At 61.6% G+C, this 57671-nt stretch carries 47 protein-coding genes and 2 tRNA genes (2 of these 49 cut by a window edge); 14 read left to right on the top strand and 35 right to left on the bottom strand.

All coding sequences use genetic code 11. The features are described from left to right. Both pncB and nadE read left to right on the top strand, forming a co-directional pair. Window positions 1-1154, top strand: partial view of a nicotinate phosphoribosyltransferase gene (gene pncB, locus J5M73_RS14840; RefSeq protein ID WP_102862926.1) — the 3' portion only. 61 nt of this gene lie to the left of the window's left edge; the window shows 1154 of its 1215 coding nt (coding positions 62-1215); the start codon falls outside the window, past its left edge; it ends in the stop codon at window positions 1152-1154. A gap of 3 nt (window positions 1155-1157) precedes the next feature. Then, a complete protein-coding gene (gene nadE / locus J5M73_RS14835; RefSeq protein ID WP_102862925.1) occupies window positions 1158-1985 on the top strand; it encodes an ammonia-dependent NAD(+) synthetase in 828 nt (275 codons plus the stop codon). 166 nt (window positions 1986-2151) lie between these two features. Here the strand turns inward: nadE and azu are convergent, their stop codons facing one another. After that, window positions 2152-2598 (bottom strand): azurin, encoded by a 447-nt coding sequence (gene azu, locus J5M73_RS14830; protein WP_102862924.1) that lies wholly within the window; start codon window positions 2596-2598, stop codon window positions 2152-2154. Window positions 2599-2950: 352 nt separating this feature from the next. Between azu and J5M73_RS14825 the strand changes: the two genes are divergently transcribed. Continuing rightward, window positions 2951-3538: a TIGR00730 family Rossman fold protein gene (locus J5M73_RS14825; RefSeq protein WP_102862923.1), complete on the top strand. Its 588-nt coding sequence runs from the start codon at window positions 2951-2953 to the stop codon at window positions 3536-3538. 68 nt (window positions 3539-3606) lie between these two features. Then, window positions 3607-3783 carry a hypothetical protein gene (locus tag J5M73_RS14820; RefSeq protein ID WP_162884106.1) on the top strand — a complete coding sequence of 59 codons (177 nt, stop codon included), beginning with the start codon at window positions 3607-3609 and terminating at the stop codon, window positions 3781-3783. Between the two features lie 101 nt (window positions 3784-3884). Here the strand turns inward: J5M73_RS14820 and J5M73_RS14815 are convergent, their stop codons facing one another. The 11 genes from J5M73_RS14815 to rnr form a co-directional block, all read right to left on the bottom strand. Next, window positions 3885-4775, bottom strand: a complete 891-nt coding sequence (locus J5M73_RS14815; RefSeq protein WP_102862922.1) for a transglutaminase family protein — start codon at window positions 4773-4775, stop codon at window positions 3885-3887. After that, on the bottom strand, window positions 4775-7261 hold the full coding sequence (locus J5M73_RS14810) for a circularly permuted type 2 ATP-grasp protein (protein ID WP_102862921.1): 2487 nt from the start codon (window positions 7259-7261) through the stop codon (window positions 4775-4777). Before J5M73_RS14810 ends, J5M73_RS14815 begins: the two co-directional genes overlap by 1 nt. An 87-nt stretch (window positions 7262-7348) precedes the next feature. Next, window positions 7349-10624, bottom strand: coding sequence for a transglutaminase family protein (locus J5M73_RS14805; RefSeq protein ID WP_102862920.1), 3276 nt, complete (start codon window positions 10622-10624; stop codon window positions 7349-7351). Window positions 10625-10933: 309 nt separating this feature from the next. Next, window positions 10934-13231, bottom strand: a complete 2298-nt coding sequence (locus tag J5M73_RS14800; RefSeq protein WP_102862919.1) for a YgiQ family radical SAM protein — start codon at window positions 13229-13231, stop codon at window positions 10934-10936. Between the two features lie 185 nt (window positions 13232-13416). Next, window positions 13417-14814: a replicative DNA helicase gene (dnaB, locus tag J5M73_RS14795; RefSeq protein ID WP_007921486.1), complete on the bottom strand. Its 1398-nt coding sequence runs from the start codon at window positions 14812-14814 to the stop codon at window positions 13417-13419. A gap of 123 nt (window positions 14815-14937) precedes the next feature. Continuing rightward, entirely contained in the window at window positions 14938-15384 is a 447-nt protein-coding gene (rplI, locus tag J5M73_RS14790) for a 50S ribosomal protein L9 (RefSeq protein WP_020299422.1), read from the bottom strand. Window positions 15385-15403: 19 nt separating this feature from the next. After that, window positions 15404-16297 carry a hypothetical protein gene (locus J5M73_RS14785; RefSeq protein ID WP_102862918.1) on the bottom strand — a complete coding sequence of 298 codons (894 nt, stop codon included), beginning with the start codon at window positions 16295-16297 and terminating at the stop codon, window positions 15404-15406. Window positions 16298-16333: 36 nt separating this feature from the next. Further along, window positions 16334-16564 (bottom strand): 30S ribosomal protein S18, encoded by a 231-nt coding sequence (gene rpsR / locus J5M73_RS14780; protein WP_002551829.1) that lies wholly within the window; start codon window positions 16562-16564, stop codon window positions 16334-16336. Between the two features lie 28 nt (window positions 16565-16592). Continuing rightward, complete coding sequence (rpsF, locus tag J5M73_RS14775) at window positions 16593-17018, bottom strand: 30S ribosomal protein S6 (protein ID WP_011058949.1); 426 nt, start codon at window positions 17016-17018, stop codon at window positions 16593-16595. 249 nt (window positions 17019-17267) lie between these two features. Beyond that, complete coding sequence (gene rlmB / locus J5M73_RS14770; protein ID WP_016964328.1) at window positions 17268-18035, bottom strand: 23S rRNA (guanosine(2251)-2'-O)-methyltransferase RlmB; 768 nt, start codon at window positions 18033-18035, stop codon at window positions 17268-17270. Continuing rightward, window positions 18032-20659, bottom strand: a complete 2628-nt coding sequence (rnr, locus tag J5M73_RS14765; RefSeq protein WP_102862917.1) for a ribonuclease R — start codon at window positions 20657-20659, stop codon at window positions 18032-18034. The genes rlmB and rnr overlap by 4 nt, the downstream gene beginning before the upstream one ends. A gap of 226 nt (window positions 20660-20885) precedes the next feature. On the opposite strand from rnr, the gene J5M73_RS14760 reads away from it, so the two are divergent. The 4 genes from J5M73_RS14760 (at window position 20886) to J5M73_RS14745 (ending at window position 24000) form a co-directional block, all read left to right on the top strand. Further along, window positions 20886-20972: transfer RNA gene (locus tag J5M73_RS14760), tRNA-Leu, on the top strand. 165 nt (window positions 20973-21137) lie between these two features. Then, a tRNA-Leu gene (locus tag J5M73_RS14755) sits at window positions 21138-21224 on the top strand. A gap of 185 nt (window positions 21225-21409) precedes the next feature. Further along, on the top strand, window positions 21410-22435 hold the full coding sequence (locus J5M73_RS14750; protein ID WP_102862916.1) for an extracellular solute-binding protein: 1026 nt from the start codon (window positions 21410-21412) through the stop codon (window positions 22433-22435). Further along, window positions 22435-24000, top strand: a complete 1566-nt coding sequence (locus J5M73_RS14745; protein WP_207815836.1) for an iron ABC transporter permease — start codon at window positions 22435-22437, stop codon at window positions 23998-24000. Before J5M73_RS14750 ends, J5M73_RS14745 begins: the two co-directional genes overlap by 1 nt. Before the next feature lie 64 nt (window positions 24001-24064). On the opposite strand, the gene J5M73_RS14740 is transcribed toward J5M73_RS14745, so the two are convergent. From J5M73_RS14740 to J5M73_RS14685, 12 genes are all read right to left on the bottom strand, one after another. Next, a complete protein-coding gene (locus J5M73_RS14740) occupies window positions 24065-25999 on the bottom strand; it encodes a methyl-accepting chemotaxis protein (protein ID WP_102862914.1) in 1935 nt (644 codons plus the stop codon). Between the two features lie 139 nt (window positions 26000-26138). Further along, window positions 26139-27431: an adenylosuccinate synthase gene (locus tag J5M73_RS14735; protein ID WP_047283686.1), complete on the bottom strand. Its 1293-nt coding sequence runs from the start codon at window positions 27429-27431 to the stop codon at window positions 26139-26141. A 54-nt stretch (window positions 27432-27485) separates the two neighbouring features. Then, a complete protein-coding gene (locus tag J5M73_RS14730; RefSeq protein ID WP_102862913.1) occupies window positions 27486-28673 on the bottom strand; it encodes an ATP phosphoribosyltransferase regulatory subunit in 1188 nt (395 codons plus the stop codon). A 292-nt stretch (window positions 28674-28965) separates the two neighbouring features. Beyond that, window positions 28966-29835, bottom strand: a complete 870-nt coding sequence (gene hflC / locus J5M73_RS14725; protein WP_102862912.1) for a protease modulator HflC — start codon at window positions 29833-29835, stop codon at window positions 28966-28968. Continuing rightward, the gene (gene hflK, locus J5M73_RS14720) at window positions 29835-31013 is read right to left on the bottom strand and encodes an FtsH protease activity modulator HflK (RefSeq protein WP_102862911.1); all 1179 of its coding nucleotides are present in this window, start codon (window positions 31011-31013) and stop codon (window positions 29835-29837) included. The genes hflC and hflK overlap by 1 nt, the downstream gene beginning before the upstream one ends. 96 nt (window positions 31014-31109) lie before the next feature. Beyond that, window positions 31110-32411 (bottom strand): ribosome rescue GTPase HflX, encoded by a 1302-nt coding sequence (gene hflX, locus J5M73_RS14715; RefSeq protein WP_102862910.1) that lies wholly within the window; start codon window positions 32409-32411, stop codon window positions 31110-31112. A 12-nt stretch (window positions 32412-32423) separates the two neighbouring features. Next, window positions 32424-32684 carry an RNA chaperone Hfq gene (hfq, locus tag J5M73_RS14710; RefSeq protein ID WP_007921378.1) on the bottom strand — a complete coding sequence of 87 codons (261 nt, stop codon included), beginning with the start codon at window positions 32682-32684 and terminating at the stop codon, window positions 32424-32426. A 92-nt stretch (window positions 32685-32776) separates the two neighbouring features. Next, a complete protein-coding gene (gene miaA, locus J5M73_RS14705; protein ID WP_102862909.1) occupies window positions 32777-33748 on the bottom strand; it encodes a tRNA (adenosine(37)-N6)-dimethylallyltransferase MiaA in 972 nt (323 codons plus the stop codon). Then, the gene (gene mutL, locus J5M73_RS14700; RefSeq protein WP_102862908.1) at window positions 33748-35658 is read right to left on the bottom strand and encodes a DNA mismatch repair endonuclease MutL; all 1911 of its coding nucleotides are present in this window, start codon (window positions 35656-35658) and stop codon (window positions 33748-33750) included. The genes miaA and mutL overlap by 1 nt, the downstream gene beginning before the upstream one ends. Continuing rightward, on the bottom strand, window positions 35655-37082 hold the full coding sequence (locus J5M73_RS14695) for an N-acetylmuramoyl-L-alanine amidase (protein ID WP_205413457.1): 1428 nt from the start codon (window positions 37080-37082) through the stop codon (window positions 35655-35657). Before J5M73_RS14695 ends, mutL begins: the two co-directional genes overlap by 4 nt. A 3-nt stretch (window positions 37083-37085) precedes the next feature. Then, window positions 37086-37556 carry a tRNA (adenosine(37)-N6)-threonylcarbamoyltransferase complex ATPase subunit type 1 TsaE gene (gene tsaE / locus J5M73_RS14690; protein WP_102862906.1) on the bottom strand — a complete coding sequence of 157 codons (471 nt, stop codon included), beginning with the start codon at window positions 37554-37556 and terminating at the stop codon, window positions 37086-37088. After that, window positions 37544-38404: an NAD(P)H-hydrate dehydratase gene (locus J5M73_RS14685; RefSeq protein ID WP_102862905.1), complete on the bottom strand. Its 861-nt coding sequence runs from the start codon at window positions 38402-38404 to the stop codon at window positions 37544-37546. Before J5M73_RS14685 ends, tsaE begins: the two co-directional genes overlap by 13 nt. A gap of 63 nt (window positions 38405-38467) precedes the next feature. Between J5M73_RS14685 and queG the strand changes: the two genes are divergently transcribed. After that, window positions 38468-39547 carry a tRNA epoxyqueuosine(34) reductase QueG gene (queG, locus tag J5M73_RS14680; RefSeq protein WP_115581478.1) on the top strand — a complete coding sequence of 360 codons (1080 nt, stop codon included), beginning with the start codon at window positions 38468-38470 and terminating at the stop codon, window positions 39545-39547. Here queG and J5M73_RS14675 read toward each other — a convergent pair. Then, a complete protein-coding gene (locus J5M73_RS14675; RefSeq protein ID WP_169893104.1) occupies window positions 39529-40143 on the bottom strand; it encodes a trimeric intracellular cation channel family protein in 615 nt (204 codons plus the stop codon). The two genes, queG and J5M73_RS14675, sit on opposite strands and share 19 nt — an antisense overlap. Before the next feature lie 116 nt (window positions 40144-40259). Next, window positions 40260-40802, bottom strand: coding sequence for an oligoribonuclease (gene orn, locus J5M73_RS14670; RefSeq protein WP_011058931.1), 543 nt, complete (start codon window positions 40800-40802; stop codon window positions 40260-40262). Window positions 40803-40909: 107 nt separating this feature from the next. On the opposite strand from orn, the gene rsgA reads away from it, so the two are divergent. Further along, window positions 40910-41941, top strand: a complete 1032-nt coding sequence (gene rsgA / locus J5M73_RS14665; RefSeq protein ID WP_102862903.1) for a small ribosomal subunit biogenesis GTPase RsgA — start codon at window positions 40910-40912, stop codon at window positions 41939-41941. 52 nt (window positions 41942-41993) lie between these two features. Here the strand turns inward: rsgA and motB are convergent, their stop codons facing one another. Together motB and motA are read right to left on the bottom strand one after the other, a co-directional pair. Beyond that, a complete protein-coding gene (gene motB / locus J5M73_RS14660; protein WP_102862902.1) occupies window positions 41994-43058 on the bottom strand; it encodes a flagellar motor protein MotB in 1065 nt (354 codons plus the stop codon). Window positions 43059-43061: 3 nt separating this feature from the next. After that, the gene (gene motA / locus J5M73_RS14655; RefSeq protein ID WP_102862901.1) at window positions 43062-43913 is read right to left on the bottom strand and encodes a flagellar motor stator protein MotA; all 852 of its coding nucleotides are present in this window, start codon (window positions 43911-43913) and stop codon (window positions 43062-43064) included. 166 nt (window positions 43914-44079) lie between these two features. On the opposite strand from motA, the gene J5M73_RS14650 reads away from it, so the two are divergent. Genes J5M73_RS14650 through asd form a run of 3 tightly spaced genes read left to right on the top strand, consistent with a single transcriptional unit; the run spans window position 44080 to window position 47356 of the window. Then, window positions 44080-45618 carry an HDOD domain-containing protein gene (locus tag J5M73_RS14650; protein ID WP_102862900.1) on the top strand — a complete coding sequence of 513 codons (1539 nt, stop codon included), beginning with the start codon at window positions 44080-44082 and terminating at the stop codon, window positions 45616-45618. Window positions 45619-45661: 43 nt separating this feature from the next. Then, a complete protein-coding gene (rhdA, locus tag J5M73_RS14645) occupies window positions 45662-46477 on the top strand; it encodes a thiosulfate sulfurtransferase (protein ID WP_102862899.1) in 816 nt (271 codons plus the stop codon). Between the two features lie 18 nt (window positions 46478-46495). Continuing rightward, window positions 46496-47356, top strand: coding sequence for an archaetidylserine decarboxylase (gene asd, locus J5M73_RS14640; RefSeq protein WP_102862898.1), 861 nt, complete (start codon window positions 46496-46498; stop codon window positions 47354-47356). 72 nt (window positions 47357-47428) lie between these two features. Here asd and serB read toward each other — a convergent pair whose 3' ends face one another. Further along, window positions 47429-48643 (bottom strand): phosphoserine phosphatase SerB, encoded by a 1215-nt coding sequence (gene serB, locus J5M73_RS14635; protein WP_102862897.1) that lies wholly within the window; start codon window positions 48641-48643, stop codon window positions 47429-47431. 132 nt (window positions 48644-48775) lie between these two features. Here serB and J5M73_RS14630 point away from each other — a divergent pair, with 132 nt between their 5' ends. After that, a complete protein-coding gene (locus J5M73_RS14630; RefSeq protein WP_102862896.1) occupies window positions 48776-50302 on the top strand; it encodes an AhpA/YtjB family protein in 1527 nt (508 codons plus the stop codon). Between the two features lie 224 nt (window positions 50303-50526). Here the strand turns inward: J5M73_RS14630 and J5M73_RS14625 are convergent, their stop codons facing one another. The 6 genes from J5M73_RS14625 to J5M73_RS14600 form a co-directional block, all read right to left on the bottom strand. Beyond that, a complete protein-coding gene (locus J5M73_RS14625; RefSeq protein ID WP_102862895.1) occupies window positions 50527-51237 on the bottom strand; it encodes an ABC-type transport auxiliary lipoprotein family protein in 711 nt (236 codons plus the stop codon). 179 nt (window positions 51238-51416) lie between these two features. Further along, window positions 51417-53675: a DNA topoisomerase IV subunit A gene (gene parC, locus J5M73_RS14620; RefSeq protein WP_102862894.1), complete on the bottom strand. Its 2259-nt coding sequence runs from the start codon at window positions 53673-53675 to the stop codon at window positions 51417-51419. A 7-nt stretch (window positions 53676-53682) separates the two neighbouring features. Beyond that, entirely contained in the window at window positions 53683-54204 is a 522-nt protein-coding gene (locus J5M73_RS14615) for a TIGR02281 family clan AA aspartic protease (protein ID WP_102862893.1), read from the bottom strand. After that, window positions 54201-55184 (bottom strand): esterase-like activity of phytase family protein, encoded by a 984-nt coding sequence (locus tag J5M73_RS14610; RefSeq protein WP_102862892.1) that lies wholly within the window; start codon window positions 55182-55184, stop codon window positions 54201-54203. Before J5M73_RS14610 ends, J5M73_RS14615 begins: the two co-directional genes overlap by 4 nt. Further along, the gene (gene parE / locus J5M73_RS14605; protein ID WP_102862891.1) at window positions 55184-57088 is read right to left on the bottom strand and encodes a DNA topoisomerase IV subunit B; all 1905 of its coding nucleotides are present in this window, start codon (window positions 57086-57088) and stop codon (window positions 55184-55186) included. Before parE ends, J5M73_RS14610 begins: the two co-directional genes overlap by 1 nt. 43 nt (window positions 57089-57131) lie before the next feature. Further along, window positions 57132-57671 carry the 3' portion of a YqiA/YcfP family alpha/beta fold hydrolase gene (locus J5M73_RS14600; RefSeq protein ID WP_102862890.1) on the bottom strand. Its footprint extends 69 nt past the window's final position, so only the last 540 of its 609 coding nucleotides appear in the window; its start codon lies off the right edge, out of view; the stop codon is at window positions 57132-57134.

Here is a 57671-nt window from a genome sequence, read left to right as displayed (position 1 = left end):
AACTGACCATGATGCAGGCGGTGCTGCACAACTACCCCAACGTGGAAGTGGAATGGGAGTTTCGTTGCCGTAACAGCGAGGATCTGCAGCCGTACCTGGCGGAGATCCGCTATCAGTTCGAGCGCCTGGCGGAACTGAGCCTGAGCGCCGACCAACTGGGCTTTCTCGAACGCATCAGCTTCCTCAAGCCGGACTTCCTGCGCTTTCTCGGGCTGTTTCGCTTCAACCTGCGCTACGTGCACACCGGCATCGAGAACGGCGAGCTGTTCATCCGCCTGCGCGGTCCCTGGCTGCATGTGATTCTGTTCGAAGTGCCGATGCTGGCCATCATCAGTGAAGTGCGTAACCGCTACCGCTACCGCGAGATCCAGCTGGTGCAGGCCCGGGAGCAGCTGTACCGCAAGTTCGACTGGCTCAGCGCCAACGCCAGCAGCGAAGAGTTGTCCGAACTGCAAGTGGCGGATTTCGGCACCCGCCGACGCTTTTCCTACCGGGTCCAGGAAGAAGTGGTGAACGTGCTCAAGCATGATTTCCCCGGGCGTTTTGTCGGCACCAGCAACGTGCACCTGTCCCGGGAGCTGAACATGAAACCCCTGGGCACCATGGCCCACGAATGGATCATGGCCCACCAGCAGTTGGGCCCCCGGTTGATCGACAGCCAGATCGCCGCCCTCGACTGCTGGGTCCGCGAATACCGCGGCCTGTTGGGCATTGCCCTGACCGACTGCATCACCACCGACGCCTTCCTCGGTGACTTCGATCTGTTCTTCGCCAAGCTGTTCGACGGCCTGCGCCACGACTCCGGGGACCCGATCCTCTGGGCGGAGAAAGCCATCGCCCATTACCACAAGCTGGGCATCGACCCGATGAGCAAGACCCTGGTGTTCTCCGACAGCCTGACCCTGCCGCGCTCCCTGGAAATATTCCGTGCGCTGCGGGGGCGGATCAACGTCAGCTTTGGCATCGGCACCAACCTGACCTGTGATATTCCCGGTGTCGAGCCGATGAGCATCGTGCTTAAAATGGCCGCCTGCAATGGCCAGCCCGTCGCCAAGATCTCCGATGAAGCGGGCAAGACCCATTGCAAGGATCCCAACTTCGTCGCTTACTTGCGCCACGTTTTCCAAGTACCTGTCCAACCTGGCAAGGAGTGAATCATGCAAGCCGCACAGCGTGAGATTGCGCAGCAGCTGAAGGTCCAAGCACCTTTTCCCGACCAAGCGGCCCTGGAGGCGGAAATCGCCCGGCGCGTCCGTTTCATCCAGGACTGCCTGGTCAATTCCGGTCTCAAGTCCCTGGTCCTGGGTATCAGCGGCGGTGTCGACTCGCTGACCGCCGGCCTGCTGGCCCAACGCGCCATGCGTGAGCTGCGCGAGCGCAGCGGTGACGACAGCTACCGCTTCATCGCCGTGCGCCTGCCCTACGAGACCCAGTTCGACGAACACGACGCCCAGGCTTCGGTGGACTTCATCAACCCCGACGAACGCCACACCGTGAACATCGGCCCGGCGGTCAAGGCCCTGGCCAATGAAGTCGCGGCCTTTGAGGGGCAGCACGCGGTGTCCCGGGACTTTGTCCTCGGCAACACCAAGGCGCGGATGCGCATGGTGGCCCAGTACACCATCGCCGGCGCCGCCCAGGGCCTGGTGATCGGCACCGACCACGCCGCCGAAGCGGTGATGGGTTTCTTCACCAAGTTCGGTGATGGCGCCTGCGACCTGGCGCCACTGAGCGGCCTGGTGAAGAATCAGGTGCGCTCGATTGCCCGCTACTTCGGCGCTCCGGAATCCCTGGTAGAGAAGGTGCCCACCGCCGACCTCGAGGACCTGTCCCCGGGCAAGCCGGATGAAGCCTCACATGGCGTCACCTACACCGAGATCGACGCCTTCCTGCATGGCCAGCCGGTGCGCGAGGAAGCCTTCAAGATCATCTGCGACACCTACCGCAAGACCCATCACAAACGCGTCATGCCCTTCGCCCCGTGACCCACCACGTTCTGTAGGAGCCGGCTTGCCGGCGAAAGGGCCGCGTGATGCTGCACCAGGTTCAAGGGCCTGTTCGCGGACAGGCCCGCTCCGACCAGAGGGTGAAACGTCAGGCACAAAAAAAGCGCCCCGCGGGGCGCTTTCTTGTTGCAGCCGGACCTGATGCTTACTTCAGGATCACAGCGCCTTTCATCATCGAGTTGTGGCCTGGGAACGAGCAGAAGAACTGGTAGCTTTCGCCAGCAGTCAGCTTCGATACGTCGAAGGTCACCGAGTCTTTCTCGCCAGCACCGATGATCTTGGTGTGGGCGATGACGCGGGTGTCGCCTTCTTTCAGGTAGCTCTTGTCGATGCCAGCGGCCATGCCGTCGGCGGCGATGCCAGCCATGTCTGCGGTTTTGCTCAGGACCCAGTTATGACCCATGACGTTCTTCGGCAGGCTGCCGGAGTGAGTCAGGTTCACGGTGAAGGTCTTGCAGCTCTTGTCGATGGTGATTTCCTTAGTGTTGAAGGACATCTGGTCGGTAGAGTCGACATCGACCTTGCATTCGGCAGCCATCAGTTGGCTGCTGGCCAGTGTCAACAGGGATACCGCAACGAGTTTGGCAAACATGGTGAATCTCCAAGGCAGGGTTAACAAAATCCATCTGAATCCATGGGACCGAAGACTGCCTGAATTTCTGCCAAGTTCCTATGATTTGCATCAAAAAACTGTATACAACTCTCTGCTATCGGGCCGATCAAGACAATCAAACAGCCCCCTGCGAAACCGCCCTCTAAGATCAGCCCATCAACATCTTTTCGGAGCCTTGGTCATGCCTCTCAACAGCCTGTTTCGCAGCTTGCTCGCCGCCTACGCCTGCGGTGCCAGCGGTACCCATGAAACCCCGCAACGCGAGGTTTAATGCTTGGAGCCAGATCTTTCAGCCTTTACTCTGAGGCCATCAATGACCTCGGAGTAAGGCATGTCGTTAACTTCTGTCTGTGTATTTTGTGGCGCCAGTACCGGCAGCCATCCCCTCTATCGTGAAGCAGCCCAGGCCCTGGGCCGCGCCCTGGCCGAGCGCAAGCTGACCCTGGTCTATGGCGGCGGCGCGGTGGGCCTGATGGGCATAGTGGCCGACGCAGCCCTGGCAGCCGGCGGTGAAGTCATCGGGATCATCCCGCAAAGCCTGAAAGACAAGGAAATCGGCCACAACGGCCTGACCCGCCTGGAAGTGGTGGACGGCATGCACGCGCGCAAGGCGCGCATGGCTGAACTCAGCGATGCCTTCATTGCCCTGCCCGGGGGCCTGGGCACCCTGGAAGAATTGTTCGAAGTCTGGACCTGGGGCCAACTGGGCTATCACCACAAGCCTCTGGGCCTGCTGGAAGTGAACGGCTTCTACGAAAAACTCAGTGGATTTCTCGACCATATCGTCGGCGAAGGCTTCGTCCGGGCCCCGCACCGTGACATGCTGCAAATGAGCGAATCGCCAGCCAGCCTGCTGGATGCCCTGGACGCCTGGAAGCCTTCGGTAGCGGACAAGTGGTCCGAGAGCAAACCCAGTTAACCGTCAGCACCCGATAACAGGCAGAATACGCGCCGCTCAACCTCACCTTCGACCCCAGAGGATCGCCCATGGCTAAACCCAACTACTCCTTCGCCAAACGTCAACGAGACTTGGCCAAGGAACAGAAGAAAGAGGAAAAGCTGCAACGCAAGAAAGCTGCTGCAGAAGAAGCCAGCACACTGACCCCGGATACTGAAGGTGAAGTGAGCGTCGACGACGCCGAGCCTCAAGCCCCCCAGGCCTGAAACACCCGACCTGGCACAGTAGAAGCCGGCTAGCCAGCGAAGGCTCCCCCAAGCCCCACGCAGCATCCGCCGGCCTCTTCGCCGGCAAGCCGGCTCCTGCTTTATTCCAGAGGCATGACGGTGACCCGGACCTCCGGGTCATGGCTGCCCCCGCCAAGAATCACTCCACGCAACGGCGACACATCGGAAAAATCACGGCCCCAGGCCAGGGTGATGTGTTCCAGTGCCGGCTGCACGTTGTTGGTCGGATCGAAATCCACCCAGCCCAGCACCGGGCAAAACACCGATACCCAGGCATGGGAAGCGTCGGCACCGATCAGCCGCGGCTGCCCCGGCGGTGGCTGGGTCAGCAGGTAGCCGCTGATGTAGCGCGCCGCCAACCCTCGCGAACGCAGGCACGCCAGCATCAGGTGGGCAAAGTCCTGGCACACGCCCCGTCGACGCTCCAGGACTTCCACCAAAGGTGTCGCCACTTGGGTCGCTTCGGCATCGAAGGTGAACTCGCTGAAGATCTTCTCCATCAAGGCCTGGACGCCCTGCAACAGTGGCCGTCCCGGAGCAAAGCAGCTTGCGGAAAACTCGACGAAACGCTGCTTGAGATGCACATAAGGTGATTCGAAGCGATAGCGGCTGGCCTCCAGCAACGCCACCGGCAACGGCCGACCGCTGTAGGTCAGGGCTCCCCGGGCGACATCCCACGCCATGGACGCGGCAAAGTCCAAACGCGGCCGATCCAGCACCTCGACGCTAAGCTGGGCGTTGACCTGCAATTCATCATGGGGCCGCTCGAAGGCCAGACGGGTCAAAGGGTTACCAAACACATCCTGCTCGTCACGGCGGGAGGTGGGCTCGGGACTGATCAGCAACTGCCGCTCGCTGCACTGTTGCCAGGCGCAAACCCGGGGCCACAGGTGCGCCAACTGCTGGGCCAGGGACACCGGGCTGTCGTAGCGATAATGGGTGTCATGGAAAATCTGGTAGCGCGCGCTCATTACACCGACACCGTTTGCTGGCTGACATCATCCACGTGGGCGAAATGCCGCAAGGCCAGGCGATCGGACACCTGGCCGCTGACCTCGGCGATCTCTTGCAACAGGTCCGCCAGCCCCGCCACGGCGGCTCTCACGCTGGCCTCACCAAACAGGGAGTTCTCCAGGCAGCCCAGGTCGACATGGGCCAGGCGCTCCACCAGCCTCGGCAACGCCACCTCACGGGGCACGCCGAAGTCATCGTTGAGGCGCTTGAGGGTTCGGGTCACCAGCTTGAGCTGGAACAGCACCGCATGAGGGTTCTGCTCATCCAGCAGCAACAGGTCGAGGACCGGGATCAACTGCGCCACCGCCAGGTAGCGGGAGCGATAGGTGATGCTGCTGTTGCCCAGCTCCAGCAGCCACTCCAGGCCCGCCTGATCGAACACCGCAGTGCCCCGCAGGAAGGCGGCCAGGCTGCTGCTGAGAAATTGCAGGCGCTCGATGCGCCGGCCAATCATCAGGAAGCGCCATCCTTCGTCGCGGGTCATATCGTCCAGGGCGAATCCCGAGAGCGCCGCCAGGGACATCACCAGACGGTTGAGAAAATCCAGCAGCTCGCCGAAGTCCGGCTCTGCGGTGTCCAGCTCCTGGGCTTCGCGCTGCAACTCCACCAGGGCCTGCCAGTTTTCCCGGGACAGCTTGCCGCGCACCTGGGAGGCGGCCCACTGCAGGCGCTGCAAGTTGGAGCGCAGGCTGAACGACCAGTCCTCCCCCAACAGGGCCGCCAGCAGACGCTCGGGCAACTCGCCCTCATCCGGCAGCAGCATCAGGCTTTCCCCCAGGTCGACCGCGGCCAGCAAGGCTCGCGGATCGTCGCCATCGACGTAACGGGCCAGCATGATCCGCAACAGCCGTGCGCTGTCGTCACAGCGCTCACAATAACGACCGAACCAGAACAGGTTCTCCACCACCCGCGACGGCAAGTAAGGATCACGACGGACCAGGTCATAGACACCAATGGTGCGCTGGGCTTTCCATTGCTCGCCACTGGGCGCGCGCTCCCCCAGCACCCAAGTGTCCTTGCTGGCGCCACCGCGCTGCATCGACACCACTTCGGCGTCGGCATCGGCGGCGACCCGGGTCAGGCCGCCGGGCAGCACCCGATAGCCGTCGTCGCTGGCCACCGCGTACACCCGCATGCCGATGGCCCGTGGCTGCAAGCGACCGTCCTCGGCCTGCCAGACCGGCGCCTGGGACAGTTGCGGCAACTCCTGGGCCACATAGGCATAGGGTCGCGCACGCATACGCTCGGCGAGGCTGGCGCGCTGTTCGGGACTCAGGTCGCGCCCCAGCACCGGGGTGAAACTCTGGGATGGAAACGCCGGCTTGATCAGCAGCTCTGGGAGTTTCTCCAGGGCCTGTTGCAGCACGGGCGCCTCGCCACACCACCAGGTGGCGATGGAAGGCAGGAGCAATGGCTCCCCCAACAGGAACTGGCTGATTTTCGGCAAGAAGCCCAGCAGCCCTGGAGACTCCAGCACCCCGCTGCCCAGGGCATTGGCCACCAGCACCCGGCCCTGACGCACCGCATCCAGCAGGCCGGGCACCCCCAGAGCGGAATCGGTGCGCAGCTCCAGAGGATCACAGAAATCATCATCCAGGCGACGCATGATGGCGTGCACCCGACGCAGGCCGCTGAGGGTCTTGAGATAGACCGTGGCATCGCGCACCGTCAGGTCGCCGCCCTCCACCAGCGGGTAACCCAGCTGACGCGCCAGGTACAGATGCTCGAAGTAACTCTCGTTGAAACGCCCCGGAGTCAGCAGCACGATCAGCGGCGCTTCGGCATCCCGGGGCGCCTGCCGGGCCAGGGTTTCCTGCAGGGCACGGAAGAAGCCGGCCAGATGCTGCACGTGCAGGTCGCGGTACAGATCCGGAAAGGCCCGGGACACGATCATGCGATTTTCCAGGGCATAGCCGGCCCCGGACGGCGCCTGGGTACGATCGGCAGTGACCCACCAGCGACCATCGGGGGTGCGCGCCAGGTCCACTGCATAGAGGTGCAGAAAGGTCTGCTCGGGCGGCTGGATGCCCTGGCATGGCCAGAGAAAGTTGTTGTGCCCGAACACCAGTTCAGCAGGCAACAGCCCTTCGCTGATCAGTCGCTGCGGGCCGTACAGGTCCGCCAGTACGGCATTGAGCAGGCGCGCCCGCTGGGCGATCCCGGCGGACAACAGTTGCCACTCCTCCACCGGGATCACATGGGGCAGCAAATCCAGCTCCCAGGGCCGGTCCGCGCCCTTGGGGTCGGCATAGACGTTGTAGGTGACACCGTTCTCGTGGATCTGCCGGGTCAGCAGCGCCTGGCGCTGGGCCAGTTGTGCGGGGCTGCTGCGTTGCAGTTGTTCAAGCAGGCGCTGCCAGTGCGCCCGGACCGCACCCTGGTCATCCAGCAGCTCGTGGTAGGTACCCGCCGTCAGCGGGTAACGGTCTAGCAAGTCAGGCATGGAACACTCGGCAGACGGCAGGGAAAGTCAGATTAACCCACAGCCCCGACGCCCGGATATGGCTAGATCGCGGGCGTCGCAGGTGGATTAGAAGCGTCGCAAATCCAGGGTCATGGGCAGCTCGTCATTGATGATCAAAGGCGGCACCGCGAGGCTCCCGGGGCTGTGTCCGAGGCGAAAGAAACGCGCCATGCGCCGGCTTTCCGCTTCATTGGCATTGACCGGCAGACTGTCGTAGTTGCGTCCCCCAGGATGGGCCACATGGTATTGGCAGCCCCCCAGGGAGCGCTGCATCCAGCTGTCCAGCAGATCGAACACCAGCGGTGCGTGTACCGGGATGCCGGGTTGCAGGCAGTTGGCCGGCTGCCAGGCGCGATAGCGCACCCCGGCGACAAACTCCCCTACCCGCCCAGTGGGCTGCAAGGGGACCGCCACACCGTTGCAGGTCAGCACATGGCGCTGCGGCGTCAGCCCACTGACCTTGACCTGCAGACGCTCCACAGAGGAGTCGACATAGCGCACCGTGCCCCCGGCCCCGCCCTCTTCCCCCAGCACATGCCAGGGCTCCAGGGCCTGACGCAACTCCAGCTCGATACCGCTGACCGCGTAATCGCCGACCTTGGGAAAGCGAAACTCCAGGTGCGCGGCAAACCACTCGGCCCGCAGCGGATATCCGGCGGCATTGAGCTCCACCAGCACATCGGCAAAATCCTGCTCGATGAAATGCGGCAGCAGGAAACGATCGTGCAGCTCGGTGCCCCAACGCGCCAGCTTGGCCGGGGCATAAGGTTCGCGCCAGAACCGCGCCACCAGCGCCCGCAGCAGCAACTGCTGGACCAGGCTCATGCGCCCATGGGGCGGCATTTCAAAGGCCCGCAGTTCCAGCAGGCCGAGACGCCCGGTGGCGCCGTCCGGCGCATAGAGCTTGTCGATGCAGAACTCGGCGCGATGGGTATTGCCGGTGACATCGATCAGCAGGTTGCGCAGCAGGCGATCCACCCGCCACGGCGGGCACTCCTCGCCCGGCGCGGGCATCTGTGCAAAGGCAATTTCCAGTTCATAAAGCGAGTCGTTGCGCGCCTCATCGACCCTGGGTGCCTGGGAGGTGGGGCCGATGAACAACCCGGAAAACAGGTAGGACAACGACGGATGATTGTGCCAATAGCTGATCAGGCTACGCAGCAGGTCGGGGCGGCGCAGGAACGGCGAATCCGCCGGCGTCGCGCCACCGAGGACGAAATGGTTTCCGCCGCCAGTACCGGTGTGGCGTCCATCGATCATGAATTTCTCACTGGTCAGGCGGGTCTGCCGGGCCTGCTCGTACAGGAACTCGGTGCGTTCCACCAGCTCGTCCCAACTGACCGAAGGCTGCACGTTGACCTCGATCACGCCCGGGTCCGGCGTCACCCGGAAGTTGCTCAAGCGCGGGTCGGCGGGCGGCTCGTAGCCTTCCAGCAGCACCGGGCAATGCAGCTCTGCCGCAGTGGCTTCGATCACGCTGACCAGTTGCAGGTAATCCTCGAGTCGCTCCAGGGGCGGCATGAACAGGTACAGCCGCCCTTCTCGCGCCTCGGCGCAGAGCGCGGTACGGGTCAGCCAATCCGCGGACTGATCGATCTGTGGCACGCGTTCATCCGCAACCGCCGACTCAGGGACTTCTGCGAGCTGCGCCCGGTCCGGCAGCTCAGGGAAGTCCTGGTTCGGATCGTTGGGGTGAATGAAGGGGTACTCCGCCGCTGTCACCCAGGGTTGGGACGCCAGGGGCAGGCGATAGCCCAGGGGGGAATCCCCTGGCACCAATCGGCAATGACTGTCTCGCAAATACCAGCGGCCGCTCTGCCATTGATCACCCTTGGCGCTGCGCGCCAGGGGCAGCACCTGGCCAATGACTTTATCCAGGCCCTGGCTGAACACCTTGCGCAACCGCTGGCGCTCCAGGGCATCCTCCAGCCGCGAGTCCTCGGCACTGACATTGAGGGGCAGGCGGCCCTCGCGCCACAGGTAATAGAAGTGGTCTTCGTAGGCGGGAAACACAAAGCGCCCGGGCAGCTTCAGGCGCTCGGCGACACTGGCGAGAAAGCGCCCGGCCAATGATGCGTCAGCGCCATAGTCCTCGTGCTCATCGGCAATCAAGGCGCTGTTGTGCCAGATCGGCACACCGTCAACTCGCCAATAGCAGTTCAGCGACCAGCGCGGCAATTGCTCCCCCGGGTACCACTTGCCCTGGCCGAAGTGCACCAGCCCCTGAGGCCCGTAGCGCTGGCGCAGGCGCTGGAACAGCTCAGCGGCCAAACGCCGCTTGTTCGCGCCCAGGGCGGCGGTGTTCCACTCGGCGCCGTCGGGATCGTCGATGGCCACGAAGGTCGGTTCGCCGCCCATGGTCAGGCGCACATCGTTCTGCAACAGGTCCACATCGATCTGCCGGCCCAGGGCCTGGATGGCCAGCCACTGCTCGTCGGTGTAAGGCTTGGTGACCCGGGGCGCTTCCCAGATCCGCTCCACACTCATTTCATGGCTGAACTGACACTCGCAAGGCTCCACAAGACCCGTGATGGGCGCCGCTGAAGAGGGATCGGGGCTGCAGGCCAGGGGAATGTGACCTTCTCCGGCAAACAGCCCTGAGGTCGCGTCCAGGCCGATCCAGCCGGCTCCGGGCAAGTAGACCTCGCACCAGGCATGCAGGTCAGTGAAGTCCACCTCGGTGCCCGAAGGACCATCCAGGGATTTGACGTCGGCCGTGAGCTGGATCAGGTAGCCGGAGACGAAACGCGCCGCCAGTCCCAGGTGGCGCAACAGCTGCACCAGCAGCCAGGCCGAATCGCGACAGGAGCCGGAGGCATTGACCAGGGTCTGCTCCGGGCTCTGCACCCCCGGTTCCAGGCGAATCAGGTAGGCGATGTCGGCGCTGAGTCGCTGATTCAACGCCACCAGGAAGTCCACCGCCGGCAACGGCGTACGCGAGATACCGTCCAGGTAGGCCTGGAACTTGGGCGTCAGGGGCAGGGTTTCCAGGTAGGGCGCCAGCTCGCGCTGCTCATCGGCGGCGTAGGCGAAAGGAATCTGCTGCGCGTAGGGCTCAAGGAAGAAGTCAAACGGATTGAACACCGCCATCTCCGCCAGCAGATCCACTTCGATCCGCAGCTCGGTGGTTTTCTCCGCAAAGACCAGGCGCGCCAGATAATTGCCCTGGGGGTCCTGCTGCCAGTTGATGAAATGCTGCTCGGGCTGGACCTTCAGCGCATAGGCGAGGATTCGCGTGCGGCTGTGGGCAGCCGGGCGCAGGCGGACGATCTGCGGGCCAAGTTCGACGGCGCGGTCGTAGCGATAGTGCGTGACATGGTGCAATGCGACATGAATCGACACGGCGTGCCTCCTGCGAGCCTGAGCGGTGGATGAACCCGCGCAAGACTTGTGCCAGGGCCCAAGTCCGGGGGGGTTGTTCAACGACTCGGGGCAGTACAGCACCAAAACCGCGCAACCGGTGCATCCCTGTGCAGCTCACTGCACAGAAATGTGCCAGACGGCATGACCTGAAGCTGCTGCGCTCGCACTGTTAATGCAGCGCCAGCTCAATGCGCCAGCGCTAACAGCGGACCGCCAACAAGACCGGCTTGCGCCGCGATCGGCAGCCAAAACAAAAACGCCAGCTCCGAGGAGCTGGCGTTCTGTTGTCTAGCGCGGTACCACCGGCTTGCGGGTTGGCTTCTTGCCTTTGCCCTTGGCCGCATCGGCACGCTCCTTGGCGGCCTGCTTGTTGCGGGCGAAGGCGGCGGCCTTGGCCTGTTCACGCTTGTCCCAGGCATTGCCACCGTCACTGCCACGCGGCGGCAGGCCGGTGTGCTGGGTCAGGATCTTGGTTTCCTTGGCCACCTTGTGGCTGCCGGCCGGTGTCGAGTTCTTGCGGCGGGCGCTCTGGTAGCTGTCGGTGGCCGGCTGATGGGTCGGAATCAGCTGGTGCTTGCCCGGGCCGATCAGGTCGCCACGACCCATGCGCAGCAGGGCCTCGCGCAGCATCGGCCAGCCCTTGGGATCGTGGTAGCGCAGGAACGCCTTGTGCAGGCGACGCTGCTCCTCGCTCTTGACGATGGTCACGCCGTCGCTCTTGTAGGTGACCTTGCGCAGCGGGTTCTTGCCCGAGTGGTACATGGCGGTGGCGGTGGCCATCGGCGACGGGTAGAACGCCTGCACCTGGTCGGCGCGGAAGCCGTTGCCCTTGAGCCACAGGGCCAGGTTCATCATGTCTTCGTCGGTGGTCCCCGGGTGGGCGGCGATGAAGTACGGAATCAGGTACTGCTCCTTGCCCGCTTCCTTGGAGTACTTCTCGAACATCCGCTTGAAGCGGTCGTAGGTACCGATGCCCGGCTTCATCATCTGATTGAGCGGACCTTCCTCGGTGTGTTCCGGGGCAATCTTCAGGTAGCCACCCACGTGGTGGGTCACCAGCTCCTTGACGTACTCCGGCGATTCCACCGCCAGGTCATAGCGCAGGCCGGAGGCGATGAGGATCTTCTTCACCCCGGGCAAGGCGCGGGCGCTGCGATACAGCTGGATCAACGACGAATGGTCGGTGTTGAGGTTCGGGCAGATGCCGGGGAACACGCAGGACGGCTTGCGGCACGCGGATTCGATCTCCGGGCTCTTGCAGGCGATGCGGTACATGTTCGCGGTCGGGCCGCCAAGGTCGGAGATCACTCCGGTAAAACCGGGAACCTTGTCGCGGATTTCTTCGATCTCGCGAATGATCGACTCTTCGGAACGGTTCTGGATGATCCGCCCTTCGTGCTCGGTGATGGAGCAGAAGGTACAGCCACCGAAGCAGCCGCGCATGATGTTCACCGAGAAACGGATCATGTCGTAGGCCGGAATCTTTTCCTTGCCATAGGCCGGGTGCGGAACGCGCTGGTAAGGCATGCCGAACACGTAGTCCATTTCCTCGGTGGTCATGGGAATGGGCGGCGGGTTGAACCACACGTCCACTTCGCCATGTTTCTGCACCAGGGCGCGGGCGTTGCCCGGGTTGGTTTCCAGGTGCAGCACGCGGTTGGCGTGGGCGTACAGGACCGGGTCGTTGCGCACCTTCTCCATGGACGGCAGGCGGATCACGGTCTTGTCCCGGGTCATCCGCGGGCTGGCAAGGATCTGCACCACCTTGGCTTCGCTCGGATCTTCAACCGGGCCCTTCTCCTGCTCGATGGCGCAGGCCTGGGTGTCCTGGGTATTGACGTAGGGGTTGATGATCTTGTCGATCTTGCCCGGGCGGTCGATACGGGTGGAGTCCACTTCGTACCAGTCTTTGGGCGTATCGCGGCGGATGAAGGCGGTGCCGCGCACGTCGGTGATGTCTTCGATCTTGTGGCCATAGGACAGGCGCTGGGCCACTTCAACGATGGCCCGCTCGGCGTTGCCGTACAGCAGGATGTCGGCGCTGGCGTCGATCAGGATCGAGTTGCGCACCCGATCCTGCCAGTAGTCGTAGTGAGCAATACGGCGCAGGGAAGCCTCGATGCCGCCCAGGACGATGGGCACATGCTTGTAGGCTTCCTTGCAGCGCTGGCTGTACACCAGGCTGGCGCGGTCCGGACGCTTGCCCGCCAGGCCGCCCGGGGTGTAGGCGTCGTCGGAGCGGACTTTCTTGTCGGCGGTGTAGCGGTTGATCATCGAGTCCATGTTGCCGGCGGCGACACCGAAGAACAGGTTCGGCTCGCCGAGCTTCATGAAGTCGTCTTTGGACTGCCAGTTGGGCTGGGCGATGATCCCCACGCGAAAGCCCTGGGACTCCAGCAGCCGGCCGATGATCGCCATGCCGAACGAGGGGTGATCGACGTAGGCATCACCGGTGACGATGATGATGTCGCAGGAATCCCAGCCGAGCTGATCCATCTCCTCCCTGCTCATGGGCAGGAATGGTGCTGGCCCGAAACATTCGGCCCAGTACTTTGGATAGTCAAATAACGGCTTGGCTGCTTGCATGTCGATGACCGGTGTTGGCTTGGATAGGGACGCGTTGATTCACAGGGAAATTCGCGGGCGCGGAATATAGCACAAAAAACAACCAATTCCGACCATTATGGTCGGAATTCGGTGCAGCCCGATTCGCCGGCGAGCCGGCACCTACAGCTAGGCGCCGGCAAGCGAATTGCCGGCGAACGGTCGGGTTATTCGTCGTCGTCGAAGTTGTAACTGCCCGGCGCGAGGTTCTCGAAGCGGGTGTACTTGCCGATGAACGCCAGGCGGATAAAGCCGATGGGGCCGTTCCGCTGCTTGCCGATGATGATCTCGGCAATGCCCTTGTGCTCGGTCTCGGGGTGATACACCTCATCCCGGTACACGAACATGATCACGTCGGCGTCCTGCTCGATCGCTCCGGATTCCCGCAAGTCGGAGTTCACCGGGCGCTTGTTGGGGCGTTGCTCCAGAGAGCGGTTGAGCTGGGACAGGGCCACCACCGGGCAGTTGAATTCCTTGGCCAGGGCTTTGAGGGACCGGGAGATCTCGGAAATCTCGTTGGTCCGGTTGTCACCGCTGGAACCGGGGATCTGCATCAACTGCAGGTAGTCGATCATGATCAGCGCGATGTCGCCGTGCTCACGCACCAGGCGACGGGTCCGCGCACGCATTTCCGAAGGGCTGATACCCGCGGTGTCGTCGATGAACAGCTTGCGGTCATTGAGCAGGTTGACGGCCGAGGTCAGGCGCGGCCAGTCGTCGTCTTCCAGCTGGCCGGAACGGACCTTGGTCTGGTCGATGCGGCCCAGGGAGGACAGCATACGCATGATCAGCGATTCGCCTGGCATCTCCAGGGAGTACACCAGCACCGCCTTGTCGCTGCGCAGTACCGCGTTTTCCACCAGGTTCATGGCGAAGGTGGTCTTACCCATGGACGGACGGCCGGCGACGATGATCAAGTCGGCCGGTTGCAGGCCACTGGTCTTCTCGTCGAGGTCGGTGTAGCCGGTGGACAGGCCGGTGATGGCGTTGTCGGTGTTGAATAGGGTGTCGATGCGGTCGATGGCCTTGGTCAGCAACTCGTTGACGCCCACCGGACCGCCGGTCTTGGGCCGCGCCTCGGCAATCTGGAAGATCTGCCGTTCGGCCTCGTCGAGGATCTCTTCGGCGGTGCGACCTTCAGGGTTGAAGGCGCTGTCAGCGATCTCGGTACTGATGCCGATCAGTTGGCGCAGGGTCGCCCGCTGGCGAACGATCTGCGCATAGGCCTTGATGTTGGCCACCGACGGGGTGTTCTTGGCCAGCTCGCCGAGATAGCCCAGGCCGCCGACCTGGGAGGTCTGGCCTTCCTTGTCCAACTGCTCGGACAGGGTGACCACGTCGATGGGCATGTTCTGATCGGCCAGCTTGGCGATGGCGCGGAAGATCAAACGGTGGTCATGCCGATAGAAATCGCCGTCGGACACTTGATCCAACACGCGTTCCCAGGCGTTGTTGTCCAGCATCAGACCACCGAGCACGGCCTGTTCGGCCTCGATGGAATGCGGCGGCACCTTCAGGGCAGCGGTTTGCAGATCGTATTGCTCGGGAGCGGAAATATCGTTCATGGCCACTTGGAATTCGGGGGTGAAAATCAGGATCAGCAGAAAGACAAAGGGCACGACCTGTAAACAGGATCGTGCCCGATGTTAACCGTCAGCCACACAAGGTGCCAGACGATTTGGTACTGCTTAAGCAGCCACCACGACAACGCGTACGGTTGCTTCAACTTCAGCGTGCAGGTGCACGGCTACGTCGAATTCACCTACGTTGCGGATGGTGCCGTTCGGCAGACGAACTTCGCTTTTTGCAACTTCAACGCCGGAGGCGGTCAGTGCATCAGCGATGTCGTGGGTGCCGATCGAACCGAACAGCTTGCCTTCGTCACCGGCGGTGGCAGTGATGGTCACTTCCAGCTCGGCCAGTTGGGCAGCGCGGCTTTCAGCCGAAGCTTTACGGTCTGCAGCCAGTTTTTCCAGCTCAGCACGACGCTCTTCGAACGCAGCCAGGTTGGCAGCGGTAGCAGCGGTGGCTTTGCCGTAAGGCAGCAGGTAGTTACGGCCGTAACCAGCCTTAACGTTCACTTTGTCGCCCAGGTTGCCCAGGTTGGCGACTTTTTCCAGAAGGATCAGTTGCATGTGAAAATCCTCTTAACTTTTAACCTTCACCGTTCGCGTTATCGGCGTCTTTCGGCGCCAAACGACCGCGAAAATCAACCAGACTGTCGACAATGGCCAGGACCACTAGCAACGGATAGATCAGCTGCATGAATGGCAACAGCGTGACGTACAACCCCACCAGCCAGAATCTGGCCAGTCGCCCTTGCGCCACCAGCCCGTGAATCAGGGCCAGCCCGGCAAAAGCCAGCGGGACACTGCACATCGGCGTAAGCATGGCCAGTTGAGGTCCGAAGTTCGGCCCCACCAGCATGCACGCCAGCAGCAACATCGCTGGCCCAAGAGGGATTCTGATGGCGCGAAACTCGCGACCAAAACCACCCGGGTTATACAACACAGCCTGCCAGTAACGCCCAAGAATCAGGCTCAGCACGCTGATGGCTTGCAACAAGGCCGCTATCAGGCCGGTCAGGATCGGTGCAATCAGCGTGGCAAGACGAGCTCGCTCTTCAACCGATAACTGCTGGTAGACCTCACCCAAGGCCATCGGCAGGATCTTTATCAATTCCTGCGACAACGCTTCGATCTGAGGGCGGAAAGCCGCACCCAGGACTCCAGCAAACACCAATCCCATCGCTATGCTGACCAGCAGCACGCGGCTCCAGGACTCGCCTGCGCGCAAAACCAACGCAAGACTCGAAGACCCCACCAGCACCAGAAATGCTCGCGGGTCATCGAACGCCAGCCACCAGAACAAAGCCGGCAGCATACCCAGAGCGAGGACACCAAGGGCATCCTTCAACCCGCGCCGCAGAAGCACCAGGCTCCCCGCGGCAGCACCCAACCAATACAACAACGGCAATGCCGAACAGCCAGCCACTACCAGAGTGGCCTGCATACGACCGCGCATGATGAACTCAGCTAAGGCGCGCATGCATTCAATCCCTTACTACTTGTCGACTGCCCGGTCTCAGCGGCCGTGGCTGTCGGTGTAGGCCAGCAGGGCCAGGAAGCGGGCGCGCTTGATAGCGGTGGCCAGCTGACGCTGATAACGAGCTTTGGTACCGGTGATGCGGCTTGGAACGATTTTGCCGGTCTCGGATACGTAGGCTTTCAGAGTGTTGAGATCTTTGTAATCGATCTCTTTCACGTCTTCAGCGGTGAAGCGGCAGAATTTACGACGACGGAAGAAACGTGCCATGTAATTGGCTCCTCAAAAGGTCCGTGGATTACTCGTCAGCGTTATCGCTGGCGTCGCTGTTGTCGCTGTCATCGCCATCGGCGCTGTCAGCATGCTCAGGACGGTCACGACGCTCACGGCGCTCACTGCGGTTTTCTTCAGCCTTGAGCATCTCGGATTGGCCAGTGATGGCTTCTTCGCGACGGATGACCAGGTTACGGATCACAGCATCGTTGTAACGGAAGTTGTCTTCCAGCTCAGCCAGGGCTTTACCGGTGCACTCAACGTTCAGCATCACGTAGTGAGCCTTGTGAACATTGTTGATTGCATAGGCCAGTTGACGACGGCCCCAGTCTTCCAGACGGTGGATTTTGCCGCCGTCTTCTTCGATCAGCTTGGTGTAACGCTCAACCATGCCGCCGACTTGCTCGCTTTGATCCGGGTGGACCAAAAAGATGATTTCGTAATGACGCATGAATGCTCCTTACGGGTTGTAGCCTGCCGCCTATAAGCGGTCAGACAAGGAGTGAATGACACTGGTGTGTCTTGCCTGTTAGTAGGCACATATGCGCCTGCCGTCACGGCAAGGGGCGCAATTGTAGAGAAGGGGGAACAGCGGCGCAAGGCAATTGGTGATTATTTGAACAATCACCTGCAGGAGCCAACGAGCCGGCAATGGACGGCAGGGCATGGTTCGCCGGCAAGCCGGCTCCTACGGGATAGATCAGGCTTTTTTGGCGACGGCCTTGGCCTTGGCGCCGCGCTGGCGCATGGCTTCGAACAGGCAGACGCCCGTGGCCACGGAGACGTTGAGGCTGCTGACGCTACCGGCCATTGGCAGGCGCACCAGATAGTCGCAGTGCTCGCGAGTCAGGCGACGCATGCCCTTGCCTTCGGCCCCCATGATGATGATGGTCGGGCCGGTCAGATCCTGATCGTACAACTCCTGCTCGGCCTCGCCGGCGGTACCGACGATCCACAGGCCGCGCTGCTGAAGCTTTTCCAGGGTACGGGCCAGATTGGTCACCGCCACCAGCGGAATCACTTCGGCAGCACCGCAAGCCACCTTACGTACGGTCGGGGTCAGAGTGGCCGACTTGTCCTTGGGCACCAGCACCGCCAGGGCACCCGCCGCATCGGCGGTACGCAGGCAGGCGCCAAGGTTGTGCGGATCGGTCACACCATCCAACACCAGCAACAGTGGCGCGCCCTCGGTGCGATCCAGCAGCTCGTCGAGCATGGCTTCGCCCCACACCTGGCTTGGGCTGACTTCCGCCACCACCCCCTGATGCACGCCTTCAACCCAGGCGTCCATCTCACGACGCTCGGCCTGGCCGACCGACACACGGTTCTGCGCAGCCAGATCAACCAGCACCTGAACCCGTGGGTCACTGCGCCCTTCAGCCAACCAGATCTGCTTGACCCGCTTGGGATGGTGACGCAGCAACGCTTCTACAGCATGCACGCCGTAGATCTTTTCCAACTGACTCATGACTTGGCCTTAGGTTTGCGCGCGCCGCCGCTTTTCGCGCCGGAAGCGGAGCCCGCCTTGGGCGGCCCCTTACGATGTTTGCTCGGTTTGGCTGGCCGGTCGCTGTCTCTGGCCGGAGCCGATTTGCCGGACTTTCCCCCAGACGCCGCTTTACCACCGCCTTTGGCTCCCGCCAGCAGCGCCTGTTTCATTTCACGACTTTTGCGTACTTCGGCGTTTTTTGCCGCCGCATCGCTCGGACGGTAAGCCTCGACCGCTTTCTCCTTGGCAGAGCTGCGACGCCCCGCCTTCGCTGGAGCTGGCTCTTCGACTGTCTTGCTCGCCGGCACGTCCGCAGCACCCCGCTTTTTACGGCCAATAGGTGCAGCAATGGTCTTTTCGGCCATCTCGAAATCGATTTTGCGCTCGTCCAGATCTACGCGCATGACCCGCACTTCCACGGTGTCACCCAAGCGGAAGCTGCGACCGGTGCGCTCGCCCGCCAAGCGGTGATGCACAGGATCGAAGTGGTAGTAGTCACCTGGCAGCGCAGTGACATGCACCAGGCCTTCGACGTAGATATCGGTGAGTTCGACGAACAGACCAAAACCGGTGACCGCGGTGATCACGCCAGGGAAGGATTCGCCGACGCGATCCTTCATGAACTCGCACTTGAGCCAGTTCACCACGTCACGAGTGGCTTCGTCGGCGCGACGCTCACTCATCGAGCACTGCTCACCGAGCTGCTCGAGGATGGCCTCGTCGTACGGATAGATACGCGCTTTCGGAATACTCATCGCTCCGGCTCGACGCACGTGCGGCGTGTCTTGCTTGGAGTGGATGACACTGCGAATGGCCCGATGGGTCAGCAGGTCCGGGTAACGACGGATCGGCGAAGTGAAGTGGGTATAGGCTTCGTAATTCAGGCCGAAGTGGCCCTGATTATCAGCGCTGTACACCGCCTGGCTCAGCGAGCGCAGCATCACGGTCTGGATCAGGTGGTAATCCGGACGATCCTTGATGGTTTCCAGCAGCGCCTGGTAGTCCTTCGGCGTAGGACCATCCTTGCCTTTATGCAGGGACAGGCCCAGCTCGCCAAGGAAGGCACGCAGCTTCTCCAGACGCTCCGGCGGCGGACCGTCGTGCACCCGGTACAGGGCCGGAATCTCATGCTTCTTGAGGAACTCGGCGGTGGCCACGTTGGCCGCCAGCATGCATTCCTCAATCAGTTTGTGAGCATCGTTGCGCGTGGTTGGACGAATTTCGGCGATCTTGCGCTCGGAACCGAAGATGATCCGGGTTTCCTGGGTTTCAAAGTCGATGGCGCCACGGGTATGACGAGCACCGAGCAGGACCTTGTACAGCGCATACAATTGCTTAAGGTGCGGTACGACATCCGCGTACTCACCGCGCAGTTGCTTGGCTTCGGTGGTTTTCGGCTGCTCGAGCATGGTGCTGACCTTGTTGTAGGTCAGTCGCGCCTTGGAGTGGATCACCGCTTCATAGAACTGGTAATCGGTCATTTCGCCGGACTTGGAGATGGTCATCTCACAAACCATGGCCAGGCGATCAACTTTCGGGTTCAGCGAGCACAGGCCATTGGAAAGCTGCTCAGGCAGCATCGGGATAACCCGCTCGGGGAAATACACCGAGTTGCCACGCACCTGGGCTTCAGCATCCAGAGCCGAACCAATCTTCACGTAGCTGGAGACGTCGGCAATGGCCACGTACAGTTTCCAGCCGCCGCCGAACAGGCGCAGCTTGCCGGGCTTGGCTTCGCAAAACACTGCGTCGTCGAAGTCGCGAGCGTCTTCACCATCGATGGTGACAAAAGGCAGGTCGCGCAGATCAATGCGTTTCTCTTTGTCCTTCTCCTCCACTTCCGGCTTGAGCTTGGCGGCCTCTTTGAGCACGGCCTCGGGCCAGACATGGGGAATATCGTAGGTGCGCAGGGCAACGTCGATTTCCATGCCCGGCGCCATGTAGTTGCCTACCACTTCAACTACGTCGCCTTGTGGCTGGAAGCGCGGCGTCGGCCAGTGAGTAATCTTCACTTCAACGAACTGACCGACCTTGGCATTGGCATTACGCCCCGGTGTCACCAGCACTTCCTGCTGGATCTTCGGGTTATCCGCTACCACAAAGCCGATACCGCCCTCTTCAAAGTAACGCCCCACGATGCTTTCATGGGCACGAGATACCACTTCGACGATCACGCCTTCGCGACGACCACGACGATCCAGGCCGGAAACTCTGGCCAGGGCGCGGTCACCATCGAATACCAGGCGCATTTGCGCCGGGCTCATGAACAGGTCGTCGCTGCCATCATCCGGCACCAGAAAGCCGAAGCCGTCGCGGTGGCCGCTGATACGACCGAGGATCAGGTCGAGCTTGTCCACCGGCGCATAAGTGCCGCGGCGGGTGTAGATCAGTTGAGCGTCGCGCTCCATGGCGCGTAGGCGGCGGCGCAAAGCTTCAAGTTGGTCCTCTGTGGTCAGACCGAACTCTTCTACCAACTGCTCGCGACTAGCAGGCGAACCCCGATCAGCAAGGTGCTGGAGGATGAGTTCGCGGCTAGGAATAGGGTTTTCGTATTTTTCCGCTTCACGAGCGGCCTCGGGATCGAGGGACTGCCAATCGGCCATTAGATAAATTTCACCTTGTCTATATGCGGGTTAGTTTGGCATACGCGTATTGAAACGGGAAATTTCAGGCTCAGACAACGCTGGAAAAATCCTCATCGCCGCCTCAGAAACATCCTCACGCCTGCCACCGGAGACTTTTTTCAAACTTTTTTGAAATCGGGGGTTTACAGTTTAAAAGAGCCTCCGTATAGTGCGCGCCATCGACGACGGAGACGTCAGCGATACTGCCCAGATGGTGAAATTGGTAGACACGCCAGCTTCAGGTGCTGGTGACCGCAAGGTCGTGGAAGTTCGAGTCTTCTTCTGGGCACCAATTCAAGAGCTTGAGATTAGATCAATTTCAAGACTCAAACAAAAACCCGCGAAAGCGGGTTTTTGCATTCTAAGTGTTTGATTTAATAAAACCAAAACAGGGGTTTACAGATCAAAACACGGTCCGTATAGTGCGCTCCATCGACACGGCGACGACGTCGATACTGCCCAGATGGTGAAATTGGTAGACACGCCAGCTTCAGGTGCTGGTGACCGCAAGGTCGTGGAAGTTCGAGTCTTCTTCTGGGCACCAATTCAAACTTGAGAGCATCGCTTTCAAGTATCCCAAAAACCCGCGAAAGCGGGTTTTTGCGTTTATGCCTCCAGGCATTCCCTCGCCTCATCGCCCCGCCGTCGTACCCGTAAAGCGCACATGAGAAACGATATCGTTTATGATTGTTACAAGTTTTTGCGGCACTACAGTGAGGAAACCTGCGAATGATGTTCAGAAATACCCTCCTTCCAACATCCCTTCTGCGTGGCTTGACCATCACTTTGCTGGGATTGACCCTGGCATCTCCACTCACCCAAGCAGCCGATCCAGTTTCCCTGACCCTGTATAACGGCCAGCACAAGGAAGTCGGCGATGCCGTTGCCAAGGCCTTCGAAGCCAAGACCGGCATCCACGTCAACGTGCGCAAGGGCAGCAGCAATCAGTTGGCCAGCCAGGTCGTCGAAGAAGGCGATCGCTCCCCCGCTGATGTGATCTACACCGAAGAGTCGCCGCCCCTGAACAAACTGGGCGAACAAGGCCTGCTTGCCCAGACCGATGCCGCGACCCTGGCCGTCCTGCCCAAGGAATACGTAGCCAGCAACGGCACCTGGATCGGCATCACCGCTCGAGTGCGAGTGGTGGCTTTCAACCCGAAACTGATCAATGAGAAAGACCTGCCCAAGTCGGTGATGGAGTTCTCCCAGCCACAATGGCAAGGCAAGGTCGGTTTCGTACCGACCAGCGGCGCCTTCCAGGAACAAGCCGTGGCCATCATCAAATTGCACGGCATGGATGCAGCAGAAGAGTGGCTGACCGGCCTGCGGGCATTCGGCAAGGTCTATAGCAATAACATGGTAGCCCTCAAGGCCGTGGAAAACGGTGAAGTGGCCACCGTCCTGGTGAACAACTACTACTGGTTCGCACTGCAACGGGAAAAAGGTCAACTGGACTCGAAGCTGCACTATTTCACCGGCGGCGATGTTGGCGGCCTGATCACGGTCTCCAGCGCCGCAGTGCTCAAGTCCAGCAAACACCCGAATGAAGCTCAACAGCTCCTTGCCTATATGGCCAGCGAAGAGGGTCAGCGGGTGATCACCCAGACCACCGCCGAGTACCCACTGCATAAAGGCATGGAGTCGGATCGCGGCCTCAAGCCATTCAGTGAACTGCAGGCTCCGAAAGTAACCCCGGCCGACCTCGGAAATGCCGAGGAAGCACTGGACCTGGAACGCGACGTCGGCCTGAACTGATGAGTCCACCACTCTGCGCCCCCGTCTCGCGCACGCCTTACGTGCCGAGGCGCAAGCGACCATCGATCTGGCTGCTGCTACCGGTATTGCTACTGGTTTGCCTGAGCCTGCTGCCTCTGCTGTATGTCGGGCTCAAGGCCTGGCAAGCCGGATGGGCCGAAGCGCTGCACCTGCTGTGGCGCTCTTATGTATTCCGCCTGCTAAGCAACACCTTGCTACTGATGCTGGGAGTCACCATCGCCTGCGCAATGATCGGCCTATCCCTGGCTTGGCTGCTGGAGCGCAGCGATCTGCCAGGACGACGGATCTGGGGCGTAGTGCTGTGCCTACCCTTCGCCGTACCGGCCTTCATCAGCAGCTTCACCTGGGTGTCCCTGAGCGCCGGATTCGAAGGACTGGGCGGTGCGATCCTGGTGATGACCCTGTCCAAATACCCCCTAGTGTTCCTGCCAGTGGCAGCCACCCTACGCAATCTTGACCCCTCCCTCGAAGAGTCCGCACGCACCCTTGGGCAAAATCGCTGGGGCGTGTTCTTCAAGATCACCCTGCCCCTGCTCTGGCCATCGTTACTGGCAGGAGCCCTATTGATTGCCCTGCACATGCTGGTGGAATTCGGCGCCCTGTCGATCATCGGCCTGCAAACCTTCACCACGGCGATCTATCAGCAATTCGAGCTGGAGTTCAGCAACGCCAACGCAGCCATGCTCTCGGCGGTACTGCTGGTGCTGTGCCTGATACTGCTGGGTCTAGAGCTGCGGGTTCGTGGCAAGGGGCGTCACGTACGCACCGGCCAAGGTGCAGCGCGACATGCAGAACAGGTACGCCTGGGACGCTGGTCCGCAGGCGGACAAATCTACTGTCTGCTACTGGCCTTGATTGGCAGCGGCGTTCCCCTGGGCATGCTTGCCTACTGGCTGGCCGTGGGTTCATCGGCCGCTTTCCCGGTGACAGCCATCGGCGAAGCACTGCTTTCCTCCCTGGCGCTGTCCCTGGGCGGTGCCGCCCTGTGCCTGGCGCTGGCGGTTCCTGTGGGATTGCTAGTGGTGCGTCACAAGGGACGACTGGCCATCTGGGCCGAGCGTCTGCCCTACCTGTTGCATGCCCTGCCCGGCCTGGTGATCGCCCTGACGCTGGTGTACTTCGCCCTGCACTATGTGCCGGTGCTGTATCAAACCTCGGCGCTGTTACTGATCGCCTATGCCCTGCTGTTCCTGCCCCTGGCACAGGCGCCCATCCGCACCGCCCTGAACAAGGCCGCGCCGCAACTGGAAGAAGCGGCAAGAACCCTGGGAGCATCGCCATTCAGTGCTTTTTGCCGGGTAACGTTGCCGATCATCTTTCCAGCACTGGGCGCGGCCTTCGCCCTGGTGTTTCTGGATGCGATGAAAGAGCTGACTGCAACCTTGCTGCTCAGCCCGACCGGGCTGAATACCCTGGCCACAGAGGTCTGGGCCCATACCGCGAATGTGGAGTTTGCGGCCGCGGCACCTTATGCAGCACTGCTGATTCTGGTGTCTGGGCTGCCGGTGTACCTGCTGACGACGCGGATGTATCTGAGCCGTTGAGAAGTGCTTCGCCGGCACGCCGGCTCCTACAAAGTGACGCAGGAGCCAGCCGGCCAGCGAAAGATCAAGCGCGGAACTGCCCCAGACTGGCCTTGAGCTGCGCCGCCAGGCTGTCCAGTACCTTGCCGCTGGCGGTGGTCTCCACCACAGCCTGAGCCGCTCGCTCGGCCTGGGCATGAATGGTTTCCACCCGCCCCCGCACCGCTTGCGCGCCCTGAGCCTGATGCGCCGCAGCCTGGGTAGCCAAGCCAATCGCGGCATGCACTTGTTCGACCGAAGACTGCACCGTCTGCTGCAGGCGGACACTGTCACGCAGCACCAGCAAACCCTCACTGGCCTGACGGCCGGCCTGGCCAATAGCCGCCACCGCCTCCCGCGCGCCCTGTTGCAACGCGCCGATATGGGCCTGGATATCGCCCGTGGAACTCTGGGTCTTGCTGGCCAGGGCTCGCACCTCATCCGCCACCACGGCAAACCCGCGCCCGGTTTCACCGGCGCGCGCTGCTTCGATCGCCGCATTCAGCGCCAGCAGGTTGGTCTGTTCGGCAATGCCATGAATCACCGTCAGCACCACCTCGATCTGCTCGCTCTGCTGAGCCAGGCGCTCGATCACCTTGGCCCCGGTATCCACCTGCCCGGCCAGGGCTTCGATCAGACTGCCAACCTGCTCCGAAGTGCGAGTGTTCTCGTCAGTGGCCTGACGGATCTCCACCACCTGCTGCAGCGCCGCCTGCATCGCCTGGCTTTCCGCCTGGGCCTCATCAGCCATCTGCGATAGCGCCCGCAAGCTTTCGGCCACTTCGTCACGCTGCGCCTCAGCCGCTGCATCCGCCCCAGCATTGCGCAGGCTCATAGCCCCAATCTCCACACCGGTACGCTGCGCCACATCGCCCGCTTCACGCACAATGGGCTGCAACTTATCCACAAAGCGATTCACCGCCGAGGCCATATCACCGATCTCATCATTGCTGTTGAGAGGCACGCGCTTGGTCAGATCCCCTTCGCCTGCTGCCAGATCGTTGAGAGCCGTGATCAACAGATGCAGTTTGTTCACCACTCGCCGCCCCAACACTACCGCCAGCAACAGCAGCAGGGCCAAACCCACCAGCGCCAGGCCAACACCGATCTGCCAGCGCAAGGTGGCCGCAGCCTCCTGCACCGTGCTTGCGGTATTGGCCTGCATCTGCGCGGCAGTGGCCTGAGCCGATTGCAAGCGCGAGCGCATGGCCGCCGAACTGTCGGCGGAGGCTCCCTTGAGACTGTCGCCAACCAACTGGTCACTGCTGGCGATCAATGCCCCGAAGCGCTGATCCAGGGCGGCGATATCTGCCTCTACCGAGGCTGTGGACACCCCCATCAGCACCTTGCCGATTTCCACTCCATTAGGATTGATCGACGCCTCAAGGTAGTAGACAGAAGGATCGTTCTTGGCGGCATCCAGAACCTTGTCCAAGGCCCGATCGCCCTTGCCCTTTTCCAACAGGGCCTTGTTGATCGGATTCTCACGATTCAGATAGCGAGTCAGATGCTCACCTGCAGCATCGTCATAGACCACGAACAGTACGTTGGGGTTACGCTGGGCACGCCGTGCGAACTCGGACAGAGTCGGCACATCACTGTCCCACATGGCACGAGGCGCCACAGAGGCCAGCAACTGGGCCATATCATTGGCGGAGTCCTTAAGATCCTTCTCCAGCGCTGCACGCAGTTGGACCTGCTCCTCCTTTAGACGCGAAGACAGCCCCGCCGTCAGACGCTGACGCGTACTGCTGGACAGGCTTTCCAGACTGGAAGTGACTTCCTTGCCCGCCTGCTCGAGTTCGCCAGACAACTTCTGGCTATCAACACCCAAACGCGCAGCCAGATCGGCCTCCAGGGCAGTTACCGTGCTCCGAGTCAGGGCAACGGCGAGCACTACCTGCACCAAAAGGGCGATACCGAGAGTAACGAACACAGGCCGCAGTAAACGGCTTTGTAACAGTGAGAGAACGGCCGACACAGGAAATCCCTCTACTTTTGGCGCCATTATTCTGATGGCACTCTAGAAGCGAGTTTCACAGCAAGGGTCGTGCCGCACGACAGACAGAAACGACAAAGGGCCCGATCAAGGGCCCTTTGGTTTTTACATCAACAACTTATCAAGCGAACGGATGACGCAGAACGATGGTTTCGTTGCGGTCCGGGCCCGTCGAAATAATGTCGATCGGCGCGCCGACCAACTCTTCGATGCGCTTGATGTAGGCCTGAGCAGCGGCAGGCAGCTCTTCCAGGGTCTTGGCACCCAGGGTCGATTCGCTCCAGCCCGGCATCTGCTCGTACACCGGCTCCAGGCCGATGTAGCTGTCGGCGTCGGTAGGCGCGTCGATGACTGCACCATCCTGGTTCTTGTAGCCAACACAGATATTGATGGTTTCCAGGCCGTCCAGTACGTCCAGCTTGGTCAGGCACAGGCCCGAGATGCTGTTGACGTCGATGGCGCGACGCAGGATCACGGCATCGAACCAGCCGCAACGACGGGCACGACCGGTAGTCGCACCGAACTCGTGGCCACGCTTGGCCAGGAAAGCGCCGACGTCATCGAACAGCTCAGTCGGGAACGGACCCGAACCCACACGAGTGGTGTAGGCCTTGGTGATGCCCAGGATGTAGTCCAGGTACATCGGGCCCACGCCCGAACCGGTGGCGATGCCGCCAGCGGTGGTGTTGGAGCTGGTGACATACGGATAGGTGCCGTGGTCGATGTCCAGCAGCGAACCCTGGGCACCTTCGAACATAATGTCCTTGCCGGCGCGACGCAGCTGGTGCAGCTCGGCGGTGACGTCGAGCATCATCGGCTTGAGCAGCTCGGCGTACTCCATGCACTCGTCCAGCGTCTTCTGGAAGTCGATGGCAGGCTCTTTGTAGTAATTGACCAGCACGAAGTTGTGGTAGTCCAGCAACTCGCCCAGCTTGGCGGCGAAACGCTCGCGGTGGAACAGATCACCGATGCGCAGCCCGCGACGGGCAACCTTGTCTTCGTAAGCCGGGCCGATGCCGCGACCGGTAGTACCGATCTTCTGCTCGCCACGAGCCTTCTCGCGGGCCTGGTCCAGGGCTACGTGATAGGACAGGATCAGCGGGCAGGAAGGGCTGATGCGCAGACGCTCACGCACCGGCACGCCTTTCTCTTCCAGCTTGACGATTTCACGCATCAAGGCATCCGGTGCTACCACCACGCCGTTACCGATCAGGCACTGCACGCCTTCGCGCAGCACGCCGGACGGAATCAGGTGCAGCACGGTCTTCTCACCGTCGATCACCAGGGTGTGGCCAGCGTTGTGGCCACCTTGGTAGCGCACTACGGCGGCGGCATGTTCGGTCAGCAGATCAACGATCTTGCCTTTGCCCTCATCACCCCACTGGGTGCCCAGGACTACGACATTCTTACCCATAACACTTGTCCTCATTCGCGCAAACTTGGTGCCGGCAGCCGCCGGCAGGAAAACTCAAGAAGCCAGCGGCAATACTTGCCAAAGCCCATTCTGCTGAATCAATTGCCGGTCGCAGTCCGCTTCACGGGCGGCGGCCAAAGGTTGCCCAGGCAACGCCTGAACGACACGCTGACCCTCACTGCGCAACTGGCAGACGGTCTGCCAGAGTGCCGCGTCAGTGCTGTCAGGCATCCAGATACCACCAGACGGCAGCTCGACCTCAGCACGCCCCAGGGTCACCAGGGTTTTCAAATCGGTAGAAAAACCGGTCGCTGGACGGGCACGCCCAAAATCCGCGCCGATGTCATCGTAGCGACCGCCCTGGGCGATGGATTGACCCACGCCCGGTACAAACACCGCGAACACCACACCCGTGTGGTAGTGATAGCCCCGCAGCTCGCCCAGATCGAAATACAACGGTAAGTCAGGGAAACGCACCGACAAGCGCTCGGCGATCGTCAGCAATTCATCCAGGGCCAGCAGCACCGAGGTCGGCGCACCCGCCAGGCGACGGCGAGCATCGCCCAATACTTCGCGGCCACCACACAACTCCACCAGGGAGCGCAGCATGTCGGCCAGATCGGCCGGCAGGCCCTGGGTCAGGCTGATGACTTCATCGATCGCCTTGCGCTGCAGGGCATCGAACAATTGTTGCTCCACGGCACCGGACAGGCCGGCAGCCTGGGCTAGGCCGCGGTAGATGCCCACATGCCCCAGATCCATGTGCACATCCGGCACATCGGCCAACTGCAGCATGGCCAACATCAGACTGATGACCTCAACGTCGCTGCTCGGGCTGGCGTCGCCGTACAACTCGGCGCCCAACTGGATCGGACTGCGCGAGGACGACAAGGCCCGCGGCTGAGCATGCAGCACGCTGCCGGCATAGCACAGGCGGCTCGGCCCTTCGCGACGCAGGGTGTGGGCATCGATGCGCGCCACTTGAGGCGTAATGTCGGCACGGAACCCCATCTGCCGACCCGACTGCGGGTCGATGACCTTGAAGGTACGCAGGTCCAGGTCCTGGCCGGCACCTGTCAGCAGGGATTCCAGGTATTCGATATGGGGAGTCACGACAAACTCGTAACCCCAACTCTGAAACAGATCCAACACCTGACGACGCGCCACTTCAATGCGCGCCGCTTCCGGCGGCAATACTTCTTCGATGCCATCTGGCAGCAGCCAGCGGTCTACCGTTGCCATTACGCCATTCCCCTATGGTCCGGGCGGCAAGCCTGGGGCCAGCCTTAGAGTGAAGCAGAAAACAGTCGCATCCGACGCGAGCTCAGCCGGACAGGCAGCCAGAAATCAGCTGTACAGACTATTTTCCTCGAAAAATCTTGCCGAGCTCTTGAACGAGCCACGGCCAATCAAAGATGCAGACGCAAAAAAGCCGGGAATTTCCCGGCTGCCGCATCATACACCCGTTTTCCCAAAGGATCACCCCGCGAGGCATTTTAGCCGCCCGGCGGGGTGCCCAAGGATCAGGGCCTGATCAAGGCTTGGACTTTTCCAGGTAGTGGAAGAAGTCGCTGCTTGGGTCCAGAACCATGACGTCGGATTTGTTTGCAAAGCTTTCACGGTAGGCACGCAGGCTACGGTAGAACGCATAGAACTCCTGGTCCTGGCCGTAGGCCTTGGCGTAGATCGCCGCCGCCTGAGCATCACCATCACCGCGCGCCTCTTCAGACTCGCGATAGGCTTCAGCCAGCAGCACGCGACGCTGACGATCAGCGTCAGCACGAATACCTTCGGCCAACTCGTTACCCTTGGCACGGTGCTCGCGAGCCTCACGCTCACGCTCGGTGCTCATGCGCTCGAACACGCTGCGGTTCACTTCCTTCGGCAGATCGATGGCCTTGACCCGGACATCGACCACTTCGATACCCAGCTCCTTTTCCGCCATCCTGTTCAGGGAAGCCGTGATATCCGCCATCAGCGCATCACGCTCACCGGAAACCACTTCATGCAGGGTGCGCTTACCAAACTGGTCACGCAGGCCCGATTCCAGGCGACGGGAAAGACGCTCGTCGGCAATTTGCTTGAGACCGGAAGTCGCGGTGTAGAAGCGCTCGGCATCCTTCACTCGCCACTTGGCGTAGGCATCCACCATGACGGCTTTCTTTTCCAGGGTCAGGAAGCGCTGTGTCGGTGCATCCAGGGTCATCAGGCGCGCATCAAACTTACGCACCTGGTTCACGTAGGGCACTTTCACATGCAGGCCAGGCTGGACATCAGCCTGGACCACACGACCGAACTGCAGCAACACCGCGCGCTCGGTCTGAGCGACGATGTAGAAGCTGTTCCAGGCAACCACCGCCACGACAACGCCCACGATCAGGGCGATCAGCGATTTATTGCTCATCAGCGACTCTCCCTAGAACGCGTCTGCTGCTGTTGCTGCATGTGCTCCGCAGCGGCGCGCGCATTCGCTTCATTGCTGGTCGCAGACGCTGATCCCGTTGCCGGAACACCGCCACTACGACCACTGTCGATCATCTTGTCCAGCGGCAGGTAGAGCAGGTTGTTCTGCCCGCCTTTGCTGCCGGTTACCAGAACTTTGCTGGTATTGCTGAAGACTTCCTGCATGGTGTCCAGGTACAGGCGCTGACGAGTCACTTCAGGAGCCTTGCGGTACTCGGCAACCAGCTTGGTAAAGCGATCAGCCTCACCCTTGGCCCGCGATACCACTTCGTCGCGATAACCATTGGCATCTTCGAGGATGCGCTGAGCCTGACCACGAGCCTCCGGCACAACACCGTTGGCGTAGGTTTCAGCCTGGTTGCGCGAACGCTGTTCGTCTTCACGAGCTCGGATCACGTCATCGAAGGCTTCCTGCACTTCACGCGGTGCAGCTGCGCTCTGTACGTTCACCTGAGTCACGGTGATACCGGTGCGGTAGTTGTCGAGGAAGCGTTGCAACCGCTCCTTGATTTCACTGGCCATCAATTCACGACCTTCAGTCAACACTTGATCCATGGCGGTGGAACCCACCACATGGCGCAGGGCGCTGTCGGTTGCATGCTGCAGACTGATTTCCGGCTGATCAACGTTCAACACGAAGTCCTGCAGATTGCTGATCTTGTACTGCACGGTCAGCGGCACTTCGACGATGTTCTCGTCCTCGGTGAGCATCTGCCCCTGCTTGGTGTAGGCACGCTCACGCGTGACGTTTTCCATGTACTTGCGATCGATCGGCGGGAAGTAGATGTTCAGACCCGGGCCGACGGTTTCGTAGTATTTGCCGAAGCGCAGCACCACGGCCTGCTCCTGCTCATCGACTACATAAACCGCGCTGTACAGCCACACGGCCGCCAGCACGACAAGACCAATACCCAGCAAGCCGAAACCACCGCCCTTGCCGGAGCTACCGCCGTCATCACCACGTTTCTTACCACCACCGAACAACCCATTCAGGCTTTCCTGCAGCTTACGGAAGGCCTCGTCGAGATCTGGTGGCCCCTTGCGATCGCCATTATTGCGGCGCTTACCACCCCAAGGGTCCTGATTATTCGAGTTGCCACCCGGCTCATTCCAAGCCATAGCGCTCTCCATCTGATAAAGCAAAGACGCACCCACGGCGCGCCGACCAATGCTACAGAATGCCTGCTACAGCGGCACAACCGCATGCCCAGGCTTTTATTGCAAAGTGTGTTGCTCGATGAATTCCGACGGTTGCAGACCTTCGCGACTGACCAGCCGGTTCAACTCGGCCCGCGGCAGGCGAACGGCCAGCAAACTGACCCCTTCGTCGTCGTGATCTTCTTTCTGCACAGCGTTCAACTGGAAAAACTGTGCTCGCAGTCGAGCAAAACGCTGAGGCAAGCGCAAGGTGCCTACGAACAAATCTTCACCCAGCAGCTCCGCAATGGCCTGCTTGAGCAGATCAAGTCCCTGGCCATCACGGGCCGACAACCAGACACGCTGCGGCTTGCCATCGGGATCGCGCTGAATCTGCGGCTCCACACCCTCGAGCAAATCGAGTTTGTTATAGACCTCCAGGATCGGCAAGTCTTGAGCCCCGATCTCACCCAGTACCACCATCACCTGCTCGATCTGGGCCATGCGCTCGGGCTCGTGAGCATCGATCACATGAAGCAGCAAGTCGGAGTTGCTGGACTCTTCGAGGGTAGCCCGAAACGCCTCCACCAGCTTGTGCGGCAGGTGGCGAATGAAACCGACGGTATCAGCCAGCACAATCGGCCCCAGATCATCCAGCTCCAAGCGGCGCAAGGTCGGATCGAGGGTAGCGAACAGCTGGTCGGCGGCGAAAACATCGGACGCGGTGACAGCATTGAACAACGTGGACTTGCCAGCGTTGGTGTAGCCCACCAGCGAAACTGAAGGAATGTCGGCACGCTTACGGCCTCGACGAGCCTGCTCGCGCTGGCTGCGAACCTTTTCCAGACGCGCCTTGATCTGCCGCAGACGCACTCGCAGCAGGCGCCGGTCGGTTTCCAACTGAGTCTCACCCGGACCACGCAGACCAATACCGCCTTTCTGCCGTTCAAGGTGAGTCCAGCCACGAACCAATCGCGTGCTCATGTGCTCAAGCTGTGCCAGTTCTACCTGGAGCTTGCCCTCATGAGTGCGTGCGCGCTGAGCGAAGATATCGAGAATCAGACCCGTGCGATCAATCACGCGACACTCGAATACACGTTCGAGGTTACGTTCCTGACTGGGCGTGAGGATGTGATTGAAAATCACCAGGTCTACCTGTTCGGCTTTGACCAGATCGCGCAATTCCTCGACCTTGCCGCTGCCAACCAGGTATTTGGCGGTTGGCCGATGACGCGGCACGCTAACAAACGCGACGGTCTCGGCGCCGGCCGATAATGCCAGCTCCTGAAACTCCTGCGGATCTTCGCGCGCCTCAGGGTCCTGACCATCCAAGTGAACGAGAATGGCCCGTTCACCACCACCGTGGCGCTCAAAGAACAAAGGAGACTCCTATCAGGCGTTACCTGGCTCAGCGTCACCCTGTTCGGATTCGGATGCGCTAGGCAGACGAATTGGGCGAACTGGAACCACTGTAGAGATAGCGTGTTTGTAAACCATTTGGCTGACGGTGTTTTTCAGCAGGATAACGAACTGGTCGAAGGACTCGATCGTGCCTTGCAGTTTGATCCCGTTAACCAGATAGATGGAAACCCCAACTTTCTCTTTACGCAATGTATTCAAGTAAGGGTCTTGTAGCGAATGCCCTTTTGACATGTGCCGCACTCCTTTAAGGATCAATAATAAAAATCGGAAAACAGATAGCTCAAACCGTCACACCCCCAAGGATAGACGGCAATTGCAAGGACTCAGCTCAATATGGAGATCGTCCCTAGGTATTTCAAGGCGCGTGGCAGATTGTCGCAATCCAGGCTGTCCAACCATTGCAGGTCAGCCCAACTGCGTAACCAGGTGAACTGCCGTTTCGCCAATTGGCGCGTGGCAATGATGCCCCGCTCCTGCATTTCGGCTGACGTCAGCTTGCCATCCAGATGATCCCAGACTTGGCGGTAACCCACTGCACGTATAGACGGCAACCCGGCATGCAGGTCACTTCTTGAGCGCAGAGCTACGACCTCGTCAATGAATCCCTGTTCCAACATTTGTGTGAATCTTTGTGCAATACGCTGGTGCAGTACCTGACGATTCGCCGGAGCGATGGCCAGATTGGCGACAGTATAGGGCAATTGACCGCGTCCCGATGCGCCTGCCTCAGCACTTTGCGCCAATTGACGCTGACGATGAGCGGTCATTGTCAGACCGCTGACCCGATAGACTTCCAGCGCTCGGGTCAGGCGTTGAGGATCATTGGGATGAATCCTCGCCGCAGACTCGGGGTCCACAGCCGCCAGTTGATCATGCAGCGCCTGCCAACCAAGGCGTTGAGCCTCGTCTTCGAGTTCGGCGCGGACCTGCGGGTCTGCTGGCGGCATATCCGCCAGGCCTTCAAGCAGCGCCTTGTAATACAGCATGGTGCCCCCCACCAGCAGCGGAATTTTGCCCCGAGCGGTGATATCGGCCATGGCCGCGAGGGCATCGGTGCGAAAATCTGCCGCCGAGTAGCTTTCGGCAGGGTCGAGAATATCGATCAGGCGATGGGGAAACTGCGCCAATAACTCCTTGGAGGGCTTGGCGGTGCCAATATCCATGCCGCGATACACCAGCGCCGAATCGACACTGATCAACTCGCAAGGCAGCACCTTGGTCAGCTCGATGGCCAGGTCGGTCTTGCCCGCAGCGGTCGGGCCCATCAGGAAAATCGCTGGAGGAAGCTGAGTCATCAACGGCCGCGCAAAAAGAGTTTGTCCAGATCGTCCAGACCCAATTGGGTCCAGGTCGGTCGACCGTGGTTGCACTGGCCGCTGCGCTCGGTGTTTTCCATATCCCGCAACAGGCCATTCATTTCCGCCAGGGCCAGGCGCCGGTTGGCGCGAATCGCGCCGTGGCAGGCCATGGTGCCGAGCAGCTCATTGAGATGAGCCTGAATTCGGTCACTGGTGCCGTATTCCATCAAATCAGCAAGCACATCATGCACCAGTCGATTGGCTTCAGCCTGCTTCAACAGCGCCGGAATCTGCCGGATCGCCAGAGACTCAGGTCCCAGGCGCTGCAACTCGAAGCCCAGACGCTGGAACCAGGCGACATGCTCTTCCGCGCAATCGGCTTCACGCTGGCTGACGGCAATCGATTCCGGCACCAGCAACGGCTGGCCACTCAAGCCTTCGCTGGCCATGGCCACCTTCAAACGCTCGTACATGATCCGCTCATGAGCAGCGTGCATATCCACCAGCACCAGGCCCAGAGCGTTTTCCGCAAGGATATAGATGCCCTTAAGCTGTGCCAGGGCATAGCCCAAAGGCGGAATATCCTCCTGCCCCTCCGGCAGGGCTGTGGCCGCAGCCCCAGGCAAGGGCGCAAAGAACTCGCGATAGACTCCCTGGGACTCCGCAGCCGGCAGCACTGGCTGGGGCCGTGGTGTGTACTGATACTGATAGCCACTACCAGCACCGGTGCCCGGCGCATTGAAGCTCGGCTGGGACTGCGGCTGCTCCAGGGCCAGGTTCGCGGCCAGACGCATTTCACCCTGGGGTCCGAACTCACCGGCTTCGATACCGCTTGGACGCACAATACCCGCTACCGCCGCCGGCGCCGCCAACTGGTCCTCGGGGCGCACGTCGCCCAAAGCCCTGTGCAAGGTGCCATAAAGGAAGTCATGCACCATGCGCCCATCACGGAAACGCACTTCATGCTTGGTCGGGTGCACATTGACGTCGACCACCGAGGGATCAACCTCGAAAAACAGCACAAAAGTCGGATGCCGGCCGTTGAACAGCACATCGCGATAGGCCTGACGCACCGCGTGGGCCACCAGCTTGTCCCGTACCGCACGACCGTTGACATAGAAATACTGCAAGTCCGCCTGGCTGCGGGAGAAGGTTGGCAAGCCCACCCAGCCCCAAAGATGGAGACCGTTGCGCTCGACCTCAATGGGCAGCGCCTGCTCCAAAAAGCCCGAGCCACAGACCGCCGCCACGCGCCGGGCGCGAGCTGCATCATCCTTGGCTTCATGCAGACTGAGGATGCTCTTGCCGTTGTGGCGCAAATGGAAGGCCACGTCGAAACGCGCCAGAGCCAAACGCTTGATCACCTCCTGCAGGTGATCGAACTCGGTTTTCTCCGCCTTGAGAAACTTGCGTCGGGCTGGAGTATTGAAGAACAAGTCACGCACTTCCACCGAGGTGCCTACCGGGTGGGCCGCCGGCTGCACTCGCGGCGCCATGTCGCGACCTTCGGTTTCGACCTGCCAGGCCTGATCGGCATCACGGGTACGGGAGGTCAGGGTCAAGCGCGCCACGGAACTGATGGAGGCAAGGGCTTCACCGCGAAACCCCAGGCTCATCACCCGCTCGAGGTCTTCCAGGTCGCGGATCTTGCTGGTGGCGTGCCGCGCCAAAGCCAGAGGCAGATCGTCGGAGGAAATGCCACTGCCATCATCACGGACCCGCAGCAGCTTGACTCCAGCCTGCTCGACATCCACATCAATGCGCTTGGCGCCAGAGTCCAGGCTGTTTTCCAGCAGCTCCTTGATCACCGAAGCCGGGCGCTCAACCACCTCACCCGCGGCAATCTGGTTAGCCAGGCGCGGACTGAGCAGCTCGATGCGCGCGCCGCTGATTACCGAGTCACTCATTCCTTGGCCGCCAATTCAGTGCCGGGGATGGTCAGAACCTGCCCCACTTTCAATTCATCGCTTTTCAGATTGTTGGCACTGCGCAGGGCAGGCGCCGATACCTGGTAGCGCACCGCGATCATCGCCAGGGTTTCCCCCGGGTTGACCCGGTGATCGCGAGGCCCCTGGGCAATCTTCCCGGAATCTCGCAGCCAGGCGATATAGGTGCCCGGTGGCGGGTTCTGCTGGAAGAACTGCCGCACGCCGCTGCTGATGGAGCGAGCCAAGGCCTGCTGATGGCTGACAGTAGCCAGCTTCGAGGCTTCGTTGGAGTTGGAGATAAAGCCTGTTTCCACCAGGATCGATGGAATATCCGGGGACTTGAGCACCATGAACCCAGCCTGTTCCACACGCTGCTTGTGCAGCGGTGTGACCCGGCCGATGTTGTTCAGGACTTTCTGCCCGACATTGAGGCTGGAGGTCAGGGATGCGGTCATCGACAGATCCAGCAGCACCCCGGCCAGCATCCGGTCCTTGTCATCCAGGCTGACGTTGCCGGCACCACCGATCAGGTCAGAGCGGTTTTCACTGTCCGCCAGCCAGCGGGCAGTTTCCGATGTGGCGCCGCGCTCGGACAGGGCGAATACCGAGGCGCCAAAGGCTGCGGTCGAAGGCGCGGCATCGGCGTGGATCGAAACGAACAGGTCAGCGCCCTTCTTCCGAGCGATCTCGGTACGACCGCGCAACGGAATGAAGTAGTCGCCAGTACGGGTCAACTCGGCGCGGAACCCCTTGATGCCATTAATCTGGCGCTGCAGTTCACGGGCGATGGCCAGCACCACATCTTTCTCATGCTGGCCACGGGAGCCGGAGGCACCCGGGTCTTCACCGCCGTGACCGGCGTCGATCACCACGATGATGTCGCGCTTGCCCGCCGGGGCCGGCGGCAGCTTGATCGCGGGCTCCGCAGGCGTGACTGGCACGGCGGGAACGGTGGCCACAGCAGGCGGCGGAGCAGCAGGCGGTGCGGCATCAGCAGGGTTGTCGAACAGGTCGACTACCAGGCGATTGCCGTACTGGGCGTTGGGCGCCAGGGTAAAACTCTTGGGGGTGACGGCCTTTTTCAGGTCGATGACCACTCGCAGGTCACTGGGGGTACGCTGCGCCGAGCGCATGGCGGTGATCGGCGTATTGGCCGTGGCGACATTCAGTGGACCGCCGAGGGTTGCGCCATTGATATCGATCACCAGACGATCCGGGGCCGTCAGGGTAAAGACGCTGTGCTGAACCGGACCGGACAGGTCGAAGACCAGTCGCGTGTTATCCGGTGCCCGCCACAGGCGGACGCTGCGAACCTGTGTAGCGGCCACAGCATCGACGGCCAATGCCGTAAGCAACAGTCCTACGACAGCAACCAACGCGCGAATGCGCATACCTAACCCCATCAATTATTTGAATTCCAACGCCAAAGCGGCACACCAGGACTCGCCTCGCGAGCCTTGAGACAATAGATGCACAGAACGCCCATTGTTATGCGGGGTAATGGTAATGGTCAGGTCGGGCTTTGGCAAAAAGCCTGCACCACGCTGGGGCCACTCCAACAGACACAGTGCATCGCCTTCGAAGTAGTCACGAATCCCCAGAAACTCCAGCTCCTCCGGGTCCACAAGACGATACAAGTCGAAGTGAAAAGCCCGCACCGGACCTATCTCGTAGGGCTCCACCAGGGTAAAGGTCGGACTTTTTACCGCCCCGTCATGCCCGAGGCCACGGATGATCCCCCGGGACAGGGTGGTTTTGCCCGCCCCCAGATCGCCCTCAAGAAAAATCACCCCCACGCCTTGAGTGACGCGAGCAATGCGTGCACCAAATTCCACCATGGCCTGCTCGTCGGCCAGATAAAGGGTTAACTCAGACACGGTGACTGCTCCTCCAACAACTGACGAATGGCTGGAATCAGATCACTGGCCGCCAGCCCTCGGCCCAATTTGCCTTGCTGCTCGCCAGCGCGGGCGTGTACCCAGACCGCCAGGCAAGCCGCATCGAACGTCGACAGTCCCTGCGCCAGCAACGCACCGATCAATCCTGCGAGCACGTCCCCCAGCCCCGCCGTGGCCATCGCCGGATGCCCACCATCACAGCGGGCCACTTGCCCCTCGGGGCTGGCGATCAGGCTGCCAGCCCCCTTGAGCACGGCAACCGCCGAGTATTTTGCGCTCAAGGCCCGGGCCGCCGCCGGACGATCACCCTGAACCTCGGCGATGGAGATCCCCAGCAGACGAGCCGCCTCCCCGGGATGGGGGGTGATCACGCTGGCCACCGGCAGTTGTAGACCGCCCAAGGCCAGGAGATTCAAGGCATCGGCATCCCATACCTGAGGCAAAGGCGCGTTGGCCGCTGCCGACAACAGGCTGCGCCCCCAGGCGCCCTGCCCCAGTCCGGGACCAACCACCAGTACCGTGGCCCGCGCCAACAGCCCCATCAGTTGATTGGCCGAATGGGTGCCCTGGGTCATGACTTCCGGCAGCCGCGCAGCGGCCGCCGCGACGTGCTCATTGCGAGTTGCCAGGGACACCAGCCCCGCACCACTGCGCAAGGCACTTTCCGCACTCAATAACGCGGCGCCAGCAAAGCCGCGGTCGCCACCGATCAGCAACAAATGACCGAATTGCCCCTTATGAGCGTCCAGAGGACGAGCTTCCAATCGCGGCAAATGAGCGTCAGTCAGCAGCTGAACGTCGAGTAAAGGGTGTTTTGTCTGCGGCATGCGTCTTCGGGCTCCGATGTCTGGCAGAATTATACGCACCTCAGCTCCGGTTTCTCTCGCCTCATGCCCGCTATTACCCAGGATCTCCCCGCTCTCGCCCAATCGATCAAGGACTGGGGCCGCGAACTGGGCTTTCAACAAGTCGGTATCAGCGGCCTGGACCTGGCCGAGCATGAGCAGCATCTGGAGCGCTGGCTCGCCGCCGGCTACCACGGCGAAATGGAATACATGGGCGCCCATGGCAGCAAACGCTCCCATCCCGATCAGTTGGTGCCCGGCACGCTACGGGTGGTATCGCTGCGCATGGACTACCTGCCCGGCGACACCCAGATGGCCCAGCGCCTGGCCGAACCGTCCAAGGCTTATGTCTCGCGCTACGCCTTGGGCCGCGACTATCACAAGCTCATCCGCAAACGTGTGCAGCAGTTGGCCGAACGCATCCAGCAAGCCATTGGCCCCTTTGGCTACCGCGCGTTCGTCGACAGCGCACCGGTACTTGAAAAAGCCATCGCCGAGCAGGCCGGGCTCGGCTGGATCGGCAAGAACACCCTGGTGCTCAACCGCAAGGCCGGCAGCTACTTCTTCCTCAGCGAGCTGTTCGTCGACCTGCCGCTGCCCGTGGACGAACCCCACGCCACCGAACATTGCGGACGCTGCACCGCCTGCCTGGACATCTGCCCGACCAATGCCTTCGTCGGCCCCTATGTACTGGATGCCCGGCGCTGTATTTCCTACCTGACCATCGAGCTGAAAAACGCCATTCCCGAAGACCTGCGCCCACTGATCGGCAATCGGGTATTCGGCTGCGATGACTGCCAGATCGTCTGCCCCTGGAACCGCTTCGCCCGCCCCTCGGCAGAAGGCGACTTCAAACCCCGGCACAACCTGGACAATGCCGAACTGGCAGAACTGTTCATGTGGGACGAGGACAAGTTCCTCAGCAGCACCGAAGGCTCGCCCCTGCGCCGTGCCGGCTATGAGCGCTGGCTGCGCAACCTGGCGGTGGGCCTGGGCAACGCGCCCTCAAGCATTCCGGTGCTGGAAGCGCTCAAGGCCCGCCAGGACTATCCCTCGGAACTGGTCCGCGAACACGTGGAATGGGCCCTGGCGCAGCACGCCAACCGTCAATGCTCGTCGTTGTAGACGAACTTGGGCATTTCCCAGTGAAAACGGATCGCCAGCAGGCGCAATAGAAAGCCACCGAACAGGGTGACCAGGATCGACTGCTCGCTGGGCAGCTGCAAATAGATGCACAGCATGTAGCACCAGGCCGCGGCGAAGGACACGCTGGCGTACAGCTCACGGCGGAAGATCAGGGGAATGTCGTTGCAGAAAATATCCCGGAGGATGCCGCCAAAGACCCCGGTGATCACCCCGCTGACCGACGCCACCAGCATGCCGTGGCCCATTTCCAGGGCGGTCATGCAGCCGATCAGGGTAAAGGCCACCAGACCCACTGCGTCGAGCACCAGAAACAGCGAACGCAGGTGACGCATCAGGGGCGCGATAAAGATCGTCACCAACGCCGCCACCGAGGTCAGTACCAGGTATTCCGGGTGCTTGACCCAGGTCAGCGGGTAATGCCCCAACAGCACATCACGCACCGAACCACCGCCGAGCGCAGTGACACAGGCGATCAGCACCACGCCAAACCAGTCCATGCCACGCCGTCCGGCAGACAAGGCGCCGGTCATGGCTTCGGCGGTAATGGCGATCAGATAAAGCATCAACAGCATGATGGCGGTCCTTACAGGAAGGCGCGCAGTCTACTCAGTTGAGGCGAGCACCAAAAGAGGGCGGGTACGGGCGCCGCTTGCAGCGTGCGCCCGCTCGCCGGCAAGCCGGCTCCTGCAGGTCAGAATTTGATGAAGTGCTTGCGGTAGTGCTGCAGCTCGGCGATGGACTCGCGGATGTCGTCCAGGGCCAGATGGGTGCTGCCTTTCTTGAAGCTGTCGCGCACGTCAGGAGCCCAGCGGGCGGCTAGTTCCTTGAGGGTCGAAACGTCCAGGTTGCGGTAATGGAAGTAGCTTTCCAGAGCCTTCATGTGGCGATAGAGGAAGCGCCGATCCTGGCAGATGCTGTTGCCACAGATGGGCGACTTGCCCTTGGGTACCCACTGCTCCAGAAAGGCAATGGTCTGGGCTTCGGCTTCGGCCATGCTGATGCGGCTTTCGCGAACCCGCTGGGTCAGGCCAGAACCACCGTGCTGACGAGTGTTCCACTCGTCCATGCCGGCAAGGATCTCGTCGCTCTGGTGGATAGCGATGACCGGCCCTTCAGCCAAGGTGTTCAGATTGCTGTCAGTGACAATGGTCGCCATCTCGATGATGACGTCGGTGTCGGGGTTCAGACCGGTCATTTCCAGATCGATCCAAATCAGGTTCTGTGGGTTTTGCATGGGGGGCTCCTCGGCGTAGTTGCGCAGTTTAGCCTAGAGGGCCTGCCCGGCGTGCTAAACTCGCCGCCGTTTTACCTATCCGCCGTAATTATCAACACGGAACACCAATGGCCAAACGCCAGCTCAATCGTCGCCAAAACTGGCGCATCGAAAAGATTCAGGGTGAGCGCGCTGCCCGCGCCGCCAAACGCGAGTCCTCCGCCGTAGAGGCGCTGGAGGGTGGCGACCTTGGCCCGGAACAGACCGGCCTGGTCATTGCTCACTTCGGCGTGCAGGTCGAGGTCGAAGCCCGGGAAGGTGAGCTGGCCGGCCAGGTGTTCCGCTGCTACCTGCGAGCCAACCTGCCAGCGCTGGTGACCGGCGATCAGGTGGTCTGGCGCGCCGGCAATCAGGGCATCGGGGTGATCGTCGCGCAATTGCCGCGCAGCACCGAGCTGTGCCGACCGGACAGCCGTGGCCAGCTCAAGCCGGTGGCCGCCAACGTCGACATGATCGTGATCGTGTTTGCCCCCATGCCCGAACCCCATGCCAATCTTATCGACCGCTACCTGGTTGCCGCCGAGCACGCCGGGATTCGGCCGCTGCTGCTGCTGAACAAGGCCGACCTGATCGACGAGCAGAACGCCCCGGCACTCAACGCCTTGCTGGCGGTCTATCGCCAACTGGGCTATCCGCTGCTGGAAGTCTCGGCCCACCACGGCGACGGCATGGAGCAACTGCAAGGCTTGCTGGACGGACGCATCAGCGTATTCGTGGGGCAATCGGGGGTGGGCAAGTCATCCTTGGTGAACAGCCTGCTGCCGGAAGTCGAAACCCGAGTCGGCCCGCTGTCGGAGTACTCCGGACAGGGCACCCACACCACCACGACAGCGCGACTGTTCCACTTCCCGGGCGGCGGTGAACTGATCGACTCCCCCGGCATCCGCGAATTCGGCCTGGGGCATGTCAGCCGCACCGATGTCGAAGCTGGCTTCATCGAGTTCAACGACTTGCTGGGTACCTGCCGCTTCCGTGACTGCAAGCATGATCGCGAGCCGGGCTGTGCATTGCTCAAGGCTTTGGAAGACGGGCGCATCCAGCAGCAACGGATGAACAGCTACCGCTCGATCCTCGCCAGCCTGCCAGACAGCGGCTACTGAGCCGAGCACCGTAGAAACAACAAGGCCGCGATCTTCGCGGCCTTGTTGTTTGTCACCTGACGGTTCCCGGCTTGGGAGCCGGCGCCTGGCCGGCCGATCCCTGCTCATCCATCTTCAATACGCCATCCTCGAAGATGTTCATGCGCTGGCGCACTTCATGAGCGGGCAACGGCTCGCTACCCGGCGGCAAGGCATTCGGGTCCGCCGCCGCACCCGGCACTTCACCTGGCGCCCCAGTGCCCTGGTTGGGCGCAGGAGCGTTTGGATCGGTCTGCTCGCCTTCGATAGCGCGCTGGGCCTTCTTGGTCAGCACCACAATATCGATCCGCCGGTTGACCGGGTTGAGCGGATTCTTGCGGTCGAACAACGCAGAGGAGGCAAAGCCCACCACCCGCGCCACTTGCGGATCGGGATAACCGCCAGCCACCAGAGCCCGACGCGCAGCGTTGGCACGGTTGGCGGACAGTTCCCAGTTGCCGAACTCACCACTGCCGGCATAAGGCGTGGCATCGGTATGACCGCTGATGCTGATCTTGTTCGGCACCGCCTTGATGGTGTCGGCCATGGCCAGCAGGATGTCTTCGAAATACGGCTTCAGACGTGCGCTGCCAGAGTCGAACATCGGCCGGTTCTCGGCATCCATGATCTGGATCCGCAAGCCGTCCGGAGTGATTTCGAAGAGGATCTGGTCCTTGAACTTCTGCAGTTGGGGATTCTCTTCAACCTTGTTCTGCAACTCTTGTAGCAGCAGTTCGAGACGCTCGCGCTCCACCTGCTCGGCCATGCCCTCCACCTGATCGGCATCCACCGTGACCTTGTCCGGTTGCGGCTGGGACTTGATCTCGGGGTTTAGGGTGTTATCCGGCGCCAGTTCGGGAGAGCCACCCAGATCAATGATGTAGGGTGTGCCGCTTTCCGAGAAGCCGATCGGGTCCTTGAAGTAACCGGCGATGGCGATCTTCTGTTCCGGGGTTGCGGTGGACAAGAGCCACAGCACCAGGAAGAACGCCATCATCGCCGTGGCGAAGTCGGCGAAGGCGATTTTCCAAGCGCCCCCGTGATGCCCGCCAGCGAAGCGCTTGACGCGCTTGATGATAATCGGCTGATTATTTTCCATGACTTAACGACCGCGAACCGCTTGTTCCAGCTCGGCGAAGCTAGGACGGTGCGCTGGGTACAGAACCTTGCGCCCGAACTCCACCGCCAGCGAAGGCGGCATGCCGGAAGCCGAAGCGACCAGGGACGCCTTGATGGCTTCGTAAACGTTCAGCTCTTCCTTCGCATCGTGCGCCAGGGAAGTGGCCAACGGACCAAAGAAACCATAGGCCGCGAGGATACCGAAGAAGGTCCCGACCAACGCCGCACCTACGTGCAAGCCAATGGACGCCTGGTCGCCATCCCCCAGGGACGCCATGGTTACCACGATCCCCAATACCGCCGCCACGATACCGAAACCGGGCATGCCATCGGCGATCCCGGTAACTGCATGGGAGGGATGCTCAAGGTCTTCCTTGAGACTGAACAGTTCCATGTCGAACAACCCTTCCAGCTCGTGAGGAGCCATGTTGCCGGAGGACATGATGCGCAGGTAGTCACAGACAAATGCGGTCATGCGCTCATCTTTGAGCACCGCAGGATACTTGGCGAAAATCGGACTGGCCGCAGCGTCCTCGATGTCACCCTCGATGGCCATCATGCCTTCGCGACGACTTTTGTTGAGGATCTCGTAGATCAGCCCTAGCACTTCCAGATAGAAGGTGTGAGTGAAGCGCGAACCGAACATACCCAGCGACTTTTTGATGACATGCATCGTCATATAGCCTGGGTTGGCCTGGAGGAATGCGCCAAAGGCAGCACCACCAATGATCAAAACCTCGAAAGGCTGGATCAGTGCCGCGATTTTGCCGTGTGAAAGCACGTATCCGCCGAGCACGCTCGCGAATACGACGATGATGCCGATAATTTTAGCCATAGGTAGGAGAGTACTTACTGAGTCGGGTTCAAGGTCATATTCGGAAGTTCTTAAAACTCTTCTTCTACTTATCGGCAAAACTGCGCCAGACTATAGCCAGTTAAGGCGAAAAGCCAGTTTGGCCCGCTCTGGGCGTGTTCACAGCAGACGATGATTGCGCCCGACCATGTCTAATGAAACCAACGTCCCACATTCCCCGCCCACCTCTCTCGACGCCTGGGTAAAGCTCCTCAATGGCGTGCGCTTGCCCGTGCCGCAAGCCAGCCATGATCGAGTGTGCAAAGCCATCGCCAACAATCGCAGTTCGCTGCGGGACATTGCCGAACTGATGCAAAACAGCCCGGCGCTGGCCCTGAGCGTGATCCGCGAAGCCAACCGGCACTCCCACGGCAGCATGAGCGAACCGGCAGAAAACCTGGAGGTCGCGGTCAACCGCCTGGGACTCAAGCGCACCGAAGAACTGCTCGAACAACTGCCCACCCTGCCAGAGGAACAGATTCCGCAGGCTCTGCGTCAGTTGCAACTGATCAGCCAGCACGCCACCCAGCAAGCCAACGGTTTTTTCGCCGGGCGCCTGGCCCGACTGTGGCAGGACATTCACTGGGGCAGCCTGCTGTTCCTCTCGCCACTGTGGGCCATGGCCCTGGTCTACCCCAAGCTCGTGGAAGAATGGGAACTGCGAGTCATCTATAAGCACGAGTCGGCTCGTCAGGTAGAAATGCAACTGTTCGGCGTTCGGCTGATGGAATTGTGCCAGGCCCTGGTCCATGCCTGGCACCTGCCAATCTGGGTGCGGCAGGGTTATCGCCTGCTGACCCAGGAGCAGCGTCAACTGGCCAAGGTCATGCTGATCGCCCGCGACAGCGAACATCCGCTGCGCCAGCAACAGCGCCTGGATGCCGATCCGGACCTGCAGCGCTGGCTGAACCAGCCAGCCAACTGCGTCCTGCTGGCCAACGGCCTGGCCTTGGCGGCGCAGCACTCCTGGAACAACGCTCATGGCCGACGCTGGCAAAACCTTACCGGCCTGTATCTACAAATGCCGGTCGCCCAGGTCCAGCAACAGCTACACCAGCAGGCCGTAACCAGCGCTCGCAATGACAGCCAACCCGATCTCTGGCACCCGGCCCAGGCCCTGATCTGGCCCTGGGATGTCCGGCGCCTGCACAACGGTGAACAGCCGGTACCGGCTCCGACAGCCGAGGAGTTGGCCAAATGGCGCAAGCTCTGCAGCGAACTTCTACTGGAACCCAGCCCCTTCACCAATGCCGTGCACCTCACCAGCTTTGCCCGAGATGCCCTGGTGGCCTGCGGCATGCGTCGAGTGCTGTTACTGATGGTGGACCGCAGCCAGAGCCACCTGCGGGTACAGCAACTCTATGGTCTGCCCAAGGAAACAGCAGGGCTGACACTGCAGACCAAACAGAGCACGGTCCTGCAACGCCTGCTGGAAAAATCTGCCCAGGTGCGCCTGACGCCGACCAACAATGGGCAGTTCTCCGCCCACCTGCCAATCTCCTTGCGCCAGTTGTTTCGGGGCGAGCACCTGCTGATGCGTTCCCTGTCGTGCAACGGCCGGGTACTGATGCTGGCCGTGGCCGATCAGGGCGGCGTTCCGTTCTCGGAAATCAGCGTCCAGGCGTTCGGCAAGACCGCTCAGTGCATCGAAAAAGCCTTGCATAGCTTTACCAACCGCAGCCAATGACGCTTGCGCTACAATCCTTCCCTTTGTGCCCTGGGGACCTGACATGTCTGACTTCTCTGGCTTGCCGCTGGTCATCGAACCGAGCGACTTGCTCGCCCGCCTCGACGCCCGCGAACTGATCCTGGTCGACCTGACCAGCGCTGCCCGCTATGCAACCGGGCATATTCCCGGGGCGCGCTTCATCGACCCCAAGCGCACCCAGCTCGGCCAGCCCCCCGCTCCCGGACTGCTACCGCCACAGAACGCACTTGAAGCGCTCTTCGGCGAGCTCGGGCACAACCCGGACGCGGTCTACGTGGTCTATGACGACGAAGGCGGAGGCTGGGCCGGCCGCTTCATCTGGCTGCTGGACGTGATCGGCCACAGTCGCTACCACTATCTGGACGGCGGCCTCACGGCCTGGCTGGCACAAAGCCTGCCAGTGACCACCGAAGTCCCGGCCCCGGCAGGCGGCCCAGTGCCCCTGATCCTGCATGACGAACCCACCGCCACCCGCGAATACCTGCAAAGCCGTCTCGGTGCAGCTGACCTGGCCATCTGGGACGCTCGCGGCCCGCTGGAATACTCCGGGGAGAAAGTCCTGGCCGCCAAGGGCGGACACATTCCCGGTGCAGTGAACTTCGAGTGGACCGCCGGCATGGACCAGGCGCGCCATCTGCGCATCCGCCGCGACATGCCGCAGATCCTCGCGGACCTGGGCATCAGCAAAGACAAAGAAGTGATCACCCACTGCCAGACCCACCACCGCTCGGGCTTCACCTATCTGGTGGCCAAGGCGCTGGGCTACCCACGGGTCAAGGGCTACGCCGGCTCCTGGGGCGAATGGGGCAATCATCCCGATACGCCCGTAGAGATTTAAGGTTTTTAAGGACCCCCAATGAAAAAGCGTTTGTTCATCCTCAGCCAGTACCTGCTGCCTCATCACCTGCTGTCACGCCTGGCGGGCTGCATTGCCGAGTGCCGTGTGCGCTGGTTCAAGAATGCATTCACCAGCTGGTTCGCCAAGCAGTACCAAGTGAACATGTCCGAAGCCCAAGTGGAGGATGTGACGGCCTACGAACATTTCAATGCCTTCTTCACCCGCGCCCTGAAAGAGGGCGCACGCCCGCTGGACCCAACCCCAGGCGCAATCCTCAGCCCCGCCGACGGTGCCATCAGCCAACTGGGGCCGATCGAACACGGCCGGGTATTCCAGGCCAAGGGCCACAGCTACAGCGTGCTGGAACTGCTGGGTGGCGATCCGGCCCTGGCCGCGCCTTTCATGGGCGGCGACTTCGCCACCGTCTACCTGTCGCCCAAGGACTATCACCGAGTGCACATGCCCCTGGCCGGCACCCTACGGGAAATGGTCTACGTGCCCGGGCGGATCTTCTCGGTCAACCAGACCACCGCCGAGAATGTCCCGGAATTGTTCGCCCGCAACGAACGCGTGGTGTGCATTTTCGACACCGAGCGCGGCCCGATGGCGCTGGTACTGGTCGGCGCAATGATCGTCGCTTCGATTGAAACCGTCTGGGCCGGTCTGGTAACGCCACCCAAACGCGAGCTCAAGACCGTGCGCTACGACGAAGCAGCCCGCGCGCCCATCCATCTGGAAAAAGGCGCAGAGATGGGGCGCTTCAAACTGGGCTCCACGGCCATCGTGCTGTTTGGCCCGGATCAGGTGCAGTGGGCTGAAGAACTGGCCGCCGGCTCGCCAGTGCGGATGGGCCAGGGTATGGGTCTGCCCAAGGCTTGAGACCTGAATGCCGGACACAAAAAACGCCGCTGATCAGCGGCGTTTTTTATGGGCGGGGATTTTTCCCGGGACTCAGAGCTGCCCGTCGCGATCGCGGAAACCCAGCAGATACAGCACGCCGTCCAGACCCAGGGTCGAGATCGCCTGCTTGGCCGATTGCTTGACCAGCGGCTTGGCACGGAACGCCACGCCCAAGCCGGCAATTCCCAGCATCGGCAAATCGTTGGCGCCATCACCCACAGCGATGGTCTGCTCCAGGCGCAGGCCTTCCTTGTGGGCCAGCTCGCGCAGCAGATCGGCCTTGCGCTGAGCGTCGACAATCGGCTCGATGGCGACGCCGGTGACCTTGCCGTCCACCACCTCCAGCTCGTTGGCGAACACGTAATCGATACCCAGCTTGGCCTGCAACTGCTTGGCAAAGTAGGTGAAGCCGCCGGAGAGAATCGCGGTCTTGTAGCCCAGGCGCTTGAGCTCGGCAAACAGGGTTTCGGCGCCCTCGGTCAGGCGCAGGGACGCGCCGATGGAATCCAGCACGCTGACGTCCAGTCCCTTGAGCAACGCCAGGCGCTCCTTGAAGCTGGCACGAAAATCCAGCTCGCCGGCCATGGCCCGCTCGGTGATTTCTGCCACCCGCTCACCCACGCCTGCCGCCTTGGCCAGCTCGTCGATGACCTCGGCCTCGATCAGCGTCGAGTCCATGTCAAACACCGCCAGGCGGCGGTTGCGGCGGAACAGCGAATCTTCCTGGAAGGCGATGTCGACGTTCAGCTCCTGGGCCACGCTGAGGAATTCGGCTCGCAGGGCTTGCGGATCGGCGGCTTCGCCACGCACCGAAAACTCGATGCAGCCTTTGCCCTGATCGGCTGGCATATCCAGGGGCATGCGCCCGGACAGGCGATCGATGTGATCGATGTTCAGACCATACTTGGCAGTGATCGAACTCACACGCTGCAACTGCTCGGCGGTGACCTTGCGCGTCAGCAGGGTGACGATGTGGCGTTGCTTGCCCTGCCCGTCGACCCACTGCTGGTAGTCCTCCTCGGACACCGGTGTGAAACGCACCTGCTGATCGAGCTTGTAGGCGGTGAACAGAATGTCCTTGAGCACCGACGAACTCTGCTCGTTGCTGGGAATTTCAACCAGGATGCCGAACGACAAGGTGTCGTGGATCACCGCCTGACCGATGTCGAGAATGTTCACACCACCCTGGGCCAGAACACCCGTAATGGCCGCAGTCAGACCGGGACGATCTTCGCCGGTGATGTTTATCAGGACAATTTCGCGCAAGGCGCACCCCCGAGGTGGAAAAAAGCGCATTCTACCCACTTTCGGTGACCATCGGGCACAGCCAGCGCTTTGCCGGTCTAGGGCCTGTCGCTATACTGCGCGTCAACTTCACGGACAAAAGAGCCGAGCTCAGTGAACCGGCCCACGCCAGTTAAAACCGATAACTTCTTCCTGCTGATCTTCCGTGCACTGCGCCACCGCCGTGTGCCGATTGCATTGCGCATTGCCAGCCATAACGTGATCCTGGTCGCCCTGGCCCTGGTGATCTATGCCGGTGTGATGGGCCTGCAGTTCAAGCAAGCCATGCACGAACAAGCCGACGCCCTGGGTCAGAGCCTGACCACCCAGACCGCCACTTCGGCCACCGAGCTGCTGGTGTCCAATGACATCCTCAGCCTCAACGTCCTGCTCAACAACCTGACCAAGAACCCGCTGGTGGCCCATGCGGCGATCTACAGCGTCGACAACCGCATCCTCGCCGAAGCCGGGCAACGCCCCAAGAGCAGCCTGCTGGGTGAAACCGAGGGCGTCTACCAGACCAAGATCACCTTCCAGGACGTGACCGCCGGCAACCTGCGGATCAGCCTGGACATGGCGCAGTTCCAGCAGCCGATGACCATCAGCCTGCAGAGCATGGGCATTCTCAGCGCCATCCTGCTGGCCCTGGCTCTGGCCCTGAGCCTGCGCCTGGGTCGCCACATCTCCACCCCGCTGCTGCAACTGCGGGTCTGGCTGCGGGACCTGGATGAGCACACCCCGGCGACCCAGCGCCAGGACGAAATTGGTGATCTGGCGCGCCAACTGCACGCTCGCCTGGTACCGGAAAAGCCCGAGCCAGAGCCGCAGCCAGAGCTCGAAGAGCAGGATGACGAGGAACACGAAGCCGCATTCGAAGTGCGTAACCTGCGTGACCCAAGCTTTGATGAAAGCACCCCGCTCGCCGGTCTGAAGCCTGCGCCACGGCATCTGGTCAGCGCCGAGGAGGACGAACTGGACGAAGAAGATCCGTTCGCCGACCTGCGTGATCACTCGTCGACTCCCGCCCCCAAACCTGCGCTGCAACCCCAGGTCCCGGCACAGCCTCAGCACAGCGCAGTACTCGCAGTGCAGTTGGGAGCCCAGGAGCAACTGCGCCGCCTGCCCCGCGCGCGGCTGATGGAACTGCTGGAGCGCTATCGCGATTGCCTCGACCAGGCGGCCTCGCTGTACCAGAGCGAACTGCACACCCTGAACGATGGCAGCACGCTGATGCTGTTCCATAGCGAAGACAGCGGCGACGACTACCTCACCAACGCCATTTGCTGCGGCGAGCTGTTGCGTGCTCTGGGCCATGCCCTGCAGATCGAAGTGGCGGACAGCGGCATCACCCTGCAACTGCAATTGGGCCTGACGCTGGGCGAAGGACTGTTCGGCCTGAGCCAGATCGACCTGCTGCTGACCGAAACCGCCCAGGACGCCCTGGCGCTATCCCAGCACAGCCGCAATCTGCTGCTGGTGGAGCGCCAGATCAATGACGACGCGCTGATCCGTCAGCGCGCGCGTATCCGCCCTATCGCCAGCCCGGAAGGAGCTTGCTGTGTCGAACGGCTGATGGAGCCCTATCCGTCAATGCTGGAACGGCAATTGGCGCGCATGCATGAGACACGGGCCAAGCTGTAAGGCTGGCACCGTGCAAGAAACAGCCCGCCAAGTGCGGGCTTTTTTGTGGCCTTCGTGTAGCCACTGACGCAGCTTGCGACAAGCCCCGAAGGAGCTTCAGCGCGAGGCATGACTGCGGCCTGCTCGCAGACCACAAGGATGGTGCCGGCCATATGAAACACCTGCCACAGCCAGTAACGAAAAGGCCCGCGGATTAGGCGGGCCTTGTCTTGCAGCGGCTCAACTCAGAATCTGAACACTTCCATATCCGTACGGATTGGCGTGGCCATTGGGATCTTCGGCTGCTTCTCATGCTCGGCAGGCTTGGGCGCAGGTGCCGGCGGCGCCTTGCGTGGCACTTCTGCCACCGCTGGCTGATTGGCCAGGGGTTTGAGGGCGACCGACAATTGCTCGGCCAGACGCTGCAACAACACGCCCTGGGCCTGGACCTGAGACGCCGTGGTACCCGCATGCTGCTCCTGCAGGTGAACAATGCGGTTGTCCCGCACCTGACCACGACGATCGATCAGGCGCCACTGAGCATCCAGTACCGCCGGTTGCGACTTGCCGGAATCCAGGCGAGTGATCGACAGCAGTACCTGGACATCCGGAGTGAAGCCGCTGGTGGCCGGCGCCAGAACCACGCGCTGGCTATCCAGGTTGCCGGCCACCTGGCGCAGCAGCAACTGGTCGATGTCCGAAGACAAGCTACCGGCCCAACGGCCATCGGTGGAGGCTTGCAGGCTGCCATCGTCCTGGCGTTGCAGGAGGGTTTCCCGTTGCAGGTAGTCAGCGATCAACACCGGCCCCAACAATACCGACATGCCGGCACTGGCCGGCTGGGCTGGACTTCCGCTGTCCAGCTGATACAGCGACACCGGCTGGTGTACGCTGCAACCCGCCAGGCCAAAAACGCCCGCGAGCAAGAAAACAAGAGGAAGGCGCAGAGCAGTCATCATCCCATCCAAGTGGCGGCCACAAGGCTGGCCACAGTGTAAATACTCAAAAAAATTGAATAACGCCCGGCCACGCCAGCGTTTGAAACGCGCATATCATCCGTGAATATGCGCCATGACTCCAGTGTTCTAGCGTTGATCTGGCGCTTAAGTCCAAGATCGAACGCTCTAGCCCGCCCTTAACTGAGCGGCTCTACCAACAACGCATCGACCCGCTGGAAACCGCGAGGCAGTTTGTTGCCACGACGCCCGCGCTCGCCCTTGTAGTGTTCAAGGTCATCGGCCTTCAACGACAAGGTGCGCTTGCCCGCCTGCAACACCAGGGTCGCGCCATCGGGCAGTACCGCGATGTCGGTGACGTACTCTTCGCGGCTGGCCACGCGCTCACCGGGAATGCCGATGATCTTGTTGCCCTTGCCTTTGCCCAACTGCGGCAGGTCGCTGATCTTGAACACCAGCAGACGCCCCTCGGTGGTCACCGAGGCCAGCCAGTTCTGCTCGCGGTCGGCCACCGGCCGCGGCGCCAGGACCTTGGCGTTGTTCGGCAGGCTCAACAGCGCCTTGCCCGCCTTGTTCTTGGCCTGCAGATCTTCGCCCTTGACCACGAAGCCATAGCCCGCGTCGGAAGCGATCACATACAAGGCATCGTCATCGGGCAACAGTACGCACTCGAACGTCGCACCCGGTGGCGGCGTCAGACGACCGGTCAACGGCTCGCCCTGACCACGGGCCGATGGCAGCGTGTGGGCCGCCACCGAGTAACTGCGGCCGGTGGAGTCGATGAACACCGCGAACTGGTTGGAACGCCCCGCAGCAGCAGTCTTGTAACCGTCACCGGCCTTGTAGGACAAACCAGTGGCGTCAATATCATGCCCCTTGGCACAGCGAACCCAGCCTTTTTCCGACAGAACGATGGTCACCGGCTCGGTGGGCATCAGCTCGTTTTCCGACAGTGCCTTGGCTTCCGCACGGGCGACGATCGGGGAACGCCGGTCGTCGCCGTAGGTTTGTGCGTCTTGCAGCAATTCGGTACGTACCAGCTTCTTCAGCTTGCTCTCGCTGTTGAGCAGGGCTTGCAGCTTGGCCTGTTCCTTGAGCAACTCATCCTGCTCGGCCCGCAGCTTCATCTCTTCCAGACGCGCCAACTGCCGCAGGCGGGTATCGAGGATATAGTCGGCCTGGATTTCACTGAGGGCGAAACGCTCGATCAGCTTGGCCCGCGGATGCTCCTCGGTACGGATGATGTGAATCACCTCATCCAGGTTGAGGTAAGCGATCAGCAAACCGTCCAACAGATGCAGGCGACGCTCGACCTTGTCCAGGCGGAACTGCAGGCGCCGGCGCACGGTGGCCACCCGGAACTCCAGCCATTCCACCAGCAACGCCCGCAGGTTCTTCAACTGCGGCTTGCCGTCCAGACCGATGATGTTGATGTTGACCCGGTAGGTCGATTCCAGCTCGGTGGTGGCGAACAGGTGCTGCATCAGCTCATCGGGATCGACCCGGTTGGAGCGCGGGATGATCACGATGCGGCAGGGGTTCTCATGGTCCGACTCGTCCCGCAGATCGGCCACCATCGGCAATTTCTTGGCCTGCATCTGCGCGGCAATCTGCTCCAGCACCTTGGCCCCGGAGACCTGGTGCGGCAGCGCGGTGACAATAATGTCGCCATCCTCGATCCGATACACGGCGCGCATGCGCACCGAGCCACGGCCGGTTTCATAGATCTTCAGCAGGTCGGCGCGCGGGGTGATGATTTCCGCTTCGGTGGGGTAATCCGGCCCCTGGATATGCTCGCAGAGCTGCTCCACCGTGGCCTTGGGTTCGTCCAGCAGACGCACGCAGGCCGAAGCCACTTCCCGCAGGTTGTGCGGCGGCACGTCGGTGGCCATGCCCACGGCGATACCGGTGGTGCCGTTGAGCAGGATATTCGGCAGACGCGCCGGCAATACCAGAGGTTCCTGCAAGGTGCCGTCGAAGTTCGGCCCCCAGTCCGCAGTGCCCTGGCCCAGCTCGCTGAGCAGCACTTCGGAATAGCGCGACAGACGCGCCTCGGTGTAACGCATGGCCGCAAAGGACTTGGGATCGTCCGGCGCACCCCAGTTGCCCTGGCCGTCCACCAGCGTGTAGCGATAGCTGAAGGGCTGTGCCATCAGCACCATGGCTTCGTAGCAGGCGGAATCCCCGTGAGGGTGGAACTTACCGAGCACATCACCCACGGTACGCGCGGATTTCTTGTGCTTGGAATCGGCATCCAGCCCCAGCTCACTCATGGCGTAGACGATACGCCGCTGTACCGGTTTCAGGCCGTCGCCGATATGCGGCAAAGCACGGTCCATGATCACGTACATGGAGTAGTTGAGGTAGGCACTTTCGGTGAAGTCAGCCAGTGACCGGCGTTCTACGCCATCCAGGCTGAGATCAAGGGAGTCGCTCATGCGGGCCTCATTGGTTCGTTGTCTGGCGCAGCAGCATAGTGCCGCCGCGCTGAGTAAATTCAAGTTTCTTCAAAGCGCTCATGCCCAGCAAAATCTGGTCGCCGTCGAGCCCCGGGGCCACCAGGGCCCTGACGTCCTGGAGAACGATATCCCCCAGTTGCAAACGCTCTATACGGGTCCGATAACCCTCGCTGCGCCCGTTGGCCGTGCTCAGGGTGACCGGCACCCCGCGCTCCAGGCCCAGGCGCTCGGCCAGCCCGGAAGGAATCGACACCTCAGTGGCGCCGGTATCGAGCATGAATTGCACCGGCTGCCCGTTGATATGGCCGCTGGCGACGAAATGCCCCTGGCCGTTGCCGACCAGTTTCACTTCGATATAACCCTCATGTTGTTGCGAACTGACGACCGTGTTCGGGTTCTCCTGACGGGCCTCCCAATCAGCGAAGAACCGCGTGGCCAGAAACAGCGCAGCAGCCCAGGCCATGATCAGCATCACGCGCCCGGCACTCTTGCCCGGTTGCTGGCTCATGACTTGCTACTCCAGCCACCTTCAGGCGCCGCAAAACGCCAGACGATGGGACGGGCCTCGCCATCGGCGCGGGCTCCATTGTTGTTGTCCACACCGATCCAGGCCCCCTTGGCATCCACCACCAAGGCTTCCGCCAGCCCATAGGGCTGTGGATAACGTCGATGCTCCACCAGCGCCTCGGCGGCATAGGACCAGCACTGCTCGACCTTCGCGGTCTGCGCATCCCGGCGACAGATCTGATAGGCGTTACGCTCCAGGGTGAACAACTTGCCGTCGAACAGCGACACGTCGGCAAAATCCCGGGACACCGCCTTGGCATTGGGCACCTGCTCCGGCTGCATTTCCGAGCCTGCCTCACTGAGCAGCACGCAACCACCATCACAGTCCCAAGTGGTCTGCCCGCGCTTGACCAGCAACAGCCCGCGCCGCTCACGCTCCGCCGCCAACCAGATCCGGTCGCCGGCAGGGTTCACCGCCAGGCCTTCGAACAAGGCGTTGAAATGCAGGAGCATGCCACTGGCCCGCGCTTCACGGACCATGATCGGGGAGATCTTCAACCAGGCCGGCTCGCCTTGCGCCGGCACTTGTAGCACCGCGGCATGAGCCTCGCTGATCACATACTTGTTGCCGGCGGCGTCGCAGGAGATGCCTTCGAAATCCAGGTCGCCACCACGCACGAAGGACGCCGCCCAGGTCCGTGACTTCAAGCCCCAGGGCAAGCCGGTATCGGGTACTGCAGGCACCTCCAGCTTGACGGCATCGGCCTGCCAGGCACTGTCGCGGGTATCGAGCTTGTAGATCTGATCGTCATCGCGGTCGGAAACCGTCCACAAATCCTGGCCACAGAGTGCCAGCCCGGACAGATTGCCGCCGCGCATGCCTTCCACAGGATGCTCGGACAACAAGGTCAGTTCGGGCACTGGCGCGGCCACCACCGAGGTTGCCAATAGCGCTAGGGCCAGGGCAAAACCTCTGTGCATCAGGCCAGCACCTCGGCCAGGTTGCCCTTGGACTCCAGCCAGGACTTGCGATCACCGGCGCGCTTCTTCGCCAGCAGCATGTCCATGATTTCTGCGGTGGCCTCGACGTCGTCCAGGGTCAACTGCACCAGGCGCCGAGTGTTCGGGTCCATGGTGGTTTCACGCAGTTGCGGCGGGTTCATCTCACCCAGCCCCTTGAATCGGGTGACCTGGGGCTTGCCACGCTTCTTCTCGGCCACCAGGCGATCGAGAATGCCGTCGCGCTCGGCATCATCGAGGGCGTAGAAGATGTCCTTGCCCAGGTCGATGCGGTACAGCGGCGGCATGGCCACATAGACGTGACCGGCATTCACCAACGGGCGGAAATGCTGGACGAACAAGGCACAGAGCAAGGTGGCGATGTGCAAACCATCGGAGTCGGCGTCGGCGAGGATGCAGATCTTGCCGTAGCGCAGTTGGCTCATGTCCTCGGCGCCGGGATCGACGCCGATGGCCACGGCAATGTTGTGCACTTCCTGGCTGGCCAGGACTTCGCTGCCGTCCACTTCCCAGGTGTTGAGGATCTTGCCGCGCAACGGCAGGATCGCCTGGAATTCCTTGTCCCGTGCCTGCTTGGCCGAACCACCCGCGGAATCACCCTCCACCAGGAACAGCTCGGAACGCATCGGGTCCTGGCCAGCGCAGTCCGCCAGCTTGCCGGGCAGCGCCGGGCCCTGGGTAATGCGCTTGCGTTCGACCTTCTTGCTGGCCTTCAAGCGGCGACCGGCGTTGCTGATGGCCAACTCCGCCAGTTGCATGCCCAGCTCGGGATTGGCATTGAGCCACAGGCTGAAGGCGTCCTTGACCACACCGGAAACGAAAGCCGCCGCCTCACGGGACGACAAACGCTCTTTGGTCTGGCCGGAGAACTGGGCGTCTTGCATCTTCATCGACAGGACGAAGGCGATCCGTTCCCAGACGTCTTCCGGAGCCAGCTTCAGGCCACGGGGCAGCAGGTTGCGGAATTCACAGAACTCGCGCATGGCATCCAGCAGGCCCTGGCGCAGGCCGTTGACGTGGGTACCGCCCTGGGCCGTGGGGATCAGGTTGACGTAGCTTTCCTGAACACTGTCGCCACCTTCCGGTAGCCACAGCAGGGCCCAGTCCACCGCTTCCTTGTTACCGGCCAGGCTGCCGCAGAACGGCTCGCTGGGCAGGCGTTCGAATTCGCTGACCGCATCCACCAGATAGGAGCGCAAGCCGTCTTCGTAATGCCACTCCACCTTCTCACCGCTGGACTTGTCCTCGAAGCTCACCAGCAGCCCCGGGCACAGTACCGCCTTGGCCTTGAGCACATGCTTGAGGCGGCTGACGGAGAATTTCGGCGAATCGAAGTATTTCGGGTCCGGGGCAAAGTACACACTGGTACCAGTGTTGCGCTTGCCCACGGTGCCGACCACTTCCAGCTCGGTGGCCTTGTAGCCGTCGGCGAAGGTCATCTGGTATTCGTTGCCGTCGCGCTTGACCCGCACCCGCACCTGGTGCGACAGGGCGTTGACCACGGAAATACCCACCCCGTGCAGACCGCCGGAGAACTGGTAGTTCTTGTTGGAAAACTTGCCGCCGGCATGGAGCTTGGTGAGGATCAGCTCGATCCCGGACACGCCCTCTTCCGGGTGGATGTCCACGGGCATGCCGCGGCCGTCGTCGCAGACTTCCAGGGAATGGTCGGCGTGCAGGATGACCTGTATCGACTTCGCATGGCCGGCCAGGGCTTCGTCGACACTGTTGTCGATGACTTCCTGGGCCAAATGGTTGGGCCGCGTGGTGTCGGTGTACATGCCCGGGCGTTTGCGCACCGGGTCGAGTCCCGAGAGGACTTCGATGGCGTCTGCGTTATAAGAGCTAGCGCTGGGAGTGGCCATGGGTTCTCGTCGTTAGTCGTTCAATGAATATGGGGCGAGGCCTTCACAGTGCCGTGAAGTCGATCGCCTGGTACTGATCGGCAGTGATGCCGGCAAAATTCAACATCGCCGGCAATTGTCCGGCAAAACCTTGGAAACTATGATCGCCGCCGGCCTGAATGCGCAAGGCGCAGGCACGGTAATAGCGCTCGGCGCTGCGATAGTCCAGCGTCTCGTCCCCAGTCTGCAACCACACCTGATAACGCTGTGGGTCCTGAGGCGGCGCGACTTCCAGCGCTGCCAGGGCCGCCACATGGTCATGGGTCAGCTCCCAGGTTTCATCGGTATACAGGTTTTTCTGCGTGCCCAGATAACCGTCGAACATCCGGTGCGGGCTGACAGCAGGGTTGATCAGCAGGGCTTTGAGCCCGTAGCGCTCGGCAAGGTGAGTCGCATAGTAGCCGCCGAGCGAGCTGCCGACCAGCAATGGTCGACCGAGCTCGGCAATCGCCTGCTCCAGCTGGCCAATGGCCTGTCGCGGATGATGATGCAGGGCCGGTACCCGCAATTGTTCAGCCAGCCCCAGCTGCTCCATGACACGCCG

The organism is Pseudomonas sp. 50_B, from assembly GCF_017491625.1.
Lineage (GTDB): Bacteria > Pseudomonadota > Gammaproteobacteria > Pseudomonadales > Pseudomonadaceae > Aquipseudomonas > Aquipseudomonas danubii.
This window is presented reverse-complemented; position numbering and strand designations above follow the sequence as displayed.

Coding starts and splice junctions, on each gene's coding strand:
- nadE (WP_102862925.1), top strand. CDS start 1,158: ATGCAAGCCGCACAGCGTGAGATTGCGCAGCAGCTGAAGGTCCAAGCA.
- azu (WP_102862924.1), bottom strand. CDS start 2,598: ATGTTTGCCAAACTCGTTGCGGTATCCCTGTTGACACTGGCCAGCAGC.
- J5M73_RS14825 (WP_102862923.1), top strand. CDS start 2,951: ATGTCGTTAACTTCTGTCTGTGTATTTTGTGGCGCCAGTACCGGCAGC.
- J5M73_RS14820 (WP_162884106.1), top strand. CDS start 3,607: ATGGCTAAACCCAACTACTCCTTCGCCAAACGTCAACGAGACTTGGCC.
- J5M73_RS14815 (WP_102862922.1), bottom strand. CDS start 4,775: ATGAGCGCGCGCTACCAGATTTTCCATGACACCCATTATCGCTACGAC.
- J5M73_RS14810 (WP_102862921.1), bottom strand. CDS start 7,261: ATGCCTGACTTGCTAGACCGTTACCCGCTGACGGCGGGTACCTACCAC.
- J5M73_RS14800 (WP_102862919.1), bottom strand. CDS start 13,231: ATGCAAGCAGCCAAGCCGTTATTTGACTATCCAAAGTACTGGGCCGAA.
- dnaB (WP_007921486.1), bottom strand. CDS start 14,814: ATGAACGATATTTCCGCTCCCGAGCAATACGATCTGCAAACCGCTGCC.
- rplI (WP_020299422.1), bottom strand. CDS start 15,384: ATGCAACTGATCCTTCTGGAAAAAGTCGCCAACCTGGGCAACCTGGGC.
- J5M73_RS14785 (WP_102862918.1), bottom strand. CDS start 16,297: ATGCGCGCCTTAGCTGAGTTCATCATGCGCGGTCGTATGCAGGCCACT.
- rpsR (WP_002551829.1), bottom strand. CDS start 16,564: ATGGCACGTTTCTTCCGTCGTCGTAAATTCTGCCGCTTCACCGCTGAA.
- rpsF (WP_011058949.1), bottom strand. CDS start 17,018: ATGCGTCATTACGAAATCATCTTTTTGGTCCACCCGGATCAAAGCGAG.
- rlmB (WP_016964328.1), bottom strand. CDS start 18,035: ATGAGTCAGTTGGAAAAGATCTACGGCGTGCATGCTGTAGAAGCGTTG.
- rnr (WP_102862917.1), bottom strand. CDS start 20,659: ATGGCCGATTGGCAGTCCCTCGATCCCGAGGCCGCTCGTGAAGCGGAA.
- J5M73_RS14750 (WP_102862916.1), top strand. CDS start 21,410: ATGATGTTCAGAAATACCCTCCTTCCAACATCCCTTCTGCGTGGCTTG.
- J5M73_RS14745 (WP_207815836.1), top strand. CDS start 22,435: ATGAGTCCACCACTCTGCGCCCCCGTCTCGCGCACGCCTTACGTGCCG.
- J5M73_RS14735 (WP_047283686.1), bottom strand. CDS start 27,431: ATGGGTAAGAATGTCGTAGTCCTGGGCACCCAGTGGGGTGATGAGGGC.
- J5M73_RS14730 (WP_102862913.1), bottom strand. CDS start 28,673: ATGGCAACGGTAGACCGCTGGCTGCTGCCAGATGGCATCGAAGAAGTA.
- hflC (WP_102862912.1), bottom strand. CDS start 29,835: ATGAGCAATAAATCGCTGATCGCCCTGATCGTGGGCGTTGTCGTGGCG.
- hflK (WP_102862911.1), bottom strand. CDS start 31,013: ATGGCTTGGAATGAGCCGGGTGGCAACTCGAATAATCAGGACCCTTGG.
- hfq (WP_007921378.1), bottom strand. CDS start 32,684: ATGTCAAAAGGGCATTCGCTACAAGACCCTTACTTGAATACATTGCGT.
- miaA (WP_102862909.1), bottom strand. CDS start 33,748: ATGACTCAGCTTCCTCCAGCGATTTTCCTGATGGGCCCGACCGCTGCG.
- mutL (WP_102862908.1), bottom strand. CDS start 35,658: ATGAGTGACTCGGTAATCAGCGGCGCGCGCATCGAGCTGCTCAGTCCG.
- J5M73_RS14695 (WP_205413457.1), bottom strand. CDS start 37,082: ATGGGGTTAGGTATGCGCATTCGCGCGTTGGTTGCTGTCGTAGGACTG.
- J5M73_RS14685 (WP_102862905.1), bottom strand. CDS start 38,404: ATGCCGCAGACAAAACACCCTTTACTCGACGTTCAGCTGCTGACTGAC.
- queG (WP_115581478.1), top strand. CDS start 38,468: ATGCCCGCTATTACCCAGGATCTCCCCGCTCTCGCCCAATCGATCAAG.
- orn (WP_011058931.1), bottom strand. CDS start 40,802: ATGCAAAACCCACAGAACCTGATTTGGATCGATCTGGAAATGACCGGT.
- rsgA (WP_102862903.1), top strand. CDS start 40,910: ATGGCCAAACGCCAGCTCAATCGTCGCCAAAACTGGCGCATCGAAAAG.
- motB (WP_102862902.1), bottom strand. CDS start 43,058: ATGGAAAATAATCAGCCGATTATCATCAAGCGCGTCAAGCGCTTCGCT.
- motA (WP_102862901.1), bottom strand. CDS start 43,913: ATGGCTAAAATTATCGGCATCATCGTCGTATTCGCGAGCGTGCTCGGC.
- J5M73_RS14650 (WP_102862900.1), top strand. CDS start 44,080: ATGTCTAATGAAACCAACGTCCCACATTCCCCGCCCACCTCTCTCGAC.
- rhdA (WP_102862899.1), top strand. CDS start 45,662: ATGTCTGACTTCTCTGGCTTGCCGCTGGTCATCGAACCGAGCGACTTG.
- asd (WP_102862898.1), top strand. CDS start 46,496: ATGAAAAAGCGTTTGTTCATCCTCAGCCAGTACCTGCTGCCTCATCAC.
- J5M73_RS14625 (WP_102862895.1), bottom strand. CDS start 51,237: ATGACTGCTCTGCGCCTTCCTCTTGTTTTCTTGCTCGCGGGCGTTTTT.
- parC (WP_102862894.1), bottom strand. CDS start 53,675: ATGAGCGACTCCCTTGATCTCAGCCTGGATGGCGTAGAACGCCGGTCA.
- J5M73_RS14615 (WP_102862893.1), bottom strand. CDS start 54,204: ATGAGCCAGCAACCGGGCAAGAGTGCCGGGCGCGTGATGCTGATCATG.
- J5M73_RS14610 (WP_102862892.1), bottom strand. CDS start 55,184: ATGCACAGAGGTTTTGCCCTGGCCCTAGCGCTATTGGCAACCTCGGTG.
- parE (WP_102862891.1), bottom strand. CDS start 57,088: ATGGCCACTCCCAGCGCTAGCTCTTATAACGCAGACGCCATCGAAGTC.